We start from the raw sequence: 45,498 nt of genomic DNA, 5'->3' as shown, positions 1-45,498 counted from the left end.
CGGGCGGCGGCCACCGCGGCGGCGGCGCGGGCGTCGGGGGCGTCGGGGGCGTCGGCGGCCTGGGGGGCGAGGACGCCCGTCAGGCCGGACAGGTCGGGCAGGACGAGGCGGCCGGAGCCGTCGTCGCGCGAGGCCCGGCCGAAGGCGACGCGTTCGGCGGGCGGGAGTGTGTCGAGCAGCTGCCGGGCCCTGGCGAGCTTCTGCACCACGGTCTGCTTGTGCACGGTCACGGCCTTGCGGCTGGTCTCCAGCTCGGCGAGCTTCCCGGCCGCCTCCGTGCGCTCCTGGGCCAGGTCCCGCATCGCCGACTGCAACTCCCGTAGCTGCCCGGCCTGTTGGGCGGTGATGCGGTCGAGAGTGGAGGCCTTGTCGAGATAGTCGTCGGGGTCGTCGGAGAAGAGCAGCGCGACGGCCGGGTCGAGGGCGCCCGCGCGGTACTGGGCGCCGGCCAGCGAACCCAGCCGCTCGCGCAGGGTGTTGATGTGCTGCTGCTGCCGGGCGATGAGGTCCTGGGCCTCGCGCACCTCGCGGCGCAGCGTGCTCTCCCGCTCCTGGGCCTTGTCGTAGGCCTGGGTCGCCTGCTCGGCCTCCTGGTAGAGCCGGTCCACCTCGGCCCGGCCGTCGGCGTGCGGTGCGGCCTGTGCGGGTACGGCGCCGAGCGCGGCGGTCGCGGCCGACAGCACGCACAGGGCGACGGCGCCCCGGTCGAATCCGGAGGAGGCAAAGCGACGATGAGACCCCACGGCAGTCCTTCTGCTGGCGGACAGAGACTGCTTCCCCGGCGCCTGGGGACGGGGAGGCCCCGGCGCCGGGGAAACGCGGCAGACAGTAGCCGTGCGGAAGGGGCCGGACCAACGGCCGTGGCGGCAACATACGGTGACGCCCCGCCGCTGACGCAGGTCACCGGCGGGGCGTGGAGTCATTTCCGGTCCACGGGATTCGCCCGTTCGGGCGCCCCCGGGCGAGCGTTTCCGGCGGGATCCCGGGGTATCAGACCGTTTCGCGAAGGTGTCAGACCCGGACGCCGAACTGGAACGGCATGTCGGACATCGACTCGTAGCGGACCACGGCGCCGGTGTGCGGGGCGTGCAGCACCTGGCCGTTGCCGGCGTACAGGCCGACGTGGTGGATGTCGCCGTAGAAGAACACCAGGTCGCCGACCTGCAGGTCGTTGACCGAGCTGATCCGGGTCCCTATGGTCGCCTGCTCCTGGGAGGTGCGCGGGATGGAGACGCCGGCCTGGGCATAGGCCCAGGAGGTCAGGCCCGAGCAGTCGTAGGAGGCGGTGCCGGTGGCGCCGTAGACATACGGCTTGCCGATCTGCGACTGGGCGGCGGCGAAGGCAGCCGCGGCACGGCCGGAGGCGGGCGGCGTGTTGCCGAGGTCGACTCGCTGGCTGGAGGAGCGGTCGGCGCGCTGCTGCTCGGCGGCCAGCTGCTGCTTCTCCTTGGCGGTCAGGGAGTTGAGCAGCTTCTGCGCGTCGGCGAGCTTGCCCTGGACGTCCTTCTTGTTCTGCGCGAGCTGGGCGCGCGTGTCGGAGAGGTCCTTGAGCTTCTGGGTGGCCTCGGCGCGCTCCTGAGACAGTTCGCGCTGTTTGTCCTGAATCTTCTTCAGCGCGTCGACCTGCTGGGCGCTCAGCTGGTCGAGCGTGGAGGCCTTGTCGAGGAAGTCGTTCGGGTTGGAGGACAGGAACAGCTGGACCGAAGGGTCGATGCCACCGGAGCGGTACTGCGAGGTGGCCAGCGAACCAAGGCTGTCGCGCAGCTTGTTGAGGTCCTGCTGACCCCGCGCGACGTTGTCCTGGATGGTGGAGATTTCCTTCTGCAGCTTCTGCTGCTTCGCCTGGGCCCCGTCGTACTTCTCGGTGGCCTGCTCCGCCTGCTGATAGAGCTCGTCGACCTTGGCCTTGACCTGGTCCTTGCTGAGCTTCTGGCTCGGCGCGGCGTTGGCGGCGTTCGCGCTCAGCACGACGGCTGCGGCAGCTGCGGTGGTCAGCACGGTCACGCGGGCGCGACTCTGCTGCTTGGGTCGACGGTGGGACGCCACGGAGGACGAACTCCTTCTTGTGAGTGAGTGAGGAATCACCCGTTCGGAGGTTCGAGCCCAGACCCTAGTGACCCAGCTGTGATCATTCAAATCCTCACACTAAAAAATCCCATCACACAATGCATTCTTTGCTCACAACCCACATGCTGTAACGTGCGATTGACGCTACGTTGCGTGACGATACGGCCAATTCGGGCATTGCGCGTGCCCGTTGGACCTTCAGGACAGTCGCTTGAGAAGCACCGCAGAGGCGACGGGACGGGCACCCGCCTTGGCGACGCCGTCGGCCACCTCACGGTCGGTGGAGGCGACGATGACCGGACGGCCCGGCGGCTCCGCGCGCACGAGCTGCCGGATCAGCTCGTCGGCCGTGACGCCCGGCTTCGAGAACAGCACCCTGACCCCGCGCGGCGGGGCGAGCAGCACCGGGGCGGCCAGTTCGGCGCCGTCGAAGACACAGGTCACCTCGGCGCCGGTCTGCGCGGCGAGCGCGGAGAGCTGGCCGAGGAGCCTGAGCCGCTGCTTCTCCAGCGGCATCTGCGGATAGCCGGTCTTGGTGACGTTGTAGCCGTCGACGACCAGATGGGCCTGCGGCAGCGCCAGCAACTGGTCGAGGATGGCCGGGTCGTTCTCCGACAGGGCGCGCGCCGCGATGTCCTTCGGTGTCATTCGTCCCGGTTCGACCGCGTCCACGGTCTCGGCTGGCCGAACGGACACGGGCGGCAGTGCGAGTTCGCGCCTGAGGCCCTGGGTCGACTCCAGCAGGGTGTCGAGCAGCAGCCGTACCCGCATGTCCTCCACGCTGCGGCCCTCACGGGCGGCGCGGCGGGTGGCCTCCAGCGCGGCCTCGGCCTCGCCGAGGCGGGCCTTGAGCCGGCGGGCCTCGCTCTCGCCGGCCGACACCTGCCGGTGCGCCTCGGCGCGTACGGCGTCCATCTCGGCCTGGGCCTTGCGCAGGGCCGCCTCGCCCCGCTTGACGTCGCTGAGGGCGGCACGGAGCTTGCGGTGCAGGGATTCGGTTTCCTTCTTCGCCGACTCCAGCTCCGTACGCAGCCGTTCGGTCTCGGCCCGGGTGAGCTCGCGGGCCTGGGCCAGCTCGGCACGCAGCCGCTCCAGCTCGGCCCGGCTCTCCTCGTCTGCGCGCTCGGCGTCCGCGCGCTGGACCTCCTCGCCGGCCGCCGTGACCAGCTTCACCCAGCCTGCCGGGCGCAGTACGTAGGCCGCGGCCGCCACGTCGAGCGGGTCCGCGGCCGGGAGCGGCGAGCCGGAGTCGAGGGCGCCGGCGAGTTCCGGCTGCGCCTCTCTGAACTTCTCCCCGATCCGCTGCCGGAACAGCGCGTCGGTCTCCAGCGCCGCCGCCATCGCGTTCCCGGCGAACTTCGCCCGGCGATTGGGGGCGAACCGGGCGTACTGCCTGAGCTGGGCGGGCAGTTCCGCCACGGTCAGGCTGCCGAAGCCGTCCGATGCGATCTGGACGACCCGGCGGCGCACCCCGTCGGGCAGCGGACGGTCAAGCACCTCAGCGGTGCCGTCGCCCGGCCCCCCGCCTGCGGTCTCCGCCATCCGTCACACCCCACTACTTCAACTTCTTCGGGGCCGCTCCGCTCAGGAGCCGGCACCCGGCCTGTCCACGAGTTCCACCTGATCCACCGCGTTGCACCAGCGGCACCGCACCGACTCGATGGTCTCACTGACCACCTCGCGCTCCTCCACGGTCGGCTCGCCGGCCAGATCGAGGTGGACGTACTCGACGACCTTCGAGGAACGCGTCACGTCGAACCGGGTGAGGTTGCCGCACAGGGTGCAGCGCCATCGGGTGGTGGCGGTCGGCAGGGGAACCGTCATCGTGGCTGTCCGCTTCCTTCTCGTAGTCGCTCACCGCGCCGTCGGCGGACGGGTGTGGCCGTAACCCTACGGCCTGGCGGCGACTCGCCGCTGGCCCCTCCGAGGCGGCGAGGCGGTCTGTCAGCTTGCGTCCCGTTACGTCATGCTCTGTATTCATGATCAGCGAGTGGAGCACGGCGGTCGGCAGGGCCTTCAGGGCGGTCCGGAGCGCATCGGCACCCATGACGTACGGCCTCATCGCCCTGTGCTGCCTGCTCTTCGTCCTGGGCCCGGCCTCGGGGCTCACACCGGGGTACGGCTCCGGGGAGGGCCTGCTCGCCGCGCAGCGGGCGTACTTCCGGCGCTGGGGGGTGGTGCCGGCCGAGCTGTTCGCCAGGCCGGTGCGCGAGGCGCTGACCCCCGCCACGGCCCTGTTCGTGCACGGCAGCTGGGTGCATCTGCTCGGCAACATGCTCTTCCTCTTCGTCTTCGGGGCGATGACCGAGGAACGGATGGGCCGGGTCGAGTTCACCCTCTTCTACCTCGGCTGCGGCTGTCTCGCCCTGCTGGGCTACGCGGCCGCCAACGCCGCCTCCGAGCAGTCGCTGGTGGGCGCGTCCGGGGCGATCTCGGCGGTCCTCGGAGCATTCCTCTACCTGTTCCCCCGGGCCCGTGTGACCAGTCTTCTGCCGTTTCTGTTCTTCCTGCCACTGCGGTTCCCCGCGTGGGTCGTGCTGCCGTTCTGGGCGGCACTGCAGTGGGCGGCGGCGGAGCAGAGCTCGGGCGGCCCCGGGGTGGCGTATCTGGCCCACCTCGTCGGCTTCGGCCTGGGCTTCGGCTACGCGTGGGCCCGGTACGGCCGTACGACTAGAGTGAAGTGCGCCCCAGCTCCGGCACCCGAGGGAGAGAACCAGCCGTGATCACCGCGATCGTCCTCATCAAGACCAGCGTGGACCGGATCCCCGAGATCGCGGGGCAGATCGCCGCGCTGGAGAGCGTGAGCGAGGTCTTCTCGGTCACCGGAACCTACGACCTGATCGCCATGGTCCGGGTCCGGCAGCACGAGGACCTGGCCGATGTCATCCCCGGCCGGATCAGCAAGATCCCCGGCGTGGAGGCCACCGACACGCACGTCGCGTTCCGCACCTACTCCCAGCACGACCTGGAAGCGGCGTTCTCGATCGGCCTGGACAACTAGGGGCTGCGCCGCTCAGGCGTGTATCGCCTTCTCGTCTGCCGGGTGCGGTACGCCGGCGGGCGCGGGTTCGTTGTGGCTTGTCGCGCAGTTCCCCGCGCCCCTTTGGGGCGCTACCCCTGGCGTCGGCTTCACACCGCAGGTACGCAGCGGCCGTCCTCTGTGCGGTACGTCCACTCGGCACCCTCGGTGACCAGTTCCTTCACCGCCGTGACGAAGCGGTCGACATGCTCGTCGGGGGTGCCCGCGCCGAAGCTCACGCGGATGGCGTTGAGGGACCTCTCGCCCGGGGCGGCCTCGGGGGCTCCGCATTCCCCCTGGGCCTGGGGGTCGGTGCCGAGGAGGGTGCGGACCAGGGGGTGGGCGCAGAAGAGGCCGTCGCGGACGCCGATGCCGTACTCGGCGGAGAGCGCGGCGGCGAAGTGGGAGCTGTTCCAGCCCTCGACGACGAAGGAGATGACTCCGACGCGCGGGGCCTCGTCGCCGAAGAGGGAGAGGATCTTCACCTCGGGGACCTCCGCCAGGCCCTCGCGGACCCTGGCGATCAGGTGCTGCTCACGGGCCACCAGGGTGTCCCAGCCGGCCTCGGTGAGGGCCTTGCATGCGGACGCGATGGAGTAGGCGCCGATCACATTGGGCGACCCCGCCTCGTGCCGCGCGGCGCTCTCGTGCCACTCCACGTCCACACCGCCGTCCTGACGCCGGGTCACCTTGCGGCTGGCGCCGCCGCCCGCGAGGTACGGCTCGGCCGCGCGCAGCCAGTCGGCGCGGCCGGCCAGGACACCGGAGCCGAAGGGGGCGTACAGCTTGTGGCCCGAGAAGGCGACCCAGTCGACGTCCAGGTCACGGACGGACACCGGGTGGTGGGGAGCCAGCTGGGCGGCGTCCAGGACGATCCGGGCGCCGTGCGCGTGGGCGGCTGCCGCCAGCTCCCGTACGGGCCACAGCTCGCCGGTGACGTTGGAGGCACCGGTCACGCAGACGAGGGCCGGGCCGTACGGGTCGCGGTCGGCGAGGGCCCGCTCCAGGGCCGTGACGGCCTGCTGCGGGGTGCGCGGGGCGTTCAGGTAGGTGACACGGGCGCCCTGCCAGGGCAGCAGGGAGGCGTGGTGCTCGGTCTCGAAGACGAAGACCTGGCAGCCGGCCGGGAGGGCACGGGCCAGGAGGTTCAGCGAGTCCGTGGTGGAGCGGGTGAAGACCACCTGGTCGTCGGCGCGGCAGTCCAGGAACTCGGCGACCGTCTGGCGGGCGTTCTCGAACAGGTCGGTGGAGAGCTGGGAGAGGTAGCCGGCGCCGCGGTGGACACTGCCGTAGTACGGCGCGTAGGCGGCCACGTCGTCCCAGACGCGCTGCAGGGCGGGGGCGCTGGCCGCGTAGTCGAGGGCCGCGTAGGTGACCTCGCCGCCGGTGACGAGCGGGACGGTGACATCCCGGCCCAGAACGGGCAGGGGGGCACAAACGGACTGGTCGGCGGCAGCGGTGAAGACGGACATGGGGAACTCCCGTGAGAACGTACGCCGAAGACGACGTACGGAAAGAAGAGAAAAAGGGGGATGCGGAGGCGGGGCTCTGCGGCCCTATCGCATTCGCTTGCTCACGGAAGGCTCCCTCGATGACCAGGACCCCTGGTCCCGCGCTCTCAGCAGCGCGCGAGGGGTCCGCGCTTGCCGTAGACCTCGCTGCCTACGGCCTGGTCCTCACCCGGGGCACCCCGCCACGGACGGAGGGTTGCCGGACAGTCGGCCGGGGCCTCATGACTGTCACTCATGACCTGGTACAGGAACGTACGCGAAATGATCGTCGTCCCGCAACCCGTGTCCGGATCGCGGGACGACCGTCGGTGACCGCTAGGCGTTGCTCGCGGCCACCCAGCGCTCCAGTGTCCGCTTCGCCGCCCCCGAGTCGATGGACTCGGCGGCCCTGGCCATGCCGGCGCGGAGCTGGTCGGCGAGCGGGGCGTCCGTCGGGTCCAGGGCCACGAGGGCCGCCGCGGAGTTCAGCAGCACCGCGTCCCGTACCGGGCCCCGCTCGCCGTCCAGCAGGCGACGGGCGACCTCGGCGTTGTGCGACGGGTCGCCGCCGCGCAGCGCCTCCACGGGGACGAGGTCGATGCCGACGTCCCGCGGGTCGAAGGTCTCCTCGGTGACCTTGCCGTCCCGCACGACCCAGACGTGGGACGTGGACGTCGTGGTCAGCTCGTCCAGCCCGTCGTCGCCGCGGAAGACCAGCGAGGAGTTGCCGCGCTCCGCGAGCACGCCCGCGACGATCGGCGCCTCGCGGACGACGGCCACGCCGACCGCCTGGGCCCGCACCTTCGCCGGGTTGGTCAGCGGACCGAGCAGGTTGAACACCGTCCGGATGCCCAACTGACCACGCGCGGCGCCCACATGACGCAGCGCGGGGTGGAACTTGACCGCGAAGCAGAAGGTGATGCCGGCCTCCTCCGCGACCTCGGCCACCCGTCGGGGCGTGAGGTCGAGGTTGACGCCCAGCTTCTCCAGGACGTCGGAGGACCCGGAGGCGGAGGACGCGGCGCGGTTGCCGTGCTTGACGACCTTCGCGCCCGTACCGGCGACGACCAGTGACGACATGGTCGAGATGTTCACCGTCCTGGCCCCGTCGCCGCCCGTACCGACGATGTCGACGGTACGGCCGGGCACCTCGATCACGTTCGCGTGCTCGTACATGGTGCGGACCAGACCGGTGATCTCCTGCACCGTCTGTCCCTTGGCCCGCAGCGCCACCGCGAACCCGGCGATCTGCGCGTCGGTCGCCTCGCCGCGCATGATCCGGTCCATCGCCCACGCGGTGTCGTCGGCGGACAGGTTCCGGCCGTCCAGCAGGCCGTTCAGCAGGGCGGGCCAGGAGCGGCCCGCCGCGGTGTCGCCTCCAGCGGGGGTCACAGCGCTCATAGCCGCTCCTGTGTGTCGTAGAAGAAACCGTGTGATCCCACCCTATCCAGCCCGGGACACGGCGAAGGGCCCCGTCCGTAACCCGGACGGGGCCCTTCGGCGTGGTGTGGCGACGCCTGGATCAGTGGTGGCCGTGGCCGCTCGTGATCTCCTTGTACTCGTCGACGGTCGGCTTCGGGATCTGGTTGTCCTCGCCGTAGTAGGCGCTGGACAGCTTCACCCGGAGCTTCTCCGAGGCCGGCACCTTGCGCTCGACACCGTTCTCGTCGACCGTCGGGCCGATCTCGGCCGGCTCGTACTGGTGGTGAGCCGTGAGGGTGTGCAGCTGCTCCTGACTGAGCGGCTCGTGCACCTCGATGAACTCACCGTGCGGCAGGCGCTTGATGATGCCGGTCTCGCGACCGTGCAGCACCTTGTCGCGGTCGCGGCGCTGCAGCCCCAGGCAGATCCGCTTGGTGACGAGGAACGCGATGACCGGGCCGACGAAGAAGGCGATCCGGACGAACCAGGTCACGGCGTTGATCGACAGGTGGAAGTGGGTGGCCCACAGGTCGTTGCCACCGCCGACCAGCAGCGTCAGGTACACCGTCATCCAGGCGACACCGAGACCGGTGCGCGTCGGGGCGTTGCGCGGGCGGTCCAGGATGTGGTGCTCGCTCTTGTCCCCGGTGACCCAGGACTCGATGAACGGGTAGACCGCGATCGCCACGAGGACCAACGGGAAGATCATCAGCGGGATGAAGACGCCCAGGACGAGCGTGTGACCCCAGAGGTTGATCTCCCAGCCCGGCATGAAGCGGATCAGACCCTCGGAGAAGCCCATGTACCAGTCGGGCTGGGCGCCGGTGGACACCTGGTCCGGACGGTAGGGGCCCATGGCCCAGATCGGGTTGATCTGAGCGACCGCCGCGATGGCCGCGATGACACCGAAGACCAGGAAGAAGAAGCCTCCGGCCTTGGCCATGTAGACCGGCAGCAGCGGCATGCCGACGACGTTCTTCTCGCTCTTGCCGGGACCCGCGAACTGCGTGTGCTTGTGGTAGAAGACCAGGATCAGGTGGCCCACCATCAGCCCGAGCATGATGCCCGGCAGCAGCAGGATGTGGATCGAGTAGAACCGGGCGACGAAGTCGTGGCCGGGGAACTGACCGCCGAAGAGGAAGAACGACAGGTACGTGCCGACGATCGGCACGGACAGGATCGCGCCCTCCATGAAGCGGACACCGGTGCCGGAGAGCAGGTCGTCCGGGAGCGAGTAACCGGTGAAGCCGGTGAACATGCCGAGGACGAACAGCAGGAAGCCGAACAGCCAGTTGATCTCACGCGGCTTACGGAACGCGCCGGTGAAGAACACGCGCATCATGTGCACGAACATGCCGGCGAGGAAGATCAGCGCGGCCCAGTGGTGGATCTGCCGCATGAGCAGACCACCGCGCACGTCGAAGGAGATGTGCAGGGTCGAGCTGAACGCCTCGGACATCAGCTGTCCCTGGAGCGGGACATAGCTGCCGTGGTACTCCACCTCGTTCATCGACGGGTGGAAGAACAGCGTCAGATAGACACCCGTCAGGATGATGATGATGAAGCTGTACATGCACACTTCGCCCAACATGAACGACCAGTGGTCGGGGAAGATCTTGCGCATGTTGGCCTTGGCCAGGGAGTAGATCCCGAGCCGGCCGTCGGCCCAGTCGGCGACACGCTCGCCGGCCGGTGCCTTCCCGCGAGAGCGGGGCGTCTCGTTGGCTGCAGTACTCATCCGCGCTCCCAGAATGCAGGACCGACGGGCTCCTCGAAGTCGCCGAGCGCCTGGAGGTAACCCTCACTGTCCACACCGATGCGCAGCTGCGGCAGGGCGTGGCCGGCGGGGCCGAAGATCACTCGGGCGCCGTCGGAGAGGTCGAAGGTGGACTGGTGGCACGGGCACAGCACGTGGTGCGTCTGCTGCTCGTACAGCGAGATCGGGCAGCCGACGTGGGTGCAGATCTTCGAGAAGGCGACGATGCCCTCGTGCGACCAGTCGAGCTCGCGCTTGTCCTTGATGTTGTCCGGCTGCAGCCGGACGATCATCAGCGCGGCCTTGGCGATCTCCGTCTGGAAGTCCTCGCTCGTCTCCTCCAGCCCGTCGGGCTTGGCGAAGGTGAGGGAGCCGACGGCGACGTCCTCGGGGCGCAGCGGCAGGTTGGTGTTGGTGTTCACCAGACGCTTGCCCTTGGCCCACATCGTGTGCCGCAGCGAGGTGCCGGGCAGCGGACCGAGGTCACGCAGCAGCATGACGCCGGAGAGCGGCACCAGGGCCAGCGCGCCGAACATCGTGTTGCGGATCAGCTTGCGGCGGCCGAGCGCCGACTCGGCGGCACCCTGGCGGAAGTCCGCGTGGACCTTCGCGCGGACCTCGGGGGCGGCCTCGATCGGGTGACGCTCGTCGGCGACCTCGACGTCGGACATCAGGGTGCGGGCCCAGTGGACCGCGCCCGCGCCGATGCAGAACAGCGCCGCACCGAGGGTCAGACCCAGCGCGAAGTTCAGCGCGCTGATGTGACCGATCGGGAAGACGAAGATGCTCTTGTCGTGCGGGATCGTCACGTACGAGACGATGAAGCCGACGGTGGCCAGCATCGACACCGTGAACAGCAGGGCGACCGCGCGCTCGGACCGCCTGGCGGCCCGCTCGTCGATGTCCTGGATGCGGTGCTCGTGAGGCGGCAGCCCCGGGTCGGCGAACGGGTTCACCTCGTCCGCGACCCCTACCGCGCCGCGCGCGTGGTCCTGCTCAGCGGGCAGGTTCTCTTCTGGAATGTCTTGGCTACTCATGACTTCTTGGCCTTTGCGGTCCGAGCGGCGACCCAGACGGCGACGGCGATCAGCGCGCCGAGACCGAAGATCCAGGCGAACAGACCCTCACTGACCGGCCCGAGGCCGCCCAGCTCCAGACCGCCGGGGTTCGTCGTATCGCTGCTGTCGACCGCGTGCAGGTACGCGATGATGTCCTTCTTGTTCTTCGAGGACAGCGTGGTGTCGGGGAAGGACGGCATGTTCTGCGGGCCGGTCTGCATGGCCTCGTAGATGTGCTTCGGGTCGACACCCTCCAGCGTGGGCGCGAACTTGCCCTTGGTCAGGGCACCGCCCTTGCCGGTGAAGTTGTGGCACTGCGCGCAGTTGGTGCGGAACAGCTCGCCGCCCTTGGCGATGTCCGCGCCGCCCGGGCCGTACTGGTCCTTGGTGGGCACGCTCGGGCCGGCGCCCAGCGTGGCGATGTACGCGGCGAGCTGGTCGATCTGCGTCTGGTTGTAGACGACCTTCTTGCGCGGGACCTGGGCGCCCTGGGAGGTGGCGGCCGGCATACGGCCGGTGCCGACCTGGAAGTCGACGGCCGCGGCACCCACGCCGACCAGGCTCGGCCCGTCGGAGGAGCCCTGGCCACCGGTGCCGTGGCAGCTGGCGCAGCCGACCTCGTAGAGCTTCTTGCCCTCCTGGATGGTCAGGGACTGGGCGGAATCATCGGCCTGCGCCTTGCCCGCGGGTGCGAACGCGGCGTACAGCCCCCCAGTGGCCGCCAGCGCGAGGAGTAGGACGACGACCGCCGCCAGCGGATGGCGTCGTCGTGCGGAGAGCTTTTTCACGGATTACCCCGGTGTCAGGATCTTCTGCGTCGGTGGTTCTGGATGTGCGGGAGCCGGTCCCGGCTACTTGATCAGGTAGATCGTGGCGAAAAGGCCGATCCAGACCACATCGACGAAGTGCCAGTAGTAGGACACGACGATGGCGGCGGTCGCCTGCTCGTGGGTGAACCTCTTGGCCATGTAGGTGCGCCCGAGGACCAGCAGGAAGGCGATCAGACCGCCCGTCACGTGCAGGCCGTGGAAGCCGGTGGTCAGGTAGAACACCGAGCCGTACGGGTCGGAGGAGAGCGAGATGCCCTCGTCCCTCACCAGGCTCGTGTACTCGTAGATCTGACCGCCGATGAAGATCGCACCCATGATGAAGGTGAGGATGAACCACCCGCGGAGCTTCTTCACGTCCCCGCGCTCGGCCGCGAACACGCCGAGCTGGCAGGTGAGCGAGGAGAGCACCAGGATCGTGGTGTTCGTCGCGGAGAAGGGCACATTGAGCGCGTCGGCCATGTGCTTCCAGTGCGCCGGACCCGTCACCGATCGCAGGGTGAAGTACATCGCGAAGAGGGCCGCGAAGAACATCAGCTCGGAACTCAGCCAGATGATGGTTCCGACGCTGGTGAGGTTCGGCCGGTTGACCGACGGGTGCGCGTGCCCGGTTTCTACTGTCGTTGCTGTCGCCACGACCGACATTATGTCGGTCGCTTATCCCGCCCTCACTCCGGGGGGTGCCGTTCGGAGTGTTGCCACCCGCCGAACCGGTGTTGACGTGGTGTTCATGGGGACTTCCACGGGAGTAAGCTCCGCCCGAACGGCCTTGTCCGTCCCGTCCGTACGACGCTGACGTCCCGGAGGAACAATGCAGCCGACCGCCACGGTGCTGGTCTACAGCGACGACTCCAACACCCGCGAGCAAGTACGGCTGGCCGCCGGCCGCAGGCCCGCTCCCGACGTCCCCCTGGTCGAGTTCGTGGAGTGCGCGACACCCGAGGCGGTGCTGCGTGAGCTGGACAAGGGCGGGATCGATGTGTGCGTGCTGGACGGTGAGGCCGTGCCGATGGGGGGCATGGGGGTGTGCCGGCAGATCAAGGACGAGGTGTTCAACTGTCCGCCGGTGCTGCTGCTGATGGGGCGGCCGCAGGACGCGTGGCTGGCCACGTGGAGCCGGGCCGACGCTGCCGTGACTCTTCCGGTGGATCCTGTGGAGCTCTCCTCCGCGTTGGCTTCTCTGCTTCGTCAGAAGCGGCTGCTGAGCGCCTAGCGGGCAGGGGCGACTGGAGCCCCGCGCCCCTTTCGGGGCGCTCAAAGGGCCGCTGGCTGGAGTCTTACCGTGTCCGCCTCGGACGGGGCGTCGGGCTTGCCGTTGACGAGGGCGCTGCCCGTGCGCCACTTCTTCCAGTCGACGTTCCAGTCGCCGAAGCCATTGCCGAAGTCCTCCATCTGGTGGCCGTTGGAGTTGACGACCTTGACGAGGTCGCCCTGGTGGATGTTGTCGAAGAACCACGCGGCGTTGCCGTTGCTCATGCCCGTGCAGCCATGGCTGACGTTGGCGTAGCCCTGTGAGCCCACGGACCAGGGCGCGGCGTGCACGTACTCTCCGGACCAGGTCACCCGGGTGGCGTAGTAGACCGACAGGTCGTAGGAGTCGGAGCTGCTCGCGGAGATGCCGATCGTGGTGCCGCGCATGCGGACGACGTACGCCTTCTCCAGGACGACCTTGACGCCGTTGCGGGTTTCGTACCCGGGCCTGCCGGTGGTGACGGGGATCCGCTTGAGCGCCGCGCCGTTCTTGTAGAACGTCAGCTGGTGCGCCGCCGCGTCCGTGACGGCCTCGATCCGGTCACCCGTGGTGATCTTCAGCGGTTTCGACGGGCCGCCCCACAGCCGGTCGCTGATCCTGATGCCGTCCAGGTTGCTGTGCACCGTGATGGTGGCGTGGGCGGGCCAGTACTCCTGGGGCCGGTAGTGGAGTTCCTTGCCGCTCACCCAGTACCAGGAGCCCTGTACGGCCGGCGTGGAGTCCACGCGGAGGGCGCGTTCCACGACGGCGCGCTGCGCCTTGTCCTTGACCTCATGGTCGAGTTGGGCGGTGATGGGCTGCCCGACGCCGTACTGGCCCGATTTCGGCCCGAGGGTGACGGTCAGGCGCTTCTTGTCGGTGGGCCTGCTGGTGTCGAACGTGAGCACCTTGCGGCCGGGCGCGCCGTCGTCGTCCTCGGTGCTCACCGTGACCGTGTAGTGGGCGTTGGCGGCCAGCGGGGCGGTGCTGTGCCATCTGCTGCCGTCGGCGGCGAGTTCGCCCGCCACATAGCGCCCTGCGGAGTCCTGGGCGGTGACGTCGGTGATGCGGTCGTCACCCGTGGTGGTGATCTCCAGGGGTTTGTCCGGGTCGGCCCGCTCCCCCGCTTCGGCCGGGCCGTTGAAGGAGATCTCGCCCGCCGCGTCGTACGGCTTGGCCGACAGCGGGTTGCCGTCCGAACCGCAGGCGGTGACGCCCGCGCCGAGCGCGGTCACCAGCAGGGTGCAGCCGACGACGGTGCGGGTCCGCGGAGTGTGGTTCATACGATCACGCTATGAGGCGCTGACCCCATTTGCGCGGCGAGTAACCCGTACGAGCGACCGACACTGCGGCAAAGGAACGACCGCGCTCGGACGACCTGTGGAAAACCGGCAAGCCCGGACGCTCCCGAGGAAGCGTCCGGGCTTGCCGGTACGTACTGCTCTCGCGTGCTACTGGGTGCGGTTCTCACCGTGGTAGTACTCGAACACCCAGCCGAACAGACCGACCGCGATGAACGGGGCGGAGAAGTAGATCAGCCACCAGCCGACCGCGATGCTGAGGAAGGCGATCGCACCGCCGAAGCCCAGCAGGAGCGGCTGCCAGCTGTGCGGGCTGAAGAAGCCCAGCTCGCCCGCGTCGTCCGCGACATCGGCCTCCTTGTCGTCCTGGGCACCCGCGTCGACCCGCCGGGCGGTGAAGCCCAGGTAGAAGCCGATCATGATGCTCAGGCCGAAGGCCAGGAAGAGTGCGGTGGTACCGGCCGGCTCCTTCGACCACACGCCATACACGATGGCCATGATCAGGAGGAAGAAGCTCAGCCAGATGAACATCCGGCCCTGGATCTTCACTTGCCGGCCTCCTTGCTGCCCGCGATGGCGGTGCCGTGACCGCTGTGCGCGAGCTGCTCGAGCGCGGCGATCTCAGGGTGGTGCAGGTCGAACGCCGGGGATTCGCTGCGGATCCGCGGCAGGGTGAGGAAGTTGTGCCGCGGCGGCGGGCACGAGGTCGCCCACTCCAGCGAACGGCCGTAGCCCCACGGGTCGTCCACGCCGACCGGCTTGCCGTACTTGGCCGTCTTCCAGACGTTGTACAGGAACGGCAGGATCGACAGGCCGAGCAGGAAGGAGCTGATGGTCGAGACCGTGTTCAGGGCGGTGAAGCCGTCGGCGGCCAGGTAGTCGGCGTAGCGGCGCGGCATGCCCTCCACGCCCAGCCAGTGCTGGACCAGGAAGGTGCCGTGGAAGCCGACGAACAGCGTCCAGAAGGTGATCTTGCCGAGGCGCTCGTCCAGCATCTTGCCGGTCATCTTCGGCCACCAGAAGTGGAAGCCGGAGAACATGGCGAAGACGACCGTGCCGAAGACCACGTAGTGGAAGTGGGCCACCACGAAGTACGAGTCGGAGACGTGGAAGTCCATCGGGGGCGAGGCCAGGATGACACCGGTCAGACCACCGAACGTGAAGGTGATCAGGAAGCCGACGGCCCAGAGCATCGGCGTCTCGAAGGACAGCGAGCCCTTCCACATCGTGCCGATCCAGTTGAAGAACTTCACACCGGTCGGCACGGCGATCAGGAAGGTCATGAAGGAGAAGAAGGGCAGCAGGACCCCGCCGGTGACGTACATGTGGTGGGCCCACACGGTCACGGACAGACCGGCGATGGAGATGGTCGCGGCGATCAGGCCCATGTAGCCGAACATCGGCTTGCGGGAGAACACCGGGATCACTTCGCTGATGATGCCGAAGAACGGCAGCGCGATGATGTACACCTCTGGGTGTCCGAAGAACCAGAAGAGGTGTTGCCACAGCAGGGCTCCGCCGTTGGTGGCGTCGAAGACGTGGGCACCGAACTTGCGGTCCGCCTCCAGGGCGAACAGCGCGGCCGCCAGGACCGGGAAGGCCAGCAGGACCAGGACACCGGTCAGCAGCACGTTCCACACGAAGATCGGCATGCGGAACATGGTCATGCCCGGGGCGCGCATGCAGATGATCGTGGTGATGAAGTTGACCGAGCCGAGGATGGTGCCGAAGCCGGACATGGCCAGACCCATGATCCACATGTCGGCGCCGACACCCGGGGAGCGGACCGCGTCCGACAGCGGGGAGTAGGCGAACCAGCCGAAGTCGGCCGCGCCCTGCGGGGTGAGGAAGCCGCCCACCGCGATCAGCGAGCCGAACAGGTACAGCCAGTAGGCGAACATGTTCAGCCGGGGGAACGCCACGTCGGGCGCGCCGATCTGCAGCGGCATGATCCAGTTCGCGAAGCCGGCGAACAGCGGCGTCGCGAACATCAGCAGCATGATCGTGCCGTGCATCGTGAACGCCTGGTTGAACTGCTCGTTCGACATGATCTGCAGGCCGGGACGGGCCAGCTCGGCGCGCATGAGCAGCGCCATCACGCCACCGATCAGGAAGAACGCGAACGACGTCGCAAGGTACATCGTCCCGATCGTCTTGTGGTCGGTGGTCGTCAGCCACTTCACCACGGCATTGCCGGGCTGCTTGCGCCTGACCGGCAGCTCGTCCGCGAACGCGCCTTCAGCTGCCGCGGCACCCTGGGGTTCGTTGAGGATGCTCACAGGTTGTTCGTCTCCCGGTTCTTCTCGTGGCTCGTCTGCGCGATGCCGGCGGGAATGTAACCGGTCTGCCCCTTCTTGGCGAGGTCCTGGAGGTGCTTCTGGTACGCCGCCGGGGATACGACCTTCACGTTGAACAGCATGCGCGAGTGGTCGACGCCGCAGAGCTCGGCGCACTTGCCGAGGAAGGTGCCCTCATGGTTCGGGGTCACCTGGAAGGCGTTGGTGTGGCCCGGGATGACGTCCTGCTTCATCAGGAACGGCACCACCCAGAAGGAGTGGATGACGTCACGCGAGGTGAGGATGAAGCGGACGGTCTCGCCCTTGGGGAGCCAGAGCGTCGGACCGGGGTTGCCGGTCTGCGGGTTCCGCGTGGCCGGCGTACCGACGTCGTAGACACCACCGGCGTTCGCCGGGAACTGGTCCTTGAACCGGTCCGGAATGGCGTTCAGGTTCGTGTCGGTCTTGGCGTTGCCGGAGACACCGGGGACGTTCTCGATGTAGTTGAAGCCCCAGCTCCACTGGAAGCCGACCACGTTGATCGTGACGTCGGGCTTCTTGTCGAGGCTGAGGAGCTTCGTCTCGTCCCGGGCCGTGAAGTAGAAGAGCACCGAGATGATGATGATCGGGACCACCGTGTACAGGGCCTCGATCGGCATGTTGTACCGGGTCTGCGGAGGTACCTCGACCTTGGTGCGGCTGCGCCGGTGGAACATGGCGCTCCACAGGATCAGGCCCCACACCAGCACGCCGACGGCGAGCGCGGCAGCCCAGGAGCCCTGCCACAGGGAGAGGATCCGCGGAGCCTCTTCCGTGGTCGGGGTGGGCATGCCAAGGCGGGGGAAGTCCTTGTATGTGCAACCGGTTGCGGTCGCCAGGACCAGGCCCGCGGTCAGTGCCTGCAGCAGCTTCCGCCGCATCGGGCGCCGCGGCGAGCGGTCGGAGCCGTTGGGACTCACGTAGCGCCTTCCCGAGAGTCTCGCCCGCGCGGTCGGCTGCGGCCTTCTTCTCGCTGGTCGGTCGCCGCCCTGCGTCGGGCAGGGGTTTGGATGTTTATGCGGACCAAACCCTAGCCGACGCCCTCCGGGGGTTCGCGGGGAGGGGTGCCTACTAACTCGGGTGGTTCGCTTGATTGGCGGCTGCGGGCCCTTCGTGGCTGGTCGCGCCCCGCGGCGGAGCCGCAATCGACACAGCCCCGCACCCCTTCGGGACGCTGCCCTGACCGGCGGTTTAGCGTTGCTGTATGGCCTACTTTGATGCTGCTTCCGCCGCTCCCCTCCATCCTGTGGCCCGTCAGGCGTTGTTGGCCTCTTTGGATGAGGGATGGGCCGATCCCGCACGGCTGTACCGGGAGGGACGCAGGGCCCGGATGCTGCTGGACGCCGCCCGGGAGGCGGCCGCCGAAGCCGTCGGCTGCCGGGCCGACGAGGTGGTGTTCACCTCGTCCGGTACGCGGGCCGTACACACGGGTGTCGCGGGGGCGTTGGCCGGAAGGCGGAGGGTCGGACGCCACCTGATCGTGTCGTCCGTCGAACACTCCTCCGTACTCCATTCGGCGGAGGTGTTCGAGGCGGACGGCGGCACGGTGACCCGGGTGCCGGTGAACCGGGCGGGTGCCGTGGAGCCGTCGGGCTACGCGGGTGCCCTGCGCCCGGACACCGCGCTGGCGTGTCTGCAGTCGGCCAACCACGAGGTGGGGACCGTGCAGCCGGTGGCCGAGGTGGCCGAGGTGTGCCGGGCCGCCGGGGTGCCGCTGCTGGTGGACGCGGCGCAGTCGCTGGGGTGGGGACCCGTCGAGGGCGACTGGTCGGTGCTGACGGCCAGCGCGCACAAATGGGGCGGGCCGTCCGGGGTCGGGCTGCTCGTCGTGCGCAAGGGGGTGCGGTTCGCCGCCCAAGGGCCCGTCGACGAGCGGGAGTCGGGGCGGGCGCCCGGTTTCGAGAACCTCCCGGCGATCGTGGCGGCCGTGGCCTCGCTGCGGGCGGTGCGGGCCGAGGCGGCCCAGGAGGCGGTACGACTGCGGGAGCTGACGGAGCGGATCCGGACGCGGGTGCCGCGGCTGGTGCCGGACGTGGAGGTCGTCGGCGCCCCCGAACGCCGGCTGCCCGGGATCGTCACCTTCTCCTGCCTCTACGTCGACGGCGAGGCGCTGTTGCACGAGCTGGACCGGGAGGGCTTCTCCGTCTCCTCCGGTTCCTCCTGCACGAGCAGCACGCTGACGCCCAGCCATGTGCTGAAGGCGATGGGCGTGCTGAGCGAGGGGAACGTACGGGTGTCGCTGCCGGCGGGGGCGGGCGAGGAGGACGTGGAGCGGTTCCTGGAGGTGCTGCCGGGGGCGGTGGCGGGGGTCCGGGAGAAACTGGGCGCACCGGCGCCCGAGACCGCCGTACGGGCCGAGGAACTGGTCGTCGACTCCCTCGGCAAGCGGTGCCCGATCCCGGTCATCGAACTGGCGAAGGTGTTCGGTGACGTGCCGGTGGGCGGGACGGTGCGGGTCCTGTCCGACGACGAGGCGGCCCGCCTGGACATCCCGGCGTGGTGCGAGATGCGGGGGCAGGAGTACGTCGGGGAGGAGCCCGCGGACCGGGGCACGGCATACGTGGTGCGCCGGGTGAGCTGAGGGGCTGCGAAGCCGCAGCGGGCCCGCTGTCGACAGCGGGCCCGCCGGGGCGGACGAGCAGTCGCGGCTCAGCTCAGGTGGGCCTGGACCTCGGCAGCGGCCTCGTCCCCGTACGCCTTGGTGAACCGCTCCATGAAGTGCCCCCGCCGCAGCCGGTACTCCTGCGTACCCACCGTCTCGATGACGAGCGTCGCCAGCATGCAGCCCACCTGAGCGGCGCGCTCGAGCGGGACGCCCCAGGCCAGCCCCGACAGGAACCCCGCGCGGAAGGCGTCGCCGACGCCCGTGGGGTCGGCCTTGCGCTCCTCCTCGGGGACGCCGACCTCGATCGGTTCCTCGCCGACGCGCTCGATGCACACGCCGCGCGAGCCGAGCGTGGTGACGCGGTGGCCCACCTTGGCGAGGATCTCGGCGTCGCTCCAGCCGGTCTTGGTCTCGATGAGGCCCTTCTCGTACTCGTTGGAGAACAGGTACGTCGCCCCGTCCAGCAGCACCCGGATCTCGTCGCCGTCCATCCGGGCGATCTGCTGGGAGAAGTCGGCGGCGAAGGGGATCGCGCGGGAGCGGCACTCCTCCGTGTGGCGGAGCATCGCCTCCGGGTCGTCGGCGCCGATGAGGACCAGGTCCAGGCCGCCCACGCGGTCGGCGACGGTCTTCAGCTCGATGAGGCGGGCCTCGCTCATCGCGCCGGTGTAGAACGAGCCGATCTGGTTGTGGTCGGCGTCGGTGGTGCACACGAAGCGGGCGGTGTGCAGGGTCTCGGAGATCCGGACCGAGTCGGTGTCCACGCCGTGCCGGTCGAGCCAGGCCCGGTACTCGTCGAAGTCGAAGCCGGCGGCGCCGACCAGGATCGGCCTGGTGCCGAGCTGGCCCATGCCGAAGGCGATGTTGGCGGCGACGCCGCCCCGGCGGACGTCCAGGTTGTCGACGAGGAAGGAGAGCGAAACCGTGTGCAGCTGGTCCGCGACGAACTGGTCGGCGAAGCGGCCGGGGAAGGTCATGAGGTGGTCGGTGGCGATGGAGCCGGTGACTGCGATGCGCACGACGGGGAATCTCCTGCGGGAGGCTGGGTTGACAGTTCACGCTACCCGCTCGGCCGCTCACGCTGTAGCTGACGAAACTACCCGATAGTACGTCTTTCTTCGCGACCCGGAGCAGGCCTACGGTGCGGTCATGACCAACCTCAAGTTCCGCCACACCGCCCCCGCCGACCTCGGGAGTGACCCGGACGGCGATCTCGCCGCACTGCGCGGCGACTGCGCCCGGATGGCTCCGCACTGGGCGGTCCCCGAGCACGCCGAGCCCCGGCCGGTGCCGCCGTCGCTGATCCACGGGGTGACCGTGCCGGTGCGGTCCGCGCGGCTGCTGGACGCGATGTCCGACTACGGCGACTGACGCGCGGGGCGCATTTGGCAGGGAACCGCACGCTCCCCTCCCGCGTCCCATCGCCGTCCCCCAGGCGGGGGATGCGGGATACGACCAGCGAGGAGCGATGCGGTGAACACCGAGCGACCCGAGAACCGCGAGCACCCCGAGGGCTCCGAGCATGCCGAGTGCGCGGAGAGCGCCGGGAGCGCCGCGAAGGGCGCGAACGGCGCGAGTCAGGAGGGTTCCGAGGACTCGGGGAAGCCTGAGCCGGCGCCCGCCGCGGCGGAGGGCGCCGACGACACGGAGGGCGGGCAGGCAAGCAGGCGGCGGTCGCGGCTCGTCGTCGTCTCCGTCGCCGCCGCCGTGCTGCTGGTCGGCGGCGGTGGCGCGTACCTCGCGGCGAGCAGCGGCACCGGCGGCCGTACGGGCGGACCGGGCGCGGCCGACTCCGGCGCCACTCCCCCGCCGCTCGCGCTGGACGGCTGGACCGGCACGGGCGGGATCGCCCCGGGCGAGCCGGACCCCTACGGCGCCACGTACGTCGCCCACGGCGAGCTGCCGGCCGGGCCCGGCTCCGCGCCGGTGTACGTGCCGAAGGGCGAGGTCGGCAAGGACGCGGTGGCCCGGCTGGCCAAGGCGCTGGGCATCGACGGCACGCCGGTGGCCGAGGGGCGGATCTGGCGGGTCGACGGCGTCGGCGGCAAGGACGGCTCCGGGCCGAGCCTGACGGTGAACCGTGACGCGCCGGGCAGCTGGACGTTCAGCCGGTATGCGCCGGGCACCGACGACTGCACGAAGGGCGTCCTGTGCGCGCACGACCCGATGGGCCCGACGGGCGCCCCGGTGAGCGTGCGGAAGGCGACCGAGGCGGCCGCGCCGGTGCTGAAGGCGGCGGGGCTGGACGACGCGAAGACCGACGCGAGCCAGGTCATGGGCAGCCAGCGGGTCGTGAACGCCGACCCGGTGGTCGGCGGGCTGCCGACCTACGGCTGGACGACCGGCCTGACCGTGGACCGGCAGGGCGAGCTGGTCGGCGGGCACGGGCTGCTCGGTGCGCCGGTGAAGGGCGACACGTATCCCGTGCTGAGCGCCGCGAAGACGCTGAAGCTGATGAACGCGGCGCCGAAGAGCGACCACCGCATGGGGATCGGCGGCTGCGTCAGTCCGGTGCCGATGAAGGACCGGCTGGAGCAGCCGTGCGGCGCGCCCACGGCCGCGTCCGCGGGCGCGTCCACGGAGGTGCCGAAGCAGGAGGGGGCGGACGCCGGAACGGACCCGGTCACCGTGGAGAAGGCGGTGTTCGGGCTGTCCGCGCACTCCGTCGCCGGGCGGCAGACGCTGGTGCCGTCCTGGCTGTTCGAGGTGCGGGAGCCGGCCGGTCAGGGCGCGTCGACGGTGTCGTACCCGGCGGTCGATCCCCGGTACCTGGCGTCGGCGGCCACGCCCTCGGCGCCCACCGCGTCCGCGGCACCCCGGAGTGTGAAGGTGACCGGCTACATGGCGGAGGGCCGGGTGCTGACCGTGAGCTTCTTCGGCGGGGTGTGCGCCGACTACACGGTGGCGGCGAAGGAGAGCGGCGAGCGGGTGACCGTGACCGTCACCGAGCACCCCTGGCCCGGCAAGGTGTGTGTGCTGATCGCCAAGGAGTACGTGAAGACCGTACGGCTGGCTGCACCGCTGGACGGGCGGGCGGTGGTCGGTGCCGACGGGGCCGGGATCCCCCGGACCAAGCCGGGCGCGCTGCGGCCGGACGCATCGGTGCAGTCTCGCTAGCCTTCCGGCGTACGACGAGGGCGGCGGCCCCCCGCTGAGGGGGCCGCCGCCCTTCCGCATCCGTCAGGCCCTCGGGCCGGATCCCTCGGCTCAGCTGAAGGAGTCGCCGCAGGCGCAGGAGCCGGTCGCGTTCGGGTTGTCGATCGTGAAGCCCTGCTTCTCGATCGTGTCCACGAAGTCGATGGTCGCGCCGCCCAGGTACGGGGCGCTCATGCGGTCCGTGACGACCTTGACCCCGCCGAAGTCCTTCTTCACGTCACCGTCGAGCGAGCGCTCGTCGAAGAAGAGCTGGTAGCGCAGGCCGGAGCAGCCGCCGGGCTGGACGGCGACGCGCAGCGCCAGGTCGTCGCGGCCTTCCTGGTCGAGCAGGGCCTTGACCTTGGCCGCGGCGGCGTCGGTCAGGATGATGCCGTCGGTGACGGTGGTGGTCTCGTCCGATACGGACATCTACATCTCTCCCGGGTTGTACGGAGACTGCTTGCCGACGAGTGCAACCGGCGCTTGCGCGGATTCATTCCGGGCCGGGCAGTCACGTTGTCGCCTTTTGCTTCCGTCTTCATGCTCGCACATGGCCGGGAAGGCCGACAGCGACCCGAGGAGGGAGCCGGGCGGGATTCACGTCACATCGACGCTATGGCCGTCGTCAAAGTGACGTGAACCGGTTATGATAGATAGCGTCAGTTAGACGAAAAGTAGAAAGGGTGCGTGTCGTGACCACCGCCCAGACCCCGGAACTCGACGTGCAGCCGACTCCGCTCGCCCTGCTGCTGCTCGGCCGTGAGGCCGACCCGAAGAGCGAGCGGGGCGTCGAGTGCCCCGGTGACCTGCCCTCGCCGTCCGACCCGGACCTGGTCGCGCGCGCCCGCGCGGCCAAGGAGAAGCTCGGCGACAAGGTCTTCGTGCTCGGCCATCACTACCAGCGCGACGAGGTCATCCAGTTCGCCGACGTCACGGGCGACTCCTTCAAGCTGGCCCGGGACGCGGCCGCGCGCCCGGAGGCCGAGTACATCGTGTTCTGCGGTGTGCACTTCATGGCCGAGTCGGCGGACATCCTCACCTCCGACGACCAGAAGGTCGTCCTGCCCGACCTCGCCGCCGGCTGCTCCATGGCCGACATGGCGACGGCCGAGCAGGTCGCGGAGTGCTGGGACGTGCTGACGGAGGCGGGCGTGGCCGAGCAGGTCGTGCCGGTCTCGTACATGAACTCCTCCGCCGACATCAAGGCGTTCACCGGCAAGCACGGCGGCACGATCTGCACCTCCTCCAACGCCAAGCGGGCCCTGGAGTGGGCCTTCCAGCAGGGCGAGAAGGTGCTCTTCCTGCCCGACCAGCACCTCGGCCGCAACACCGCCGTCCGGGACATGGGCATGTCCCTGGACGACTGCGTGGTCTACAACCCGCACAAGCCGAACGGCGGCCTGACGGCGGACGAGCTCCGTGCGGCGAAGATGATCCTGTGGCGGGGTCACTGCTCGGTGCACGGCCGCTTCAACCTGGACTCGGTCAACGACGTCCGCGAGCGCATCCCGGGCGTGAACGTCCTGGTCCACCCGGAGTGCAAGCACGAGGTCGTGGCCGCCGCGGACTACGTCGGCTCGACGGAGTACATCATCAAGGCCCTGGAGGCGGCCCCGGCGGGCTCCAAGTGGGCCATCGGCACCGAGCTGAACCTGGTCCGGCGGCTGGCGAACCGTTTCGCGCCCGAGGACAAGGAGATCGTCTTCCTCGACAAGACGGTCTGCTTCTGCTCGACCATGAACCGCATCGACCTGCCCCACCTGGTCTGGGCCCTGGAGTCCCTGGCCGAGGGCAACCTGGTCAACCGGATCGAGGTCGACAAGGAGACCGAGGCCTTCGCCAAGCTGGCCCTGGAGCGGATGCTCGCGCTTCCCTAGCGCACACGAAAACGCACACGAAAGGGCCGGGCCTCGTACGAGACCCGGCCCTTTGCCATGCCGTCAGACTCCGGCCGGTTCCAGGACCTTCTCCGCCTTCGCCTCCCGCTTGGCCGCCCGCTTCTTCGCGCGCCGCTCCTTGCGGAGCTCCAGCATCGCGTAGAGCGTCGGCACCAGCAGCAGCGTCAGCAGGGTGGACGTGATCAGGCCGCCGATGACGACCACGGCGAGGGGCTGGGCGATGAAGCCGCCCTCGCCCGTGACGCCCAGGGCCATGGGGAGCAGGGCGAAGATCGTCGCCAGCGCCGTCATCAGGATCGGGCGGAGGCGGTGGCGGCCGCCCTCGACGACGGCTTCCACCACGCCGTAGCCCTGCCTGCGGTACTGGTTGATCAGGTCGATCAGCACGATCGCGTTGGTCACCACGATGCCGATCAGCATCAGCATGCCGATCATCGCCGGGACGCCCATCGGGGTGCCGGTGGCGACCAGCAGGCCGATCGCACCCGTCGCCGCGAAGGGGATCGACACCAGCAGGATCAGCGGCTGGACCAGCGAGCGGAAGGTCGCCACCAGCAGCATGAAGACGATCGCGATCGCCGCCAGCATGGCCAGGCCCAGGTTCTTGAACGCGTCGCTCTGGTCCGAGGTCACGCCGCCGATCTCGGCCTTCGCGCCCGCCGGGAGCTTCAGCGCCTTGATCTTCGACTGGAGCTCGGTGCTGATCGCACCCGTGTTGTCACCGGTGGGCCTGGCCGTGATGGTGGCCGCGCGCTGCCCGTCGATCCGGGTCAGGGACACCGGGCCGTCCACCAGCTTCACCGTGGCGATGTCGCCGAGCTTCACCGGGCCGAGGCGCAGCGCCTTCAGCTGGGCCAGCGTGGTCGCGGGCTCGGCCGACCTCACGACGACATCGCGCTCGGTGTCGTCGAGGATCGCCTTCGCCGCCGTCGTACCGCGCACCGCCTGGGCGACCGCCGCGCCGAGCTTCTGGTCGTCGAACCCGGCCGCCGCCGCCTTCGCGCCCGCCTGCACCGAGATCCGCGGCACGCTCGTGGCGAGGTCGCTGGAGACGTCCGTGACGCCGTCCAGGCCGGCGACCGTGGAGCGGACCTGCTCCGCGGCCGTCCGCAGTGCCTGCGGGTCGGACGCCTTGACCACCACGCTCAGGTTCTGGTTGCCGAAGCCGCCACCGGCCGACACCGTGGTCGTACCGATGCCCTTGAGCTGCTTCAGGCCGTCCTCCAGGCGCTTCTGCACCTTGTCGTACGACTTCGAGTCCTTGAGCATCACCTGGTAGGACGCCTGGTTGGTGTCCGTGCCGCCGCCGAAGGCCGCCATGAAGCCGGAGGAGCCGACGGTGACCTGGTAGTCCTTCACGCCCTCGGTGGAGGCGATCAGCTTCTCGACCTTCTTCGCCTGCGCGTCGGTGGCGGCCAGGCTGGTGCCGGGCCTGAGCTCCTGCTTGACCGTGAGGACCTCCTGCTCGCCCTGGTCGAAGAAGTTCGTCTTCAGCAGGCCGCCCATGCCGAAGGTCACCACCAGGACCACGATCGCGATCAGCACGCTGGTGAGGCGGCGGCGCGTGGCGAAGCGCAGGACGGGGACGTAGGCGCGCTGGAGGCGGCTGTCCGCCTCCTTCTGCTCGGCCCGGCGGCGGGCCTCCGCCGCGTCCTCGGGGGTGCCCTTCGGGGCGCGCAGGAACCAGTACGACAGGACCGGTACGACCGTCAGCGACACCAGCAGGGAGGCCAGCAGGGCCGCCGTCACCGTGATGCTGAACGAGCCGAACAGGGCGCCCACCATGCCCCCGACCAGGCCGATCGGCAGGAACACGGCGACCGTGGTGAGGGTGGAGGAGGTGACCGCGCCGGCCACCTCGCGCACGGCGGCGAGGATGGCCTCCCTGCGCTCCTCGCCGTAGCCGAGGTGCCGCTTGATGTTCTCCAGGACCACGATCGAGTCGTCCACGACCCGGCCGATGGCGATGGTCAGCGCGCCGAGCGTGAGCATGTTCAGGGACAGGCCGCGCGTCCACAGCACGATCAGGGCCAGCACCACCGACAGCGGGATGGAGACCGCCGTCACCAGCGTCGAGCGGACCGACGCGAGGAAGACCAGGATGACCAGGACCGCGAAGAGCAGGCCGAGCGCGCCCTCGGTGGTCAGGCCCTTGATGGACTTCGACACCGCCGGTCCCTGGTCGCTGACGACCGTGAGCCTCGCGCCCGAGCCGAGCTGTTCGCGCAGGTCGGGCAGCTTGTCCTTGACCGCGTTCGAGATGGTGACCGCGCTGCCGTCGTGGTCCATGGTCACGGTGACGGCGAGGCTGGGCCTGCCGTCGGTGCGGGTGATGGAGTCCGCCGGGGCGGGCTGCTCCTTGACGGTGGCCACGTCACCGAGGCGGACGGGCTTGCCGCCGCTCCCGCCGGTGACCATCAGGTCCTGGATCTGTTCGAGCGAGGTGAAGCCGCCGCCGACCTGGACGGTCCGGTTGGCGCCGTCCTCGTCGAAGGAACCGGCCGGGACGGTCGCGCCGCCCGCCTGCAGGGCCTGGCCGAGCGCGGCGGAGGTGAGGCCGGCCCGGGCGAGCCCGGCGTCGTCCGGGGTGACGGTGACCTGGAGGTCGCGGACGCCGGTGACCTGGACGCGGCCGACGCCGGAGATGTCCTTCAGTGCCGGTACGACCGTCTTGTCCAGCTGGTCCGCGAGCACCTGCTGGTCCTTGTCGGAGGTGGCGGCGAGGACAACGGTCGGCATGTCGTCGGTGGAGCCGGATACGACCTGCGGGTCGACGGCGTCCGGGAGCTGGTTGCGGGCCCGGTTCACGGCCTGCTGGACGTCGGAGACGATCCGCTTGGTGTCGTTGCCGTAGTCGAAGGACGCCATGATCACGGCGTGGCCCTCACTGGCGGTGGAGGTGACGCCGGTGACACCGTCGACGCCCTGGAGGTTGTTCTCGATCGGCTCGACGACCTGTTTCTCGACGACGTCGGGCGAGGCGCCCTGGTACGGCGCGATCACCGACACCATGGGCAGGTTGATGGTGGGCAGCAGCTGCTGCTTGATCTGGGGTATCGCGATCAGCCCGAAGACGAGCGCGACAAGCGACATCAGGCCGATCAGGGCCCGTTGCCGGAGGCTGAATCTCGACAGCCAGGACATGGATCAGGGTCTCTCAATCTGTGAGCGGCAGACCCTCTCACCCTGAGCCATCCCGGACGGCCGATCCGTAAGCCCTGGGTCCATTTCCTTATCCGGGCCCTACTCCGCCCGCAGTACGCCAGGGTGGAGACGCGCGGTACGCCAGGGTGGAGATCAGTCCGTCCTCGGACGCACCAGCCCCGACTCGTACGCGATCACCACGAGCTGCGCCCGGTCCCGCGCGCCCAGCTTGGCCATGGCCCGGTTGACGTGGGTCTTCACCGTCAGCGGGCTGACCTGGAGGCGTTCGGCGATCTCGTCGTTGGAGTGGCCGCCGGCGACCTGGACCAGCACCTCGCGCTCCCGCCCGGTGAGCGCGCCGAGCCGGTCGGAGCGGGCGGGGTCACGGCCGTCGTCGCCGTCGCCCTGGGCGAGGAAGCGGGCGATCAGCCCCTTGGTGGCGGTGGGGGACAGCAGGGCCTCGCCGCCCGCGGCGACCCGGATGGCGTTCAGCAGCTCCTCCGGCTCGCTGCCCTTGCCGAGGAAGCCGGAGGCGCCCGCCCGCAGGGCCTGGACCACGTAGTCGTCCACCTCGAAGGTGGTCAGGATGACCACGCGGACCTCGGCCAGTTCGGGATCGGCGCTGATCAGCCGGGTGGCGGCGAGCCCGTCCGTGCCGGGCATCCGGATGTCCATGAGGACGACGTCGGGGGCCTGTTCCTTCGCCAGCCGGACCGCCTCGGCCCCGTCGGAGGCCTCCCCGACCACCTCCATGTCGGGCTCGGAGTCGACCAGCACCCGGAACGCGCTGCGCAGCAGGGCCTGGTCGTCGGCGAGCAGGACACGGATCGTCATGCGGGCTCCCCCGGGGGCCGTCGTACGGGTTTCGGTACGGGTCTTCACGCGTCTCAGAGTGCGTCTGTGCGCGTCTCAGTACGCGTCTGTGCGGGTCTCAGTACGCGTCTTGAGGGGCAGGATCGCATGGACGCGAAAGCCGCCGCCGTAGCGGGGCCCGGTGGTGAGGGTGCCGCCTAGGGCGGTGACCCGCTCGCGCATGCCGAGCAGTCCGTGCCCGCCGCCGGCCCCGGGCACCCCGGCCGCGCCCGCGCCGTTGTCCAGCACGGTGACCTCGATGTCCGTGCCCACCCGTACGACGCTGACCTCGGCCCTGGCCTCTGGTCCGGCATGCTTCTGCACGTTGGTCAGGGCCTCCTGCACGATCCGGTAGGCGGCCAGGTCGACGGCGGCGGGCAGTTCGCTGCCCTGGTCGGCGCGGGCCACCTCCACCGGCAGGCCCGCGTTGCGAAAGGTGTCGGCCAGCTCGTCCAGGCGGCCGAGGCCGCCGGCGGGCTCGGTCGGGGCCTCGGGGTCACCGGACTGGCGGAGCAGCCCGACGGTGGCGCGCAGTTCCTCCAGCGCCGAGCGGCTGGCCTCGCGGACGTGCGCCAGGGCCTCCTTGGCCTGGTCGGGCCGCTTGTCCATGACATGGGCCGCGACCCCTGCCTGGACGTTCACGAGGGCGATGTGATGGGCGACGACGTCGTGCAGATCACGGGCGATGCGCAGCCGCTCCTCGGCGACCCGGCGGCGGGCCTCCTCCTCGCGGGTGCGTTCGGCGCGTTCGGCACGCTCCCGGATGGCCTGGACGACCGCGCGCCGGCTGCGTACGGCGTCCCCGGCGGTGGCGCCGATCCCGGTCCAGGCGAGGACGCCGAGGTTCTCCTGCGCGTACCAGGGCAGCGGGCCGCCGAGCATGGCGGCGGCCGTCAGCACGGTCATGGTGAACAGGCCGACGCGCACGGTGGTGGTGCGGTCGGTGGTCGAGGCGACGGTGTACAGGGCGACCACGGCGGACATCGCCACCGGCGCCCGGGGGTCGCCGGTGACGCACTCGATCACGGAGAGGGCGCCGGTGACGGCCAGGACCGTCCTGGGAGCGCGGCGACGGAAGACCAGCGCGGCCGCGACGAGCAGCATGAGGAAGAGGCTGAGCGGGTCGGGGGTGCGGATGCCCCAGGTGACGCCGTGCGCTCCGCGGGGCACCACGAAGGATCCGGCGACCATGCACACCAGCACACCGGCGGCGATGGACGCGTCCAGCGCGAGGGGGTGGGCGCTGAGGCTGCACCGGGCGCGTTCGAGAGTGCTCACGCATGGAACAGTACGGGGGGTGTGCAAGGTGCCCTGTGCCGCGGCCGGGCCGGGCCCGGGGGGAACGACTGACCGCAGCCACGAGCGGGGCGCTAGCCCGGAATCAGCCCATCGTCGGCGAGCATCTCCCGTACCTGCTCCAGCGACGCATCCGGCGACGGCAGGATGAGCTCGGAGGGCTCCAGGGAGTCGTCGGGAAGCGGAACCCCGAGACGGCGGACGGCGTCCAGGAGCGCGGCGAGCGTGCGGTGGAAGCCCGCCTCGTCGCCGCTCTCCATCTCGGCCAGCAGCTCGTCGTCCAGCTTGTTCAGCTCGACCAAGTGGGAGTCGTCCAGCTTCACCTGGCCCTCCCCCATGATCCGTACGATCATGTCGGCCTCCTCGGCTCGGGTCCCGGCGCCGGGCTACTGCTTGTCGAAGCGCGGGGTGTCCTGCGGCTGCTGCTGGGACTGCCCCTGCCCGGTGCCGCCCTCGATGGCCTGCTGCGGGGAGCCCCCGGCCAGCTCGGCCTTCATGCGCTGCAGTTCCAGCTCTACATCCGTACCACCGGAGATCCGGTCCAGCTCGGCGGCGATGTCGTCCTTGGCCATGCCGGTCGGGTCGTCGAGGGCGCCGGAGGCGAGCAGCTCGTCGATGGCGCCGGCCCGGGCCTGCAGCTGGGCGGTCTTGTCCTCGGCGCGCTGGATGGCCAGGCCGACGTCGCCCATCTCCTCGGAGATGCCGGAGAAGGCCTCGCCGATCCGGGTCTGGGCCTGGGCGGCGGTGTAGGTGGCCTTGATGGTCTCCTTCTTCGTACGGAACGCGTCCACCTTGGCCTGCAGGCGCTGGGCCGCGAGGGTGAGCTTCTCCTCCTCGCCCTGGAGGGTGGCGTGCTGCGTCTGGAGGTCGGTGACCTGCTGCTGGAGCGCGGCGCGCCGGGACAGCGCCTCGCGGGCCAGGTCCTCGCGGCCGAGCGCGAGCGCCTTGCGGCCCTGGTCCTCCAGCTTGGTCGACTGCTGCTGCAACTGGTTGAGCTGGAGTTCCAGGCGCTTGCGGCTGGTCGCCACGTCGGCGACGCCGCGACGGACCTTCTGCAGCAGCTCCAGCTGCTTCTGGTACGAGTAATCGAGGGTCTCGCGCGGGTCCTCGGCCCGGTCAAGGGCCTTGTTCGCCTTCGCGCGGAAGATCATCCCCATACGCTTCATGACACCGCTCATGGGCTTCGCGCGCCCCCTTCTGACGGACTCCAGCTCACAGATCCTGCGACAGGACCCACAGTACGGGCCCTGACTCCATTACCGCACTGTTCGGGGACGGATGCGCTCATCCCCGAGGACGACTGCGGACGTCATCGCTCCGGCGTGAGGAGTAGGTGATCCCCCACCTGCCCCCACCGCCCCCGCCGGAACGTCCCCTCTGTCCCCCTACAGACGTCCGGTGTTGCCGGATCGTTCCCCGCCGGGCTGGGGTCCATGCCGGGGAAGCCCGTACCCTTGGGTTTTGTGTTCCGTAGCCGTGCCAAGGAAGAGAAGGCCCCGACCGCCGACAAGGCGCAGGTGAACCTCTCCAAGCAGTCCCGTGACCCGCAGGCCCCGAAGGGCAGGCCCACGCCCAAGCGCAGTGAGGCCCAGTCCCAGCGGCGCAGCGTGGCCCACACGCCCACCAACCGCAAGGAGGCCGCGAAGCGCCAGCGCGAGGAACGGCGCCAGGCCCTGGAGCGGCAGCGCCAGGCGCTGGCCACCGGTGACGAGCGCTATCTGCCGGCCACCCACAAGGGCCCGGTCCGCAAGTTCGCCCGCGACTGGGTGGACTCGCGGTTCAACGTGGCGGAGTTCTTCCTGCCGCTCGCCGTGGTGATCCTCGTGCTGAGCGTGGTGCGGGTGCCGGCGATCCAGTCGATCGCGCTGCTGCTGTGGCTCGTGGTGATCGTGCTGATCGTGGCGGACGCGGCGTTCAGCGGCTTCCGGCTGAAGAAGCAGCTCAAGGAGCGCTTCCCGGACGGGAAGACGCGAGGCGCTGTCGCCTACGCCCTGATGCGCTCCCTGCAGATGCGTCGGCTCCGGCTGCCGAAGCCGCAGGTCAAGCGCGGAGAGCGGCCCTGAGCGCAGAGGCCTTCACCGGGGGCGCGGCCGAGGCCTGGCTGAACAAGCTGGGCAGGCTGCGTGATGTCGTACGCCAGGAGCTGGTGGCCCGGCAGCTGGACGAGCAGATAGCCGGCCGGTTCCCGGTCGGGCAGCGGCTGCGGGTGCTCGACGTGGGGATGGGCCAGGGCACGCAGGCGCTGCGGCTGGCCCGGCTCGGCCATCAGGTGACCGGGGTCGAGCAGGACGCGACGATGATCGCCGCCGCGCGTGAGGCGCTGTCCGCGCAGCCGGAGGGCATCCGCGAGCGGGTCCGGCTGGTGCAGGGCGACGGGCGGGACACCGGTGTGCACTTCCTGCCGGGCAGCTTCGACGTGGTGCTGTGCCACGGCGTGCTGATGTACGTCGAGGAGCCCGACCCGCTGGTGGCGGGCCTGGCGCGGATGCTCGCCCCCGGCGGACTCCTCTCCCTGCTCGTCCGCAACGGCGACGCGCTCGCCATGCGGCCGGGCCTGTCCGGGGACTGGGCGGGCGCCCTGGCCGCCTTCGACACCACCGCCTACCACAACCGTCTCGGCCTGGACGTACGGGCCGACCGGCTGGCCACCCTGACCGCCACGCTCGCCGGGATCGCGGCCCCGCTGCACGCCTGGTACGGCGTCCGGGTGTTCACGGACACGGCGGCGGACGACGCGGAGATCCCCGGGGATCTGCAGACGCTGCTCGCCGTCGAGGAGCGGGCCGGGCGCACGGACCCCTACCGCCGGGTGGCGGCGCTGCTGCACCTGTGCGGCGTACGGGGCTGAGACCGTTCGGGTCAGCAGCGCGGGCCGGGTGAGGGCCGCGCGGGGAGACTCGGGGGTATGGACGCTTCCCCGATCCGTGCCCTGCGCAGCGCCGCCGCGGCGGCGCTGCTGTGCTGTGCGGCGGCGAGCTGTACGGCCACCGCTCCCGAGACCCGGCAGGACGCCGCGACGACCGCGCGGGCGGAGGTGCCGACGGCCGCGGGTGCTCTGCAGAGCCAGTACCAGAAGGTCATCAAGGCGGTCCTGCCGTCGGTCGTACAGATCCAGGCGAGCCAGGAGCTGGGCTCCGGGGTGGTGTACGACGGCAAGGGGCACATCGTCACCAACGCGCACGTGGTCGGGTCGGAGAGGACCTTCAAGGTGACCACGGCCAACAGCGAGGCGCCGCTCACCGCGAGCCTGGTGTCCTCCTACCCCGAGCAGGACCTGGCCGTGATCAAGCTGGACAAGGTGCCGGCCGGGCTGCGGGCGGCGGCGTTCGGCGACTCCCAGAAGGTGGAGGTCGGCCAGATCGTGCTGGCCATGGGCTCGCCGCTCGGGCTGGCGTCCAGCGTGACCCAGGGCATCGTCTCGGCGACCGGGCGGACGGTCAGCGAAGCCCCCCGAGGGGGTACGGGCGCGACCATCGCGAACATGGTGCAGACCTCGGCCGCCATCAACCCGGGCAACAGCGGCGGCGCGCTGGTCGATCTCGCCGGGCAGGTCATCGGCATCCCGACGCTCGCCGCCGCCGACCCCCAGCTCGGGGGCAGCGCGGCGCCCGGCATCGGGTTCGCCATCCCGGCGTCGATGGTGCAGACGATCGCCGGGCAGATCGTCAGGCAGGGCAGGGTCACCGACTCCGGGCGGGCCGCGCTCGGCATCACCGCACGGACCGTGGTGGACGACCGCTACCAGCCCGCCGGGGTGGCGGTGGTCAGCGTCAGGCCCGGCGGTGCGGCGGACAGGGCGGGCCTGCGCCCCGGCGACGTCATCACCAAGCTGGGTGACCGGCCGATCTCCACCATGACCTCCCTCTCGGTGGCGCTGGCGGCGGACAGGCCGGGCCGGAAGACGTCGGTGACCTACCAGCGGAGCGGCGCCACGAAGACGGTGGAGGTGACGCTGGGCGCGCAGTGACGAGGGGTACGCCCCTACGGCCGCGGGGCCGCACCCCTCCGCACCGGTCAGGCCGCGTCGGCGTGCAGGCTCATCGGCCCGTAGATCTCGGTGTTCTCCTCGAACAGCCGCACCTGGTCGGCGCCGCCCTCCAGGAGTGCCTTCCAGTGCTCGCCGATCCAGGACTCGGCATCTCCCTGCGTGGTGAACTCCTCGGGCTGCACGGCGGGCTGGACCTCCGTCCCGTCGGCCTTCTCGAACCGCCACGTCCATGCCGTCATGTGGGCCTCCTTCGATCCAACACCTGCTGGAAGACTAGCCGGAAGCGCACGATGTGATCGGACAGGCGAAAATCGATTCGTGGAAGTGACTCTGCTCGGTACCGGCGCCCCGTCCGGACTGCCCCGCCCCGACTGTCCCTGTGCCTCCTGTGCGACGGCGCTCGGGCCCGACGCGCGGGCCGCCACCGCCGTGCTGGTGGACGGGACGCTGCTGCTCGACCTGACGCCGGGCGCTGCGTTCGCGGCGGCGCGGGCCGGGCATTCGCTGGGCGGGGTACGGCAGGTGCTGCTGTCGCATCCGCACGACGGTCCCGCGGTGGAGGTGCCGGCGGGGCTGCCGCAGCCCGGGCGGGTGCCGGACGGGCGGGAGTTGGCGTTGCTGACGGGGCATCGGGTGCGGGCCGTGGCGATGGACGCGGGCGGCACCGGGTACGCGGTGACCGGGCCGGAGGCGCAGCGGCTGCTGTATCTGCCGCCGGGCGGGGCGCCGGCGGGCCTGGAGGAGGCGACGGCGGAGTCGTACGACATGGTCCTCGCGGACGTCGTCGGCCGCCCGGACGCGCTGGCACGCCTGCGGGCGGTGGGCTCGGCCGGGCCGACGACGGACGTGCTCGCCGTCCATCTCGACCACGACGTGCCGCCCGGCGCGGAGTTGCGGCGCCGGCTGGCGGCGGCCGGGGCGCGAGCGGTGCCGGACGGTACGACGCTGGCGGTCGGCGCGTACGAGGACGTGCCGGACGTGCCGCGCCGGACGCTGGTGCTGGGCGGGGCACGCTCGGGCAAGTCGCTGGAGGCCGAGCGGCGGCTGGAGTCCTTCCCGGACGTGCTGTACGTGGCGACCGGCGGGACGCGGGGCGGGGACGACGAGTGGGCCGAGCGGGTGGCCGCGCACCGGGAGCGGCGGCCGGGGTCGTGGCGTACGGCGGAGACGACGGACCTGGTGCCGCTGCTGGGCGAGGACGGGCCGCCGCTGCTGATCGACTGCCTGTCGCTGTGGCTGACGGATGTCATGGACTCGGTGGGGGCGTGGGACGACGCGGAGTGGGCGGGCGGGGGTGAGAAGTCCCTGCGGGAGCGGGTGCGGGAGTTGACCGGGGCCGTGCGCCGTACCCGGCGGACGGTGGTGGCCGTGTCGAACGAGGTCGGCTCGGGGATCGTGCCCGCGACCGCCTCCGGCCGGCGGTACCGGGACGAACTCGGGCGCCTGAACGCGGCGTTCGGCGCGGAGTGCGAGCAGGTGCTGCTGGTGGTGGCGGGGCAGGCGCTGGTGCTCCGGGGCTGAGCGGGCGCCCGGTGCCGCGGCCGGCCGAGAGTGGGCCCCCCACGCGCCCGCGGTCAGCCTCGGTCCTTGCGGGCCACGAGGCGGTACGCGTTGGAGAACGGTGTGCGGCGGAGGAAGGGGGCCAGGGCGTGGTCCAGGGCCGAGGCCGCTGCCCGGGCGGGCGCGGCGGCGGGTCTCAGCAGCGGGGCCCTGGCCACCGCCAGGGCGACCGCGGCCGACAGGTCGCAGGGCACATGGGCGTTCCTGCGGTCGGTCACGAGGATCGTGCAGCCCAGGGTCTCCAGCTCGGCGCGCAGGTTGGGCAGCGGCAGCAGGTGCAGGTGGCGGGGCTGACCGTACGGGAGCCACCATCTGCCGAGCAGGGTGGCGAACGCGCAGCGCGGATCGGCGACTTCCACGACGAGGTGGCCGCCGGGCCGCAGGGCCGTCAGGGCGGCGCGGAGTTCGGCGCGCGGGTCGGGCGTGTGCTCCAGATGGCGGAACATGCTGACCACGTCGTAGCGGCCGCGCAGCCGGTCCGTCATGCCGGGTGTGGCGAGGTAGCCGCGGTGGGCCTCCTCGACCCGTTCCTCCAGCTGGGCCTGCTGCACCCGGGCCGTCGGGTCCAGGCCGTCGAAGCTCGTGTACGGGAAGAACTCCTTCGCCGCCTCGGGGAAGCCGGCGTGGCCCGTGCCCACGTCCAGCCAGCTCTCCGCCTCGGCCAGCGCCGACAGCCGCCAGGCGGTGACCCGGTGCCGCCGGCGGACCGCGCGGGCGGACCGGACGCGCGCGGTGAACTCCTCCAGCTGCCGTTCGTAGAAGTCCCGGTGGAAGAAGGTGAACCCTTCCGCCGTGAGCCGGGGGTTCTGGAAGACATGGGAGCAGTCGCGGCACTCGTCGAGGACGAACCGGCCCGGCCGGTGCCGCAGGGGGTCGCCGGCGCGCACCCTGGTGCGCAGCCGTGCGGAGCCGCACCAGGGGCAGTCCTCGCGGCGCGGTTCGAGGAACGGGTCGGAGGATCGCGGTAGGGGCGTGGGCGTGAAGGGCGAGGTCGGCATGGCGGCTCCCTGGGCGACATTCCGCAACAAACCGGACGGCAAACCGGAAGGTATGGGATCCGGATCTTGGGCGCAATGACGTCATGGGGGCGTGGTGGCCATGTGGCGCGGAAGCGTTCGTTCTCTGGCGGTACTGTTCGGCGAATGAGCAGGCTTAATCTGGACGACTTCACCGATCTGATCGAGCGCCCGGACGGGGGCGTGCGCCGTGACGCCGAGGCCCGGCGGGAGCGCCAGATCGTGCCGCCCGGGGCGCTGGGCCGCCTCGACGAGCTGGGCGAGTGGCTGGCCGCCGCGCAGAGTGCCGTACCGGTACGGACAGTTGAGCGGCCGAAGGTGATCCTCTTCGCCGGTGACCACGGCGTCGCCGAGGCCGGCGTCTCGGCTCGTTCCGCCGGCACCGCGGAGCAGTTGGTGCGGGCCGTGCTGGAGGGCGCGAGCCCGGTGTCCGTGCTCGCGCGGCGCCAGGAGGTGCCCGTCCGGGTCGTGGACATGGCTCTGGACTGCGCGCCGGACGCCTTCCCGGAGGACGTCGTACGGCACCGGGTGCGGCGCGGCAGCGGCCGTATCGACCTCGAGGACGCGCTCACCCTCGAGGAGGCCGAGGCGGCGCTGCGCGCGGGTGTCGCCGTCGCCGACGAGGAGGCCGACTCCGGTACGGACCTGGTGGTGCTCGGCGACATCAGCGTCGGCGGCACCACGGCCGCGGCGGTGCTGATCGCGGCGCTGTGCGGGACCGACGCGTCGGTGGTGACCGGGCGGGGCGGGCTGGCGATCGACGACCTGGCGTGGATGCGCAAGTGCGCGGCGATCCGGGACGCGCTCCGGCGGGCGCGGCCGGTGCTCGGCGACCAGCTGCAGCTGCTGGCGACCGTGGGCGGTGCGGACCTGGCGGCGATGACCGGGTTCCTGTTGCAGTGCGCGGTGCGGAAGCTGCCGGTGATCCTCGACGGGGTGGTGGCCGCCGCGTGCGCGCTGGTCGCGCAGCGGGTCGCGTTCCGGGCGCCGGACTGGTGGCTGGCCGGGCACGCCAGCGGGGAGCCGGGACAGGCGAAGGCGCTGGACCGGATGGCCCTGGAGCCGCTGCTGGAGCAGGGGGTGAAGGTCGGCGAGGGTACGGGTGCGCTGCTCGCCCTGCCGCTGGTGCGGGCCGCGGCGGCGCTGGCCGCGGAGCTTCCCGAGAAGCCCGGGGCCGAGAAGGCGCCGGAGGAGGAGAAGGACCAGGAGCGGGAGTAGTTCCGGTTCGTGCGAACTCCCGGCGGAAAAGTGAGGTTCGCCGGAGCGGCACCCATATGATCCTGCCCCATGGGAGATGCCCGAAATGCCGTTCCGCAGCAGGCCGAACCGGGGCGCCCGGGTGAGGAGGGGCGGCGGTCCACCGGGGCCTCCCGGCGGGCCGCCGCCTTCGCCGTCTGGTACCTGCGGACCGTCGCCTTCATCAACTTCCTCAGCGCGGTCTGGGTCTCGCTCGGCCAGGACGTGCGCCGGCACAACCAGGACGACTTCTTCACCCCGTACCTGCTGACGGCCGGCTTCGCCTCGGGTGTGTTCACCGCGTTCCTGGCCATCACCATGCGGCGCCGGAAGCGGGCCGCCTGGATCCTCAACATCGTGCTCAGCGGGGCCTTCCTCGCGCTGTTCGCGTTCGCCATGGCGTTCCCGGAGATCCGGCGGTACACGCAGAACTGGATCTCGCTGGCGCTCACGGCGGTGTTCGTCGGCGCGCTCCTCGTGGGCCGCCGGGAGTTCTACGCCAAGGGCGACCGGTCCAACCCCCGGCTCGCGGCGACGGTCGCCGTCGTCGGCGGACCGGCCGCGAGCCTGCTGGCCGGGCTGCTGGTGACGGTCACCAACCAGGCGCCGGACGCGGCCCGTTCGACCTTCCTGGAGCGCTGGCACTACGGAGCCCTGCGCCTGGTGTCGGTGGCCGCCGAAGAGTCCCGCTTCCCCGGGATCGACCCGCCGAACTGGGCCAACGTCGCCGTCAACGTGCTCAGCACGGCCCTCGTCCTCGCCGTGTTCTACGCCGCGTTCCGCTCCCGGCGCGCCGTCGACCCGCTCACCGAGGACGACGAGAAACAGCTGCGGGCCCTGCTGGACCGGCACGGCGAGCGGGACTCGCTCGGCTACTTCGCGCTGCGCCGGGAGAAAAGCGTGGTGTGGTCGCCCACGGGCAAGGCGGCCGTCGCCTACCGGGTGGTCGGCGGGGTGAGCCTGGCCTCCGGGGATCCGCTCGGGGATCCGGAGGCGTGGCCGGGCGCGATCGTGCCGTGGCTCGCGGAGGCGCGGGCGCACGGCTGGATCCCGGCGGTGATGGGCGCGAGCGAGGAGGCGGGGACGATCTACGCCCGGCACGGGCTCGACGCCCTCGAACTCGGCGACGAGGCGATCGTGGAGGTCGCCGAATTCACGCTGGAGGGCCGGGCGATGCGCACGGTCCGGCAGGCGTACAACCGGGTGAAGCGGGCCGGGTACGAGGTGCGGATCCGGCGGCACGCGGATATCCCGACCGCCCCGGTCGACGAGATGGCGCATCTCGTCGAGTGTGCGGACGACTGGCGGGACGGGGCGACCGAGCGCGGGTTCAGCATGGCGCTCGGCCGGCTCGGGGACCCCGAGGACGGGCAGTGCGTGATGCTGGAGTGCACGGACGCCGAGGGGAGGCTGCGCGCTCTGCTGTCCTTCGTGCCGTGGGGGCCGCACGGGCTGTCCCTGGACCTGATGCGCCGTGACCGGGACTCGGACAACGGGCTGATGGAGTTCATGGTCATCGAACTGCTGCGGCGGGCCGGAGAGATCGGGATCACGCAGGTCTCACTCAACTTCGCGATGTTCAGGTCGGTCTTCGAACGTGGCGCGCGCCTCGGTGCCGGACCGGTGCTGAGGCTGTGGCGGTCGCTGCTCAGTTTCTTCTCCCGCTGGTGGCAGATCGAGTCGCTGTACCGCGCCAACGCCAAGTACCGGCCCATCTGGGAGCCGCGGTTCCTGCTCTTCGAGAAGAGCGCGGACCTGCTGCGCATCGGCCTCGCCTCGGCCCGCGCGGAGGGCTTCCTGGAGGCGCCGGGACTGCCGAAGTGGCTGCACCGCAGGCACCTGGACACACACCGGTGAGGACCGTCCGATGAGAGCGCTCGTCCGCTGGGCCCGTGAGGAGTGGGGGCCGCTGTACGTCACCGTACGCGCGGCCCCGCTGGAGCGGCGCCTGCGGGCGGCGCCGATGACGCTCGGCGCGGTCTGTCTGACGGCCCTGCTGCAGTACGTGCAGAACCAGCCGTGGGGCTATCAGTTCGTGCAGAACGTGGGCGCCGTACGGGCCGAGGACCCCCTGTGGCTGGCGCTGCTCCGCACGCCCTTCTCCCTCTTCGTGCCGGCGCTGGACCTGCCGGTGTGGGGGGCGCTGGCGCAGATCCTGCTGGTGTTCGGGATCGCCGAGATCTGCATCGGCTGGTGGCGGACCCTGGTGATCGCTTACGCCGCCACCGTCGCCGGGACCCTGTACGCGCGCGTCGGCATCTCGCAGGGCGCGCACGCCCCGTTCGGGCTGCCATGGACGGACGCGCAGGTGGTGGACACCGGTCCGTCGGCGGCCGTGGTGGGCCTCGCCGTGTTCGTGAGCTGGCGCTACGGCGCGTACGTCACCTCGGGCGCGGTGACCCTGGCGATGGTCGCCGAGGTGCTGGTCAAGCAGAACCTGGCGGGCAAGGAGCATCTGGCCGCGCTGATGGCCGTGGGGCTGATCTGCCTCGCGGTGGCGGTACGGCACCGCTACGGGCTGCGACTGCGGCCGCGGCACACGTACGGCCGTCTGGTACGGCGCGTCCAGCGACGCTCGGGCAGCCGGGCCGGACGCGGGCCGGGCTTACCGCCGATCCAGTCCTGAACGGCGCGGCTCCGCCGGACCCGGCGCCGGTCGCACCGGTAGGCACGCGAAACGGCGGCCGGGGAAAGCCGCGGCCCCACGGACAACCCGGCCCCGGCTCCCGCCCACAACCCGCTCAGCGACGCTCGGGCAACCGGACCGGGCGCGGGTCCGGCTTGCCGCCGATCCAGTCCTGAACCGCGCGGCTCCGCCGGGCCCAGCGGCGGTCGTGGCGGTAGGCGCGCAGGGCGGCCTTGGCGCGGGCGCGGGGGCGGCGGCCGTAGAAGCGGCGGGCCCACGGGGAGCCGGGGCGGGCCAGCCGGATCGCGCCGACCAGCGCGACCAGCGGCACGATCACCCCGAAGACCGCGACGCGCGCCTTGCCCTTGCTCAGGGCGATGAGCGCGAAGAGGAAGTTGACGCCGATGGTGCTGAGGGCACCGCCGCGGTCCTGCAGCTCCTGCGCGGACAGGTCGTTGACGCCGAACGGGGCGAACCCGGCGAGCAGCAAGCCGACGAGCGCGGCGGTGAGCACGACGATCTCGACGCTCTTGCGGCCCTCCTCGGTCCAGTAGACGTCGTCCAGGTGGAGGATCAGCGCGAACTCGTCCAGGACCAGGCCGACGCCCATCCCGAACAGCACGGCGGCGACGGCACCGCCCGCGCCGTGCCGGTCGCTGGCGACCGCGCCGAACCCGCCGACGATGGTGAGGACGACCCCGGGGACGGCATGGTGGATGTGCAGCCCGCCCGCCCTGACGTTCTTGAACGGGCCCTTGCAGGCCCGGATCAGCCGGGTGATCACCCGGGTGACCACGAACGTGAACAGGAACGCGGCGAGGGCGAGCAGCATCGGGAGCTTGCCCGGTTCGACGATGTTCCGTACCCACCAGTGCCCCATATGCGCACCTTATCCTCGGGTGCGGAGAGCGGCTCCGCGACCGCCGGGTAACCTTCGCCGGTGCCCAAGTCCTCACCGCTCGACGGCCTCCGCTTCGCCTTCGGCACCCTCACCGTGCTGCCCGTCCGGGTGCACCGCTGGGACCGCGAGGCCGCACGCGGCGGGATGCTGAACGCCCCGGTCGCCGGTCTGGTCGTGGGCGGCTGCGCGGCCGGAGCCGGACTGCTCCTGCTTCTCCTCGGCGCCGGCCCGCTGCTCGCCGCCACCGCCTCCGTCGCCGTACCGGCCGCGCTCACCCGAGGGCTGCACCTCGACGGCCTCGCCGACACCGCCGACGGCCTGGGCAGCGGCAAGCCCGCCGAGGACGCGCTCCGCATCATGAAGCAGTCGGACATCGGGCCGTTCGGGGTCATCACCCTGGTCCTGGTGGTGCTGGCCCAGGTCGCGGTGCTGGCACAGCTGTACGGCGACTCCTGGGCACGGGGCGCCCTGGCGGCCGTCGTCTCGGCGATCACGGCCCGGCTCGCGCTCACCCTGGCCGCCCGCACCGGGGTGCCGGCCGCCCGCCCGGAGGGGCTGGGGGCGGCGGTCGCCGGCGTCGTGCCGGTACCGGGCGCGCTGGCCGTCACCGCGGCCTTCACGATCGGTTCGGCGGCCTGGCAGTCGGCCCTAGGCCCGTACGACGCCGTGCGCGCGGCGGCAGCGGTCCTGCTGTCCCTGGCCACGGCCGAACTCCTGCTGCGCCGCTGCACGAACCGCTTCGGCGGGGTGACGGGTGACGTCTTCGGCGCCCTGGCGGAGACGGCGGCGACCACCGCTCTCGTGGTGCTTTCCCTGGGCCGGTGAGCTTCTCCGCCGTCAGCCCCTCACAGGGCCCGAACTCCTCGATGCCGGAGCTCACTCGTCCCCGTGCGGTGTGAACGAGGCCCGTTCCCAGGGCCGTGCAGACGCGTCGCACGCTGCCCGGGAGGCGGAAGTGACCACGACGCCACGCACAGGTGAACGCCCGTAGGAATGAGCGAACGGGCGCACGCGCGTAGTCTCGTCCCGGGTGTTCGCCGACAGGGTGAAGGCCCCGGTTGCCCTCCGTGCCCTGGTCTGGGCCTAAGGTCGGCTCTCGGGCCCACCCACCCCTGCACTGGCGATTGCCCTACAGGGCGATCGAGGATCGCAATACATCGGAAGCGAGAATTCACCACCGTGACTGCTCTGACTCTCAGCACCTCTGCGGCGCCCGGCCTGCGGGCCGACGCGATCGTGATCGGTGTCGCCAAGGGCACCAAGGGCCCCGTCGTGGCGCCGGGCGCCGAGGCCGTGGACAAGGCGTACGACGGCAAGCTGGCCGGCGTCCTGGAGACCCTCGGCGCCGCGGGTGCCGAGGGCGAGCTGACGAAGCTGCCCGCTCCGGCCGGCTTCAAGGCGCCGATCGTCGTGGCGGTCGGCCTGGGCACGGAGCCGGACGCCAAGAGCGAGGACGCGAGCTACGACGCCGAGGCGCTGCGCAAGGCCGCCGGCGTGGCCGCCCGCGCGCTCGCCGGCTCCAGGAAGGCCGCGTTCGCGCTGCCCGTCGACGGCCCGGGCGCCGTCGGCGCGATCAGCGAGGGCATCCTGCTCGGTGCGTACTCCTTCGACGTCTACAAGGGGAACGGGAACGGGGGGAAGGCCAAGAACGGCAAGGCGCCGCTGGCCGAGGCCGCGCTGCTCGGCGGCAAGCCGCGCGACGCCGCCCACAAGGGGGCCGTCGCCCGTGCCGTCGCCGTCGCCGAGGAGCTGAACCGCGCCCGCGACCTGATCAACATGCCGCCGAACGACCTCGACCCGGCGGCGTTCGCCGCCGAAGCGCAGGCCGCGGCCAAGGAGCACGGCCTCAAGGTGCAGGTGCTCGACGACAAGGCCCTGGCCAAGGGCGGCTACGGCGGCATCCTCGGCGTCGGCGGCGGCTCCTCGGCCGCCCCGCGCCTGGTGAAGCTGTCGTACACCCACCCGAAGGCGGAGAAGCACCTGGCCTTCGTCGGCAAGGGCATCACCTACGACTCGGGCGGCATCTCGCTGAAGCCGGCCGGGCACAACGAGACGATGAAGTGCGACATGAGCGGTGCCGCCGCCGTGTTCGCCGCCGTCGTCGCCGCCGCACGCCTCGGCCTGGAGGTCAACGTCACCGGCTGGCTGGCGCTGGCCGAGAACATGCCGTCCGGCTCCGCCGTGCGCCCGGGTGACGTGCTCCGCATGTACAGCGGCAAGACCGTGGAGGTCCTCAACACCGACGCCGAGGGCCGGCTGGTGCTCGCCGACGCGCTGTGGGCGGCCTCGCAGGAGAACCCGGACGCGATCGTGGACGTCGCGACCCTCACCGGCGCGATGATGCTGGCGCTCGGCAGCCGGACGTTCGGTGTCATGGCGAACGACGACGCGTTCCGCTCCGCGGTGCACGAGGCGGCGGAGGAGGTCGGCGAGCCGGCCTGGCCGATGCCGCTGCCGGAGCACCTGCGCAAGGGCATGGAGTCCCAGGTCGCCGACCTCGCGAACATGGGCGAGCGGATGGGCGGTGGGCTGGTCGCCGGTCTGTTCCTGCGCGAGTTCGTGGGCGAGGGGATCACCTGGGCGCACCTCGACATCGCCGGCCCGGCGTTCAACGAGGGCGGTCCGTTCGGTTACACGCCGAAGGGTGGTACCGGTTCCGCTGTCCGGACGCTGGTGCGCCTCGCCGAGCTGACGGCCGCGGGTGACCTGGGCTGATGCTCGCCTGAGCGCTCGGTTCCGCCCGGTCGCACGGCGGCTTGAGGGGGCACGGGGTTGTTCACACGGTTCCCCGCGCCCCTTCGGGACGCTTCAGTGGGGTGTCTCACACTCAGGCCCGGCGTCTCGTCCGCCTCGAACAAGTGCAAAGATGGAGCCCGGCAGGACAGGGCCCCCACCGAAGGGCCGAAGCATCAAGCGGCCGGACACCAGCCGCCCGCCGGTCACAGGAGATCGGCGCAAGGCGCACATGCATGGAGGACGTGACGTGGCGAACGACGCCAGCACCGTTTTCGACCTAGTGATCCTCGGCGGTGGTAGCGGTGGTTACGCCGCGGCCCTGCGCGGGGCGCAGCTGGGCCTGGACGTCGCCCTGATCGAGAAGGACAAGGTCGGCGGCACCTGCCTGCACCGGGGTTGCATCCCCACCAAAGCCCTGCTGCACGCGGGCGAGATCGCCGACCAGGCCCGCGAGAGCGAGCAGTTCGGCGTCAGGGCCACCTTCGAGGGCATCGACGTCGCGGCCGTCCACAAGTACAAGGACGGCGTCATCGCCGGCCTGTACAAGGGCCTGCAGGGTCTGATCGCGTCCCGCAAGGTGACCTACATCGAGGGTGAGGGCCGGCTGTCCTCCCCCACCTCCGTCGACGTGAACGGCCGGCGCATCCAGGGCCGCCACGTCCTGCTGGCGACCGGCTCCGTGCCGAAGTCGCTGCCGGGCCTGGAGATCGACGGCAACCGGATCATCTCCTCCGACCACGCCCTCGTCCTGGACCGCGTGCCGCAGTCCGCGATCATCCTGGGCGGCGGTGTCATCGGCGTCGAGTTCGCCTCGGCGTGGAAGTCCTTCGGTGCCGACGTCACGGTCATCGAGGGCCTGAAGCACCTCGTCCCGGTCGAGGACGAGAACTCCTCGAAGCTTCTCGAGCGCGCGTTCCGCAAGCGCGGCATCAAGTTCAACCTCGGCACCTTCTTCCAGAAGGCCGAGTACACCCAGGACGGCGTGAAGGTCACCCTGGCGGACGGCAAGGAGTTCGAGGCCGAGGTCCTCCTCGTCGCCGTCGGCCGCGGCCCGGTCTCGCAGGGCCTGGGCTACGAGGAGGCCGGGGTCGCCATGGACCGCGGTTACGTCCTCGTCGACGAGTACATGCGGACCAACGTCCCGACCATCTCCGCCGTCGGTGACCTCGTCCCGACACTCCAGCTCGCGCACGTCGGCTTCGCCGAGGGCATCCTGGTGGCGGAGCGTCTGGCCGGTCTGAAGGTCGTTCCGATCGACTACGACGGTGTCCCGCGGGTGACGTACTGCCACCCGGAGGTCGCCTCCGTCGGCATCACCGAGGCCAAGGCCAAGGAGATCTACGGCGCGGACAAGGTCGTCGCCCTGAAGTACAACCTGGCGGGCAACGGAAAGAGCAAGATCCTCAACACCGCGGGCGAGATCAAGCTCGTCCAGGTGAAGGACGGTGCCGTGGTCGGCGTCCACATGGTCGGTGACCGCATGGGTGAGCAGGTCGGCGAGGCCCAGCTGATCTACAACTGGGAGGCGCTGCCGGCCGAGGTCGCCCAGCTCATCCACGCCCACCCGACGCAGAACGAGGCGATGGGCGAAGCGCATCTGGCGCTCGCCGGCAAGCCGCTGCACTCCCACGACTGAGCCTTCGGTCAACGGGCGCGACGACACAGACTTCCGCAATTCGTTAGGAGCAACCGAAACCATGGCGGTTTCCGTAACCCTTCCGGCGCTCGGTGAGAGCGTCACCGAGGGCACTGTCACCCGCTGGCTGAAGGCCGAGGGAGAACGCGTCGAGGCCGACGAGCCGCTGCTCGAGGTCTCGACCGACAAGGTCGACACCGAGATCCCCTCGCCGGCCGCCGGCGTCCTGGCCTCCATCAAGGTCGCCGAGGACGAGACGGTCGAGGTCGGCGCCGAGCTGGCCGTCATCGACGACGGCACCGGCGCCCCCGCGGCCGCCCCGGCCCCCGCCGCTGCCGAGGCTCCGGCCCCGGCCGCCGCCCCCGCCGCTCCGGCCCCGGCCG

42 protein-coding genes and 1 riboswitch are annotated in these 45,498 nt (G+C 70.9%); of the genes, 18 read left to right on the top strand and 24 right to left on the bottom strand.

All coding sequences use genetic code 11. The features are described 5' to 3' along the window. From ABT288_RS32330 to ABT288_RS32315, 4 genes are all read right to left on the bottom strand, one after another. Window positions 1-743, bottom strand: a 743-nt coding sequence (locus ABT288_RS32330; protein WP_351615301.1) for a coiled-coil domain-containing protein, incomplete at its 3' end; no start/stop codon positions are given. A 268-nt stretch (window positions 744-1,011) separates the two neighbouring features. Further along, window positions 1,012-2,046: a C40 family peptidase gene (locus ABT288_RS32325; protein ID WP_351615298.1), complete on the bottom strand. Its 1,035-nt coding sequence runs from the start codon at window positions 2,044-2,046 to the stop codon at window positions 1,012-1,014. Window positions 2,047-2,265: 219 nt separating this feature from the next. Next, window positions 2,266-3,609, bottom strand: a complete 1,344-nt coding sequence (locus ABT288_RS32320; protein ID WP_351615295.1) for an NYN domain-containing protein — start codon at window positions 3,607-3,609, stop codon at window positions 2,266-2,268. 42 nt (window positions 3,610-3,651) lie between these two features. Further along, window positions 3,652-3,891 carry a hypothetical protein gene (locus ABT288_RS32315; RefSeq protein WP_014672226.1) on the bottom strand — a complete coding sequence of 80 codons (240 nt, stop codon included), beginning with the start codon at window positions 3,889-3,891 and terminating at the stop codon, window positions 3,652-3,654. 155 nt (window positions 3,892-4,046) lie between these two features. Between ABT288_RS32315 and ABT288_RS32310 the strand changes: the two genes are divergently transcribed. Both ABT288_RS32310 and ABT288_RS32305 read left to right on the top strand, forming a co-directional pair. Then, window positions 4,047-4,790: a rhomboid family intramembrane serine protease gene (locus ABT288_RS32310; RefSeq protein ID WP_351615292.1), complete on the top strand. Its 744-nt coding sequence runs from the start codon at window positions 4,047-4,049 to the stop codon at window positions 4,788-4,790. Further along, on the top strand, window positions 4,787-5,068 hold the full coding sequence (locus ABT288_RS32305; protein WP_351615291.1) for an Lrp/AsnC family transcriptional regulator: 282 nt from the start codon (window positions 4,787-4,789) through the stop codon (window positions 5,066-5,068). The genes ABT288_RS32310 and ABT288_RS32305 overlap by 4 nt, the downstream gene beginning before the upstream one ends. A gap of 128 nt (window positions 5,069-5,196) precedes the next feature. Here the strand turns inward: ABT288_RS32305 and ABT288_RS32300 are convergent, their stop codons facing one another. The 6 genes from ABT288_RS32300 to ctaE form a co-directional block, all read right to left on the bottom strand. Next, complete coding sequence (locus tag ABT288_RS32300; RefSeq protein ID WP_351615290.1) at window positions 5,197-6,558, bottom strand: aminotransferase class V-fold PLP-dependent enzyme; 1,362 nt, start codon at window positions 6,556-6,558, stop codon at window positions 5,197-5,199. A gap of 162 nt (window positions 6,559-6,720) precedes the next feature. Continuing rightward, a riboswitch (SAM riboswitch) is annotated at window positions 6,721-6,837 on the bottom strand. A gap of 75 nt (window positions 6,838-6,912) precedes the next feature. Further along, complete coding sequence (trpD, locus tag ABT288_RS32295) at window positions 6,913-7,977, bottom strand: anthranilate phosphoribosyltransferase (RefSeq protein WP_351615289.1); 1,065 nt, start codon at window positions 7,975-7,977, stop codon at window positions 6,913-6,915. Between the two features lie 121 nt (window positions 7,978-8,098). Further along, a complete protein-coding gene (gene qcrB / locus ABT288_RS32290; protein ID WP_351615287.1) occupies window positions 8,099-9,736 on the bottom strand; it encodes a cytochrome bc1 complex cytochrome b subunit in 1,638 nt (545 codons plus the stop codon). Next, the gene (gene qcrA, locus ABT288_RS32285) at window positions 9,733-10,791 is read right to left on the bottom strand and encodes a cytochrome bc1 complex Rieske iron-sulfur subunit (RefSeq protein WP_351615284.1); all 1,059 of its coding nucleotides are present in this window, start codon (window positions 10,789-10,791) and stop codon (window positions 9,733-9,735) included. The genes qcrB and qcrA overlap by 4 nt, the downstream gene beginning before the upstream one ends. After that, window positions 10,788-11,600: a cytochrome bc1 complex diheme cytochrome c subunit gene (gene qcrC / locus ABT288_RS32280; RefSeq protein ID WP_351615282.1), complete on the bottom strand. Its 813-nt coding sequence runs from the start codon at window positions 11,598-11,600 to the stop codon at window positions 10,788-10,790. Before qcrC ends, qcrA begins: the two co-directional genes overlap by 4 nt. A gap of 63 nt (window positions 11,601-11,663) precedes the next feature. Further along, window positions 11,664-12,284 (bottom strand): aa3-type cytochrome oxidase subunit III, encoded by a 621-nt coding sequence (gene ctaE / locus ABT288_RS32275; protein ID WP_351203789.1) that lies wholly within the window; start codon window positions 12,282-12,284, stop codon window positions 11,664-11,666. Between the two features lie 166 nt (window positions 12,285-12,450). Between ctaE and ABT288_RS32270 the strand changes: the two genes are divergently transcribed. Continuing rightward, window positions 12,451-12,852: a response regulator gene (locus ABT288_RS32270; protein ID WP_351615279.1), complete on the top strand. Its 402-nt coding sequence runs from the start codon at window positions 12,451-12,453 to the stop codon at window positions 12,850-12,852. A gap of 41 nt (window positions 12,853-12,893) precedes the next feature. Here the strand turns inward: ABT288_RS32270 and ABT288_RS32265 are convergent, their stop codons facing one another. The 4 genes from ABT288_RS32265 to ctaC form a co-directional block, all read right to left on the bottom strand. Continuing rightward, window positions 12,894-14,153, bottom strand: coding sequence for a L,D-transpeptidase (locus tag ABT288_RS32265; RefSeq protein WP_351615276.1), 1,260 nt, complete (start codon window positions 14,151-14,153; stop codon window positions 12,894-12,896). 168 nt (window positions 14,154-14,321) lie between these two features. Further along, a complete protein-coding gene (locus ABT288_RS32260; RefSeq protein WP_351615273.1) occupies window positions 14,322-14,720 on the bottom strand; it encodes a cytochrome c oxidase subunit 4 in 399 nt (132 codons plus the stop codon). Continuing rightward, window positions 14,717-16,450 carry an aa3-type cytochrome oxidase subunit I gene (gene ctaD / locus ABT288_RS32255; RefSeq protein ID WP_351615271.1) on the bottom strand — a complete coding sequence of 578 codons (1,734 nt, stop codon included), beginning with the start codon at window positions 16,448-16,450 and terminating at the stop codon, window positions 14,717-14,719. Before ctaD ends, ABT288_RS32260 begins: the two co-directional genes overlap by 4 nt. Further along, the gene (ctaC, locus tag ABT288_RS32250) at window positions 16,447-17,406 is read right to left on the bottom strand and encodes an aa3-type cytochrome oxidase subunit II (RefSeq protein WP_351615268.1); all 960 of its coding nucleotides are present in this window, start codon (window positions 17,404-17,406) and stop codon (window positions 16,447-16,449) included. Before ctaC ends, ctaD begins: the two co-directional genes overlap by 4 nt. A 284-nt stretch (window positions 17,407-17,690) precedes the next feature. On the opposite strand from ctaC, the gene ABT288_RS32245 reads away from it, so the two are divergent. Beyond that, complete coding sequence (locus ABT288_RS32245; protein ID WP_351615266.1) at window positions 17,691-19,067, top strand: cysteine desulfurase/sulfurtransferase TusA family protein; 1,377 nt, start codon at window positions 17,691-17,693, stop codon at window positions 19,065-19,067. 68 nt (window positions 19,068-19,135) lie between these two features. Here the strand turns inward: ABT288_RS32245 and ABT288_RS32240 are convergent, their stop codons facing one another. Beyond that, the gene (locus ABT288_RS32240; RefSeq protein ID WP_351615264.1) at window positions 19,136-20,110 is read right to left on the bottom strand and encodes a carbohydrate kinase family protein; all 975 of its coding nucleotides are present in this window, start codon (window positions 20,108-20,110) and stop codon (window positions 19,136-19,138) included. A 130-nt stretch (window positions 20,111-20,240) separates the two neighbouring features. Between ABT288_RS32240 and ABT288_RS32235 the strand changes: the two genes are divergently transcribed. Beyond that, entirely contained in the window at window positions 20,241-20,462 is a 222-nt protein-coding gene (locus tag ABT288_RS32235) for a hypothetical protein (RefSeq protein ID WP_351615261.1), read from the top strand. A gap of 102 nt (window positions 20,463-20,564) precedes the next feature. Then, the gene (locus tag ABT288_RS32230) at window positions 20,565-22,208 is read left to right on the top strand and encodes a hypothetical protein (protein WP_351615258.1); all 1,644 of its coding nucleotides are present in this window, start codon (window positions 20,565-20,567) and stop codon (window positions 22,206-22,208) included. Between the two features lie 90 nt (window positions 22,209-22,298). Here the strand turns inward: ABT288_RS32230 and ABT288_RS32225 are convergent, their stop codons facing one another. Further along, a complete protein-coding gene (locus ABT288_RS32225; protein ID WP_351615255.1) occupies window positions 22,299-22,655 on the bottom strand; it encodes a HesB/IscA family protein in 357 nt (118 codons plus the stop codon). 263 nt (window positions 22,656-22,918) lie between these two features. On the opposite strand from ABT288_RS32225, the gene nadA reads away from it, so the two are divergent. Continuing rightward, the gene (gene nadA, locus ABT288_RS32220; protein ID WP_351615253.1) at window positions 22,919-24,103 is read left to right on the top strand and encodes a quinolinate synthase NadA; all 1,185 of its coding nucleotides are present in this window, start codon (window positions 22,919-22,921) and stop codon (window positions 24,101-24,103) included. 63 nt (window positions 24,104-24,166) lie between these two features. Here nadA and ABT288_RS32215 read toward each other — a convergent pair whose 3' ends face one another. The 5 genes from ABT288_RS32215 to ABT288_RS32195 all read right to left on the bottom strand — a co-directional run bounded on the left by ABT288_RS32215 (window position 24,167) and on the right by ABT288_RS32195 (window position 30,594). Next, complete coding sequence (locus ABT288_RS32215; protein WP_351615250.1) at window positions 24,167-27,268, bottom strand: efflux RND transporter permease subunit; 3,102 nt, start codon at window positions 27,266-27,268, stop codon at window positions 24,167-24,169. 153 nt (window positions 27,269-27,421) lie between these two features. Next, window positions 27,422-28,102 (bottom strand): response regulator, encoded by a 681-nt coding sequence (locus ABT288_RS32210; RefSeq protein WP_351615247.1) that lies wholly within the window; start codon window positions 28,100-28,102, stop codon window positions 27,422-27,424. A 75-nt stretch (window positions 28,103-28,177) separates the two neighbouring features. After that, window positions 28,178-29,398, bottom strand: a complete 1,221-nt coding sequence (locus ABT288_RS32205; protein ID WP_351615244.1) for a sensor histidine kinase — start codon at window positions 29,396-29,398, stop codon at window positions 28,178-28,180. Window positions 29,399-29,490: 92 nt separating this feature from the next. After that, on the bottom strand, window positions 29,491-29,769 hold the full coding sequence (gene pspAA / locus ABT288_RS32200; protein ID WP_351615241.1) for a PspA-associated protein PspAA: 279 nt from the start codon (window positions 29,767-29,769) through the stop codon (window positions 29,491-29,493). A 33-nt stretch (window positions 29,770-29,802) separates the two neighbouring features. Next, window positions 29,803-30,594, bottom strand: coding sequence for a PspA/IM30 family protein (locus ABT288_RS32195; protein WP_351615239.1), 792 nt, complete (start codon window positions 30,592-30,594; stop codon window positions 29,803-29,805). Window positions 30,595-30,849: 255 nt separating this feature from the next. Between ABT288_RS32195 and ABT288_RS32190 the strand changes: the two genes are divergently transcribed. The 3 genes from ABT288_RS32190 (at window position 30,850) to ABT288_RS32180 (ending at window position 33,383) form a co-directional block, all read left to right on the top strand. After that, window positions 30,850-31,479, top strand: a complete 630-nt coding sequence (locus ABT288_RS32190; protein ID WP_351615237.1) for a DUF3043 domain-containing protein — start codon at window positions 30,850-30,852, stop codon at window positions 31,477-31,479. A gap of 83 nt (window positions 31,480-31,562) precedes the next feature. Beyond that, window positions 31,563-32,264 carry a class I SAM-dependent methyltransferase gene (locus tag ABT288_RS32185; protein WP_351615234.1) on the top strand — a complete coding sequence of 234 codons (702 nt, stop codon included), beginning with the start codon at window positions 31,563-31,565 and terminating at the stop codon, window positions 32,262-32,264. 57 nt (window positions 32,265-32,321) lie between these two features. Continuing rightward, window positions 32,322-33,383, top strand: a complete 1,062-nt coding sequence (locus ABT288_RS32180) for a S1C family serine protease (RefSeq protein WP_351615233.1) — start codon at window positions 32,322-32,324, stop codon at window positions 33,381-33,383. A gap of 47 nt (window positions 33,384-33,430) precedes the next feature. On the opposite strand, the gene ABT288_RS32175 is transcribed toward ABT288_RS32180, so the two are convergent. After that, on the bottom strand, window positions 33,431-33,643 hold the full coding sequence (locus ABT288_RS32175; protein ID WP_055709718.1) for a hypothetical protein: 213 nt from the start codon (window positions 33,641-33,643) through the stop codon (window positions 33,431-33,433). Between the two features lie 79 nt (window positions 33,644-33,722). Between ABT288_RS32175 and ABT288_RS32170 the strand changes: the two genes are divergently transcribed. Then, complete coding sequence (locus ABT288_RS32170; RefSeq protein ID WP_351615230.1) at window positions 33,723-34,925, top strand: bifunctional adenosylcobinamide kinase/adenosylcobinamide-phosphate guanylyltransferase; 1,203 nt, start codon at window positions 33,723-33,725, stop codon at window positions 34,923-34,925. A gap of 53 nt (window positions 34,926-34,978) precedes the next feature. Here the strand turns inward: ABT288_RS32170 and ABT288_RS32165 are convergent, their stop codons facing one another. Further along, on the bottom strand, window positions 34,979-35,962 hold the full coding sequence (locus ABT288_RS32165) for a class I SAM-dependent methyltransferase (RefSeq protein ID WP_351615228.1): 984 nt from the start codon (window positions 35,960-35,962) through the stop codon (window positions 34,979-34,981). 144 nt (window positions 35,963-36,106) lie between these two features. Between ABT288_RS32165 and cobT the strand changes: the two genes are divergently transcribed. The 3 genes from cobT to ABT288_RS32150 all read left to right on the top strand — a co-directional run bounded on the left by cobT (window position 36,107) and on the right by ABT288_RS32150 (window position 39,842). Next, window positions 36,107-37,198 (top strand): nicotinate-nucleotide--dimethylbenzimidazole phosphoribosyltransferase, encoded by a 1,092-nt coding sequence (gene cobT, locus ABT288_RS32160; protein ID WP_351615225.1) that lies wholly within the window; start codon window positions 36,107-36,109, stop codon window positions 37,196-37,198. Between the two features lie 69 nt (window positions 37,199-37,267). After that, window positions 37,268-39,073 carry a phosphatidylglycerol lysyltransferase domain-containing protein gene (locus ABT288_RS32155; protein WP_351615222.1) on the top strand — a complete coding sequence of 602 codons (1,806 nt, stop codon included), beginning with the start codon at window positions 37,268-37,270 and terminating at the stop codon, window positions 39,071-39,073. Between the two features lie 10 nt (window positions 39,074-39,083). Then, window positions 39,084-39,842, top strand: coding sequence for a hypothetical protein (locus ABT288_RS32150; RefSeq protein ID WP_351615219.1), 759 nt, complete (start codon window positions 39,084-39,086; stop codon window positions 39,840-39,842). 115 nt (window positions 39,843-39,957) lie between these two features. Here ABT288_RS32150 and ABT288_RS32145 read toward each other — a convergent pair whose 3' ends face one another. After that, window positions 39,958-40,722 (bottom strand): hypothetical protein, encoded by a 765-nt coding sequence (locus ABT288_RS32145; RefSeq protein WP_351615216.1) that lies wholly within the window; start codon window positions 40,720-40,722, stop codon window positions 39,958-39,960. A gap of 60 nt (window positions 40,723-40,782) precedes the next feature. On the opposite strand from ABT288_RS32145, the gene ABT288_RS32140 reads away from it, so the two are divergent. The 4 genes from ABT288_RS32140 to ABT288_RS32125 form a co-directional block, all read left to right on the top strand. Then, a complete protein-coding gene (locus ABT288_RS32140) occupies window positions 40,783-41,568 on the top strand; it encodes an adenosylcobinamide-GDP ribazoletransferase (protein ID WP_351615214.1) in 786 nt (261 codons plus the stop codon). Between the two features lie 354 nt (window positions 41,569-41,922). Continuing rightward, window positions 41,923-43,458 carry a leucyl aminopeptidase gene (locus ABT288_RS32135; protein ID WP_351615212.1) on the top strand — a complete coding sequence of 512 codons (1,536 nt, stop codon included), beginning with the start codon at window positions 41,923-41,925 and terminating at the stop codon, window positions 43,456-43,458. 268 nt (window positions 43,459-43,726) lie between these two features. After that, on the top strand, window positions 43,727-45,115 hold the full coding sequence (gene lpdA, locus ABT288_RS32130) for a dihydrolipoyl dehydrogenase (protein WP_351615209.1): 1,389 nt from the start codon (window positions 43,727-43,729) through the stop codon (window positions 45,113-45,115). A 61-nt stretch (window positions 45,116-45,176) separates the two neighbouring features. Then, the coding region (locus ABT288_RS32125; protein WP_351615207.1) for a biotin/lipoyl-containing protein at window positions 45,177-45,498 on the top strand (322 nt) is incomplete at its 3' end.

Origin of the sequence: Streptomyces sp. NPDC001093 (assembly GCF_040298985.1) — a bacterium.
Lineage (GTDB): Bacteria > Actinomycetota > Actinomycetes > Streptomycetales > Streptomycetaceae > Streptomyces.
The sequence above is the reverse complement of the archived record's forward strand: the minus strand, read 5'-3'. Positions and strand labels throughout refer to the sequence as shown.

Bases quoted from the DNA above. Each gene is read 5' to 3' on its own strand.
- ABT288_RS32320 (WP_351615295.1), bottom strand. From the start codon at position 3,609: ATGGCGGAGACCGCAGGCGGGGGGCCGGGCGACGGCACCGCTGAGGTG.
- ABT288_RS32315 (WP_014672226.1), bottom strand. From the start codon at position 3,891: ATGACGGTTCCCCTGCCGACCGCCACCACCCGATGGCGCTGCACCCTG.
- ABT288_RS32310 (WP_351615292.1), top strand. From the start codon at position 4,047: ATGATCAGCGAGTGGAGCACGGCGGTCGGCAGGGCCTTCAGGGCGGTC.
- ABT288_RS32300 (WP_351615290.1), bottom strand. From the start codon at position 6,558: ATGTCCGTCTTCACCGCTGCCGCCGACCAGTCCGTTTGTGCCCCCCTG.
- trpD (WP_351615289.1), bottom strand. From the start codon at position 7,977: ATGAGCGCTGTGACCCCCGCTGGAGGCGACACCGCGGCGGGCCGCTCC.
- qcrB (WP_351615287.1), bottom strand. From the start codon at position 9,736: ATGAGTACTGCAGCCAACGAGACGCCCCGCTCTCGCGGGAAGGCACCG.
- qcrA (WP_351615284.1), bottom strand. From the start codon at position 10,791: ATGAGTAGCCAAGACATTCCAGAAGAGAACCTGCCCGCTGAGCAGGAC.
- ctaE (WP_351203789.1), bottom strand. From the start codon at position 12,284: ATGTCGGTCGTGGCGACAGCAACGACAGTAGAAACCGGGCACGCGCAC.
- ABT288_RS32270 (WP_351615279.1), top strand. From the start codon at position 12,451: ATGCAGCCGACCGCCACGGTGCTGGTCTACAGCGACGACTCCAACACC.
- ABT288_RS32265 (WP_351615276.1), bottom strand. From the start codon at position 14,153: ATGAACCACACTCCGCGGACCCGCACCGTCGTCGGCTGCACCCTGCTG.
- ABT288_RS32245 (WP_351615266.1), top strand. From the start codon at position 17,691: ATGGCCTACTTTGATGCTGCTTCCGCCGCTCCCCTCCATCCTGTGGCC.
- ABT288_RS32235 (WP_351615261.1), top strand. From the start codon at position 20,241: ATGACCAACCTCAAGTTCCGCCACACCGCCCCCGCCGACCTCGGGAGT.
- ABT288_RS32225 (WP_351615255.1), bottom strand. From the start codon at position 22,655: ATGTCCGTATCGGACGAGACCACCACCGTCACCGACGGCATCATCCTG.
- ABT288_RS32215 (WP_351615250.1), bottom strand. From the start codon at position 27,268: ATGTCCTGGCTGTCGAGATTCAGCCTCCGGCAACGGGCCCTGATCGGC.
- ABT288_RS32210 (WP_351615247.1), bottom strand. From the start codon at position 28,102: ATGACGATCCGTGTCCTGCTCGCCGACGACCAGGCCCTGCTGCGCAGC.
- pspAA (WP_351615241.1), bottom strand. From the start codon at position 29,769: ATGATCGTACGGATCATGGGGGAGGGCCAGGTGAAGCTGGACGACTCC.
- ABT288_RS32195 (WP_351615239.1), bottom strand. From the start codon at position 30,594: ATGAGCGGTGTCATGAAGCGTATGGGGATGATCTTCCGCGCGAAGGCG.
- ABT288_RS32190 (WP_351615237.1), top strand. From the start codon at position 30,850: ATGCCGGGGAAGCCCGTACCCTTGGGTTTTGTGTTCCGTAGCCGTGCC.
- ABT288_RS32180 (WP_351615233.1), top strand. From the start codon at position 32,322: ATGGACGCTTCCCCGATCCGTGCCCTGCGCAGCGCCGCCGCGGCGGCG.
- ABT288_RS32175 (WP_055709718.1), bottom strand. From the start codon at position 33,643: ATGACGGCATGGACGTGGCGGTTCGAGAAGGCCGACGGGACGGAGGTC.
- ABT288_RS32165 (WP_351615228.1), bottom strand. From the start codon at position 35,962: ATGCCGACCTCGCCCTTCACGCCCACGCCCCTACCGCGATCCTCCGAC.
- cobT (WP_351615225.1), top strand. From the start codon at position 36,107: ATGAGCAGGCTTAATCTGGACGACTTCACCGATCTGATCGAGCGCCCG.
- ABT288_RS32155 (WP_351615222.1), top strand. From the start codon at position 37,268: ATGGGAGATGCCCGAAATGCCGTTCCGCAGCAGGCCGAACCGGGGCGC.
- ABT288_RS32150 (WP_351615219.1), top strand. From the start codon at position 39,084: ATGAGAGCGCTCGTCCGCTGGGCCCGTGAGGAGTGGGGGCCGCTGTAC.
- ABT288_RS32145 (WP_351615216.1), bottom strand. From the start codon at position 40,722: ATGGGGCACTGGTGGGTACGGAACATCGTCGAACCGGGCAAGCTCCCG.